The sequence below is a fragment of the Bacillus sp. FSL P4-0290 genome, from assembly GCF_037975435.1.
Taxonomy (GTDB): domain Bacteria; phylum Bacillota; class Bacilli; order Bacillales; family Bacillaceae; genus Bacillus; species Bacillus subtilis.
Map to the genome: position 1 here is coordinate 2920107 of NZ_CP150253.1, position 57671 is coordinate 2977777.

Sequence of the window (57671 nt, forward strand, 5' to 3'; positions counted from 1 at the left end):
CCGTCTTTTTCAGCCGATTTGGCCAGTGTGCCGATAATATCATCCGCTTCATATTGTTCCAGTTCATAGCGGCTGATCTGGTAGGCATCCAGCAGCTCGCGGATAAACGGCATTTGTTCGGAAAGCTCAGGCGGGGTTTTCTGTCTGCCGCCTTTATATTCTTTAAATGTGCCGTGACGAAATGTTGTTTTCCCGGCATCAAACGCAACCAGCATGTGCGTCGGTTTTTCATCCTCAAGCATTTTCATCAAAATCATCGCAAAGCCGTATACAGCATTCGTATGAACACCTTTATCATTGCTTAACAGCGGCAATGCAAAAAACGCCCGGTAAGCCAGACTGTTTCCGTCTACAAGCACTAATTTTTTTCGTTCCGTCATTCAATTTCCTCCTAAGAAGCCTCAGGCTTCCATTCATCTCTTACATAGTCATTAGCTCCTCTTATTTTAACAAAGTTCAATTTGAAAGGAAAATACGTGAACTATAAGAGAAGACACAAAAAAGGACGGGAACACAAATAGGTTCCCGCCGTCAAAATTGGCTCCTTGGATGAAGGGGTTCTACTACATCCTACCAGCATAGGTTTAACAGTGCATGAAGATATTGTTAAACCTTTGTAAACATTAGGCTGACTTTTCAGCGGCCCGTTTCAGCGTCACGGTAAAGACAGTTCCCCGTCCAGGCTCGCTTGTGACATCAATTTTCCCTTCATGAGCCTCTATTAAATGCTTGACAATCGCAAGGCCCAGCCCGGTTCCGCCCGAATTCCTGCTTCTGTCTTTATCTACGCGGTAAAAGCGTTCAAAGATGCGCGGAATTTCTTCTTTCTGAATTCCGATTCCAGAATCGGCAACCTCAATCTGAATGTCTTTTTCTCTGGGCTTTACATTGATAGCCACGGAGCCCCCCTCAGGCGTGTAGGTTAACGCATTGTTTACGAGATTAAGAAATACCTGTTTCAGCCTGTACGGGTCACCAGATACATATTGAGGGTCTTTCGGGACATTCAGGTGCAAGGAGATGCCTTTCTCATCCGCCTTATGCTTCAGAAGCGTTTCAATCTCAACAAGCATTTTGGCCGGCTCAAACGTTTCGATACTGAGCGTGAAATTTTGCTGCTCGATTTTTGAGAGATCGAGCAAATCCTGAACCAAAGACTGAAGCCTTTCGCTTTCCTTAAGAATAATAGAGAGAAATTCAGAAAGCGCCTCTTTGTCCTCCATCGCCCCATCCAATAACGTCTCCGTAAACCCTTTTATGGATGTAATCGGCGTTTTCAGCTCATGAGAAACATTGGCCACAAAATCCTTCCTCATCTGCTCTAATTTCTTTGTTTCCGTCATGTCATGGAAAACGAGCACAATTCCTTTCCATTCATCGTCCGGACCCATAATCGGAACGCCGTCCACTTCAAAATAACGCCGTTCTATTTTGATCGGAAGTCTTAACAGCTTGCATTTCTTTGTCTCCGTCATAAAAATGTCTTCGACAAGCTGGATCACTTCTTCATGTTCAAATGCATCGTGATAAAGACGGCGCAGCATATGATTCGGATTGATATGAAACTGCTTGGCGTAAGACCTGTTTACGAGATTAATAAAGCCTCTTCCGTCGATCATAATCAGCCCGGAGCCAATGTTTTCAATGACTGTCAGCAGCCGATCCCGCTGCATTTCCTGCGTTCGCGTCATTTCCATCAGATCAATGGCAAGGCTGTTCATCGCATGTCCTAGCTTATCAGAACGCCTAATATAGCCGCCGTACGTCCGTGCATCGTAGTTGCCCTTAGAGAGTTCTGTGGCTACATTTGTCGCTGACTCAATTGACCTTTTATAACGTGAGGTCATGCTGGAATAAAAATAAACAATGACGATAAATGCGGTACAAAGACTGGCCGTCAGCATCCCCCACAATTCGCCTTTTAAGCCGTCGCTTTTTTCAGAGGCGGAAAGCAGCACATATCCTGTTTTTTCACCTTCGCTTCTAAGTGAAAGTCCGTAATAAAGCTTGTAATCTGTTGTTGACAGAATACCCTCATGGCCAGAAACAAGCGCCTGCACCTTTTGGGAATCAGCCGATCTCCCGTTTGACCCATACAGCACCTTGCCGTCTGTATCGATAACGGATGCGCTCACATCAAGCGCGCCGCCTGCATCTTTAATGATTTTCTCATTTGCTTGATCATTTAGATTGCCGGCATCAAGAAGCGAAGCCAAGTATTTTGCTTCTTTTTCAATGTGTTCCTCTGCTTTCCTTTGATCAGATGTTTCAAAAAGCTGCTGTAAAAACAGCCCGAGAACACAAAACACCAGAATCATACAGACAACGAATACAGAAAAAAGGCGCACACGGTATTTATTCATTCATTTTTGGCTCCTCCAGTTTATACCCCAATCCCCTAATCGTTTTAATGTAGATCGGTTTTTTGGTATTGTTTTCAATTTTGTCGCGAAGATGGCTGATGTGCACATCAACAATTCTCGTATCTCCGGCAAAATCATAATTCCAGACTGCGCTCAGCAGCAGGTCTCTTGTCAGAACTCTGCCTTTATGTCTGCCTAAATAGAGCAACAGTTCGAATTCTTTCGGTGTCAGTTCAAGCTGACTTTCTTTAAAGTACGCTTCATAATGATCAGGCAGGATTTTCAGATCGCCGATTACGATCTGGCCTTCCATTTCATCGTTCTTCATCTCACTAGAGGGCGCAGCTATTTCCGAACGCCTTAAAATCGCTTTGACTCTCGCATTTACTTCCCTTGGACTGAACGGCTTGGTCATATAATCATCAGCACCGAGCTCCAGCCCTAATACTTTGTCGAATTCCTCATCCTTCGCTGTCAGCATTAAAATGGGAAACATCAGTTTTTGCTGTCTCAGCTGCTTGCATACTTCGATTCCGTCCAATTTTGGAAGCATCACATCAAGCACAATCAAATCAGGCTTCTCTGTTTCCGCTTTTTTGAGTGCTTCTTCCCCATCCGAGGCGGTAATGACATCATAGCCTGACCGTTCCAAATTGTACTGTAAAAGAGTAACAATAGATTCTTCATCATCCACAACTAAAATTTTCTTGTTCATGCTGTGCCTCCAGTATTATAATTCCCCGACATCCTATTTCTCTATTTTATGTCATCTTAACATGTTTCATGATTTTATTTTAGCGAAAGCAGGACATTCCGACAATTCGCCTTTTACATCATTTTTAAAAGAAATAAAGACGCTTATGATAGCGCTTTCATTTATAGTAAAAAGAGAAAGGCTGTATTAAGCAAGCCTTTCTCTCTTTTTATTAGGATAATACTTTCATGACATTTTTGACAGATTCAACTGATTTATTCAGCTGCGCTCTTTCATAGTCTGTCAGTTCAAGTTCAATGATTTGCTCAAGACCGTTGCCGCCTACAATTGTAGGAACACCAAGGTAGATGCCTTCATAGCCGTATTCCCCTTCAAGATAAGCAATTGTAGGAAGGACGCGGCGCTGATCTTTCAAGATCGCTTCGACCATTTCTGTCAGAGAAGCCGCAGGCGCATAATACGCGCTTCCGTTTCCAAGAAGATTCACGATTTCGCCTCCGCCTTTTCTAGTGCGCTCCACAATTGCGTCAATCCGTTCTTTCGGAATAAGAGTTTCAAGCGGGATACCGCCAGCATAAGAATAACGCACAAGCGGAACCATATCGTCACCGTGTCCGCCGAGTACGAAACCAGTCACATCTTTCACTGACAGGTTTAATTCCTCTGCCACAAATGTTCTGAATCTTGCCGTATCAAGCACACCGGACTGGCCGATTACACGCTCTTTAGGGAAGCCTGATTCTTTGTACACCGCGTATGTCATTGCATCAACAGGATTTGTCAGCACCACAATAATAGAGTCAGGAGAATATTTCACGATTTCTCGCGTAACGCTTCTCATAATCTTTTCGTTTGTAGAGACCAGATCATCTCTGCTCATACCAGGTTTTCTTGCGATACCGGCTGTAATGACAACAATGTCAGAGCCAGCTGTATCCTCGTAATTAGATGTTCCCGTAATTTTTGCGTCAAAGCCTTGAACTGGGCTTGCTTCAAGCATATCAAGCGCTTTTCCCTTTGTCGGGTTCTCCAATTGCGGAATGTCAACAAGAACAACGTCTGCCAGCTCTTTTTGAGCGATTAAAAATGCAGTTGTAGCTCCGGTAAAACCTGCTCCGATAACAGAAACTTTTTTACGAGTATTTCCCATGTCTCTCTTCTCCTTTATGGCTAGTTTTAGGCTTTTTCCTTGCTTAGTCCATGTTTTTGATCAGTTCTTCTCCAAACTCTGAACATTTCACTTCAGTCGCCCCGTCCATTAATCTGGCAAAATCGTAAGTTACGACTTTGGAAGCGATTGTTTTTTCCATAGATTTGATAACCAAATCAGCCGCTTCGTTCCATCCTAAATGCTCAAGAAGCAGAACGCCTGAAAGAATAACTGAAGATGGGTTTACTTTATCAAGGCCTGCATATTTAGGAGCCGTTCCGTGCGTCGCCTCGAAAATCGCATGTCCTGTTTCGTAGTTGATGTTCGCTCCAGGAGCAATGCCGATTCCGCCGACTTGCGCAGCAAGAGCATCAGAAATGTAATCTCCGTTCAAGTTCATTGTCGCAACGACATCAAACTCGTTTGGACGCGTTAAGATCTGCTGAAGGAAAATGTCAGCAATGCTGTCTTTGATAATGATTTTTCCTGCTGCTTCCGCTTCGCTTTGCGCTTTGTTGGCAGCGTCTTTTCCTTGTTCTTCAGCAATGCGGTCATATTGAGCCCATGTGAAGACTTTATCTCCGTATTCTTTTTCAGCAAGTTCATAGCCCCAGTTTTTGAAGGCGCCTTCTGTGAACTTCATGATGTTTCCTTTGTGAACAAGCGTTACAGATTTGCGGCCATGCTCGATCGCATAATCAATGGCAGCTCTGACCAAGCGGCTTGTTCCTTCTTCTGAAACAGGCTTAATGCCGATACCTGATGTCTCAGGGAAACGGATTTTGTTGACGTTTAACTCATTTTGAAGGAAGCTGATAAGCTTTTGCACTTCTTCAGAGCCTTTTGCATACTCGATGCCTGCGTAAATATCTTCTGTATTTTCACGGAAGATGACCATATCAGTATCTTCAGGGCGTTTTACCGGTGACGGCACTCCAGTAAAGTATCTTACAGGTCTTAAGCAGACGAATAGGTCAAGCTCTTGTCTGAGCGCTACGTTCAAAGAACGGATACCGCCGCCGACAGGTGTCGTTAACGGGCCTTTAATCGCGATGAAATATTCGCGGATCACATCTAATGTTTCAGCAGGGAGCCACTCACCTGTTTTATTATAAGCCTTTTCTCCGGCGTAAACTTCTTTCCATGTAATTTTCTTTTCGCCTTTGTATGCTTTTTCTACTGCTGCTTCCAAAACCTTCGAAGCCGCGTTCCAAATATCAGGACCGGTTCCGTCTCCTTCGATAAATGGGATAATCGGGTTGTTTGGTACGTTTAATACTCCGTTAGAGACTGTAATTTTTTCACCTTGTGCCACAATAAAAACCTCCCAGTATGTAATTCATATTTAGAAAACATTTTATTTTTCTTATATAGAAAACAAAATGATTTTTCCCAACATTCAATTTAAAGTGTAACCCAATTTTGATGTTCTGAACAAGAGGCTAACCTCATTGACGCAAGCCAGCCTCCAATGGTTCTTTAGGCTCTTTCTTCAATCGGAACGAATTTTTGTTTGTCAGGGCCTGTGTAATCTGCCCGCGGGCGGATCAGACGGTTGTTGTCATACTGCTCAAGAATATGAGCGAGCCAGCCGGACATTCTGCTTACAGCAAAAATCGGTGTAAACAAATCATGGTCAATACCGAGGCTGTGATATACAGAAGCCGAATAGAAATCAACGTTAGGCGGAAGCTTTTTCTCTGATGTGACGATGTCTTCTATACGAATCGACATCTCATACCATTTGCTTTCGCCTGTCAGGTTGGTCAGGCGCTTGCTCATTTCTTTCAGATGCTTCGCGCGCGGATCACCATGCTTATACACACGGTGGCCGAATCCCATGATTTTTTCTTTCTTTTCAAGTTTAGCGCGGATGTACGGCTCAGCGTTTTCCACTTCACCGATTTCTGTCAGCATTTTCATAACGCCTTCATTCGCTCCGCCGTGAAGAGGCCCTTTCAGCGCGCCGATTGCTGCAGTAATGCCTGAATAGATGTCAGAAAGTGTTGCGACGCAGACCCTCGCTGTGAACGTTGACGCGTTCAGCTCATGGTCAGCATGTAAAATCAATGCTTTGTTGAAGGCTTCAACCTCAATTGGTGAAGGCTCTTCACCGTTTAATGTGTAAAGAAAATTCTCCGCAATACCGTAATCTTCTCTCGGTTCAACAGGCTCAAGACCCTTGCGAATTCTGGAAAACGCTGCAACCAGGCCAGGCACCTTTGCCTGAAGGCGGATCGCCTTTCTGTAGTTGGCTTCCGGGTTCATGGTATCAGCCTCGCTGTCAAGCAGGCCTAGTAATGAAATTGCTGTCCGAAGAGCAGCCATGGGATGAACATTTTCGAGGGTATAAGATTTGAAGTGCTCAATAATTTCTTGCGGAACGGCAGCTTCCTTTGCAAGCTGCTGCTTTAACTCTTCAAGCTCTTTTTTGTTTGGCAGCCTTAGATGCCAAAGCAAGTAGATGATTTCTTCAAAACTTGCATTCTCTGTCAAATCATCGATATCATACCCCACATATGTAAGGGTATCATCAATAATAGAACTAACAGATGATGTTGTTGCTACAACCCCTTCAAGACCGCGTGTCGCTGTCATATATAACATCTCCTTTTCAATAAATTTCCCCTTTAAGAGTGTTGTAAAAACATGAGGCTTACTTAAAAAGCACGATGCAAGTATTTCTCTCCCCCAAAAAGAAAATGCTTACATTTTACTGGCTGCTGGAACTAAAACCCTTTGCTTATGAAAGAACATAACAAATTCTTATAAGCTTATTTAAGTTTAAGCCTATTCTCATTATAAACAATAATCAGACATTTGTTAAATGTTTACCTATAATTTTTTTTTTCATTCTGTGATTTCCCCGAAAAAACGCCTTTATTTGCGGGTTTTTGCATAAAAAAAAAGCGGCTTTAAGGCCGCTTTTTTTTATGAAGTGAACAGTTTTACGATCTGCATGGCTAAATAAGCAATCCCCGCTCCGATCAGCGGCCCCACCGCAACTCCTCCAAAAAGCGCGACTGCAAGAATGGTCCCGATCACGAGAGCAGTTGTAATATGCGGATCATTTTCAAGCAGGGCCAGGCCGTTTTTTGCAATCAGCGCCACTGCGATCCCCGCTCCAAGGGCGATCCATGCGTAGGAAGACCGCATTGCTTCTCCAAGCTGCTTAAATCCGATTTCTCCCGTGGCAATCGGGACAAGAACGGCGATGGTAATAATGGTCACACCCCAGTTAATGCCTTTTGACTGGATGGTCGGAAATAATTTCTGATCAAGCCCAACGATTTTGATGATCAAAAGGACGGATACAGCAAAGAGCAATGATTGGTTTTTTGCGATAAGTGCGATAGCCAAGAGTAAAATTAAAAATAAATTCGCTTGTGTAAACACATGCCATCCCTCCTTTAAGATGAATGTATTCATATTCAGCCGCAGCGTGAATACATATAAAAAATAGGACATGCTGACGAGAGGAGGACCGTTTTCGTGAATCAATCTTATATCACTATTTTTTTCAGAACCCTCTTTGTCATATCAATGACCGCAGGGTCGATAGCTGCGGCCTATTATTCGTTTCCGTTAACTTATCCGTTCCTGATCGCCCTTATTCTTTCTTCAGTGATTCATCCTGTTGTCGATTATTTGGACAAAGTGACAGGATTCCCCCGAACGATAAATGTTCTGGGCGTTCTTGCTTTTTTTCTGCTCGCAGCCTTCGGCGTCCTCACCATTCTGGTAGCCGAAATCGTAACGGGAACAGCCTATCTAGCAAAAACGCTGCCTCCGCATATCAGCACGTTTATTTCATATTGCGAAAAATTGTTTACCACTCATATTCAGCCGCTCTATAACGAGTTAACTCTTTTGTTTCAAGAATTGGAAACGAACCAGCAGGCTTCCATCGTCACTCATATCCAGACACTCGGTGATTCTGCCGCTAAAAATGCCGGGCTCCTGCTGTCCCACATTCTAGAGATGATCCCGAGATTTTTCGCTCTTCTTCCCAATACGGCGGCGGTTCTGATTTTTTCTCTTCTGGCAACCTTTTTTATGACAAAGGATTGGCATAAGCTGAAAGCCATGCTTGTTTTAATTCTGCCGGATCGTGTGACAGCTAACAGCAAAGCAATCAGCAGCGAATTAAAAAAAGCAATGACTGGTTTTATCAAAGCACAAGCCGTCCTCGTTTTCATCACGATGGTGATTGTATTTATCGGCCTTTCTCTCTTAAAGGTTGAACACGCCGCAACAATTGCTTTTTTAATCGGGCTTGTAGATCTTCTCCCTTACTTAGGTGCCGGCTCCGTATTTGTGCCCTGGATTTTGTATTTATCGATTACGGGCCAGCTGCCCCAAGCAATCGGAATTGGTATCCTGTACCTCGTCGTTCTTATTCAGCGGCAGCTGACAGAGCCCAAGATACTAAGTAAATCTATCGGGATCGATCCGCTGGCAACACTCATCGCCCTGTTTGCCGGCTTTAAATTATTCGGGTTTTTAGGACTGATTGCGGGACCGGCTGTACTCGTCATCATCCAAGCTTTCATCACAACAGGCGCATTAAAAGAAATATGGTCCTATATCACCGTTCAGCAAAAATAAAACGGCAGCCGTTTTTTCATGGCTGCCGTTTTTTATTTGATGATGATCCGCTTATTCTTCGACATTCCTCTCAGCCATTTGAACAGAATCGGCTTACACCAGCCGCGGGTAAACGGGATAAGAAGACAGGCGCCGGCCAAATCTGATAAAAAGCCCGGAAGCATCAGCAATAGACCGCCAATGAAAATGCACAGACCGTCAGCAATCGCTTCTCCCGGCATTTTGCCATATTGAAGATCACGCTGAACCTTATAATACACTTCGGTTCCTTGTTTTTTTGCAGCTGCTGCGCCGATAATGCCAGTCAGAATCATGAATAGAACTGTCGGCAAAATACCAATCAGCTTTCCTAAAAATAGGAATATACCGATTTCTATTGCCGGAAACACAATAAAAAGCAAAAACAAAAATCTCATTTCCAAGCCCCCCACACGTGTAACACGTTCTGTTCAACAAAAGGCATGATAAAGAGAAAAGGAAGGGATTCCCCTTCCATTTTCACCTGTAATTAAAGAACGCTCGCACGGCCTTGATAGACTGCGCCTCTGGAAGCGTCAACTGTAATATCCTGGCCATCTGTCAAAATAGATGTCGCATTTTCCAGACCCACGATAACCGGGATGCCAAGGCTTAATCCGACTACCGCAGCATGGCTAGTCAAACCGCCTTCTTCTGTAATAAGAGCAGACGCTTTTTCAAGGGATGCAATCATATCACGGTCAGTGCTTTTGGTAACAAGTACCGCACCGTCAGTCATTTTTTGCTCAGCTTCTTTTGCATTTTGTGCAACGACAACCGGACCGTAAGCTGATTTGCGTCCAATGCCTTGGCCTTTAGCGATGATATCGCCGACAGTATGAACCTTCATTAAGTTCGTAGTGCCGGACTCACCGACAGTGCCAGCTGTAATAACGATAAGATCGCCGTGTTTTACAATTCCGCTGTTCAATGATTTTTGGACAGCATCCTCAAGCATCTCATCTGTTGAGCTCGCATTTTGGCCGCTTTCCGCGAATACGCCAGATACGAGGGCAAGCTTTCTGGAAATAGAGTCATTTACAGTAACCGCAACAATCGGAGCCTGCGGACGGTATTTTGCAATCATACGTGCTGTATGGCCGCTTTCTGTCGGCGTTACGATCGCAGCAGCATTCAGGTTAATCGCCGTATGTGCGACAGATTGTCCAATTGCGTCTGTAATTGTCATGCCCACTTGGTCTCTGCGTTTTGAGAGAATTTCTTTATAATTTAATGCTTCTTCAGAACGGGACGCGATGTTATGCATTGTTTGAACTGCTTCAACCGGGTAACTTCCGGCAGCAGTTTCACCAGAAAGCATGATCGCATCTGTTCCGTCGAAGATCGCGTTTGCAACGTCACTTGCTTCCGCACGAGTCGGACGCGGGTTGCGCTGCATGCTGTCAAGCATTTGTGTCGCTGTAATAACAGGTTTGCCCAGCGCGTTGCATTTTTTGATCAGTTCTTTTTGCACAAGCGGCACTTCTTCAGCTGGAATTTCCACACCTAAGTCTCCGCGTGCAACCATTAAGCCGTCAGACACTTCGAGAATCGCATCGATGTTGTCAACGCCCTCTTGGTTTTCGATTTTAGGGATGATTTGAATATCCTGAGCGTTGTGCTCTTCAAGAAGCTCACGGATTTCGAGCACATCCGTAGAACGTCGAATGAAAGATGGTGCGATGAAGTCTACTCCTTGCTCAATACCGAAAACGATGTCTCGCGCATCCTTTTCAGTAATCCCCGGAAGATTGACACTTACGCCCGGTACGTTAACACCTTTTTTATTTTTGAGTGTTCCGTTGTTTAATACTTTTGTTTTGATTTCGCGTTTAGCGGCATCTACATCAAGTACCTCAAGACCGATAAGGCCGTCATCTAACAGAATCGTTGAACCTTGTTCAACGTCATGGACTAAACCTTCATATGTCACTGAAATTTTATCTGTTGTTCCTACAACCTCGTCCATTGAAATAATGAGCTCTTTGCCTGTTTCAAGCTCAATACCGCCGTTTTCCATTGTATGTGTGCGGATTTCAGGACCTTTTGTATCAAGCAGAATTCCAACGTTCTTGCCAAGTTTTTTACTTGCTTCGCGGATATTTTTAATTCTTGCACCGTGCTCCTCAAAATCTCCGTGAGAAAAGTTTAATCGAGCCACGTTCATTCCTGACTCCATTAATTTCGTAAGCATTTCAATACTTTCACTTGCCGGACCGATGGTACAAACAATTTTAGTTTTTCTCATTTGGTTCACTTCCTTCTGAAATCTTCAGCCTTCAGCTGTACATTAGATAGACAGTTCTTTTGAAAGCTGATACATGTTTTGCTCAACTGTGTGTTTTGTCTCAAGTATTTCTATAATATCATGGTCTACAAGCTTATTGTTTTGTATACCTACACAGCGTCCGCCTTTTCCTTCAAGCAGCAGTTCAACTGCATATGCGCCGAGACGGCTTGCTAACACACGGTCAGCAGCACTCGGAGAACCTCCGCGCTGGATATGGCCCAATACAGATACCCTAGTTTCAAGATTTGTTTCTTCTTCAATGCGTTTCCCGAATTCAACACCGCTGCCTACACCTTCGGCAACAATAATAATACTGTGCTTCTTGCCGCGTTCGTGGCCGCGTTTTAAGCGGGCAATGATTTCGTGCATGTCATAGTCTGCCTCAGGGATTAAGATCGATTCCGCGCCCCCTGCAAGACCGGCCCACAATGCGATATCGCCGGCATGACGGCCCATTACTTCGATTACATATGTACGTTCATGAGAAGTCGCTGTATCGCGAATCTTATCAATTGCGTCAATTACTGTATTTAAAGCTGTATCGAAACCGATTGTAAAATCAGTGCCCGGAATGTCATTATCAATTGTACCCGGTACACCTACACATGGAAACCCGTGTTCCGTTAATTTTTTCGCACCCATATATGAACCGTCTCCGCCGATAACAACAAGGCCTTCAATACCAAGCTTCTTCAAGTTTTCTATCCCTTTTTCACGGCCTTCAACTGTTTTGAATTCAGGACATCTTGCCGTATAAAGCTTAGTTCCTCCACGATGTATAATATCGCCTACTGATCCAAGTTCAAGCTTTTCAATCTTTCCGCTGATCAATCCCGCGTATCCGTTGTAAATACCGTAAACTTCAACGTCATGATAGATCGCTTTTCTGACTACTGCGCGAACTGCTGCGTTCATTCCCGGGGAATCCCCGCCGCTCGTTAATACCCCTATACGTTTCATTCTCCATTCACCTCAGCAACATATATGATTAAACATAACATGATCATTGCCCTAAAAACAATGAAAAGGGATCTCCATCCTCCCTATGAAACCTTACCTATTATACAATTAAATAAATTGTTTTTAAATAAAATTTAAGGAATGTCACAAAAAATAAACGTGAGCCAAAGGCTTCACGTTTATTTAGTTTACCCCGATATATTGATCTTCAACCGAGACTTTGCCAATTGCTTTATATTTTTCATAGCGCTGCTGAACTAATTCTTCTTCGCTCAGCTTCAGTAAAGTTTTTAACGATTGTTTAAGGGTTTCGTCCATATAGCTTGCCTGCAGCTTCACATCATGGTGCGCTCCGCCTTTTACTTCTTTAATCATATGATCTATAATACCTAATTCTTTTAAATCCGGCGCAGTGATTTTCATTGTTTCTGCTGCTTTTTTAGCAAGACTGGAGTCCTTCCATAAAAGTGCCGCGGCACCTTCCGGAGAAATAACAGAATAAGTAGAGTTTTCCAGCATATGCAAGTGATTGCCCACACCCAGACCAAGGGCTCCGCCGCTTCCGCCTTCACCAATGACGATGCAGATAACAGGCACTCGAAGGCCGGCCATCTCAAACAGGTTTTTGGCAATAGCTTCACTTTGTCCTCTTTCTTCAGCTGCTCGTCCAGGGTATGCCCCCTTCGTATCAATAAAACAGATAATTGGTCTGTTAAATTTGTCAGCCTGTTTCATCAGACGAAGCGCTTTTCTGTAGCCTTCTGGATGCGGCATCCCAAAATTGCGGACTAGGTTTTCCTTCGTGTCTTTGCCGCGCTGATGCCCGATTACCGTTACAGGGAGGCCGTGGAACTTCGCAATCCCGCCGACAATGGCTTCATCGTCCCCGTACGCTCTGTCTCCGTGACATTCAAAAAAGTCGGTAAACAGGTGTTCGATATAATCAAGAGTTGTCGGACGGTCCGCCAGACGCGCGATTTGAACCCGGTCCCACGGCTTCAAATTTTTGTAAATATCATCCTGAAGCTTAGCGAGACGGTCTTCGAGCCGTTCGATTTCCGCACTTAGATCCATATCGGAATCTTGGGTGAATTTTTTTAGTTCGGCGATTTTGGTTTGCAGTTCAATCACCGGTTTTTCAAATTCTAATCTTGGAGCCACTCAATGTCACCTCCTGTTTGATGCATATCCAGCAGATTTTCTAACGTTTTTTTCATATCGTCGCGATGAATAACCGCATCAAGCTGTCCATGTTTTAATAAAAACTCAGCCGTTTGGAAGTCCTCAGGCAGTTTTTCTCCTATTGTCTGTTCAATAATCCGTCTTCCAGCAAAACCGATCAGCGCGCCAGGCTCAGCGAAATTGTAATCGCCAAGGGATGCAAAGCTTGCTGATACGCCCCCGGTAGTCGGATGCGTCATTACTGAAATAATAAGACCCTGTTCTTCACTGAACAGTTTTAACGCAGAGCTTGTCTTTGCCATCTGCATCAAACTTAATACGCCTTCCTGCATTCTAGCACCGCCTGAAGCCGTAAAAATAATAAACGGAACTTTATCAGCTTTTGCTTTTTCAATCGCAAGCGTGATTTTTTCACCGACGACTGAACCCATGCTGCCCATTCTGAATGAAGAGTCCATGACGGCGACAACAGCCGGGTGTCCGCCGATGGTGCCCTTGCCTGTCACAACAGCCTCGTTTAAGGATGTTTTCTCGCGATCTTTTTCAAGCTTTTCCAGATATCCCGGGAAACCAAGCGGATTTTCCGAGAGCATTCCCTGATTAAATTCCTCAAAGGATTGTTCATCCATCAAGCTTTCGATACGCTGTTTTGCGTTCATTGGGAAATGATAATCGCAGTTCATGCATACCCGCATATTTTTATCCAACTCTTTAGTGAGCATGATTTTTTTACACTTAGGACATTTTGTCATAATGCCTTCCGGAACATCGTGCTTCGCTTGATCAGACGGTACGGAAGCATACTTTTTCTTTTTCGTGAATATATCCTTTAACAAATGATTACCTCCCTTTTGTGAAGGGTTCTCTTCACCGCATGTCATCAAACAGATAGACTTGCTAATAACTTTACCGAAACTATTGTACTTTTTTTGTCAAACGCTGTCATCCTCAATTCGACAACTTTTTATTCGATGACGTGCTCGGAAAGGCTTGTATGAAATCAGATAAGGTGTTGAAACGACAAGGTTGACAGCGTATTCAAAAATAATGTTAAACCCGGCTGAAATTTTTTTAAGGCTAACCCCCTAAAAAAATTTCAGCCGTCAGTTTAACTTGAGAACAGCGCGTCGGTCTCCGCCAACGCGCTGCCATTTTTGGAATGAATTAAAATTATTCACCAATAATCGTAAGTTTTCTTGTTTTTTCTGCGACTTCCTCAGGGTCAACAGTGATTCTTGCAACACCTGTTTCCATCGCAGCTTTTGCCACAGCCTTCGCAACAGCAGGCGCAACACGTTTATCAAACGGTGCAGGGATGACATAGTCTGCGCTAAGCTCATCTTCTGAAACCAGTGAAGCAATGGCTTCAACCGCTGCGATTTTCATTTCCTCGTTAATATGAGTGGCACGCACATCAAGCGCTCCGCGGAAAATACCTGGGAATGCAAGAACATTGTTTACTTGGTTCGGGAAGTCAGAACGGCCAGTTCCGATAACGCTTGCTCCGGCTTCACGCGCATCTTCCGGCATGATTTCCGGATTTGGATTTGCCATTGCAAAGATAATTGGATCTTTTGCCATGCTTTGAACCATTTCTTTTGTTAACGCGCCTGCTACAGAGACACCGATAAATACGTCAGCATCAACGATGACATCTTTCAGAGAACCGTCTTTGCGATCTTGGTTCGTGAACTTCGCCACTTCATTTTTGACATCGTTCATGCCGTTCGGGCGCCCTTCATAAATGGCCCCTTTGGAATCGCACATCACAATGTCGCGAACGCCATAATGATGAAGAAGCTTGATAATCGCAATGCCAGCCGCACCCGCGCCGTTTGCGACAACTTTAATGGATGACATGGATTTTCCAGACAGTTTCAGCGCGTTCACAAGACCTGCTACGGTTACAATGGCAGTACCGTGCTGATCATCATGGAAAACCGGGATGTTTGTTTCTTTTTTGAGGCGCTCTTCAATGATAAAGCAATTTGGCGCTGCAATATCTTCAAGGTTGACGCCGCCAAATGTCGGTTCCAGCAATTTTACAGTTTCAACGATTTTATCAACATCGTTTGTGTTTAAAGCAATCGGGAACGCATCTACGCCCGCAAAGCTTTTGAAAAGAACTGCTTTCCCTTCCATAACAGGAAGCGCCGCTTCGGGGCCGATGTTTCCAAGGCCAAGTACAGCTGTACCGTCAGTTACAACTGCTACCATGTTCCCCTTCATTGTATAATCATATACTTTGTTAATGTCTTCATGAATATCCTTACACGGTTCTGCAACACCCGGAGAATAAGCGAGGCTTAGATCTTTCGCATTTCTGACCTCTACTTTTGATTTAGACTCCAGTTTCCCCTGGTTGACTTTATGCAGGTGTAATGCTTCTTCTCTTAATGACATTCTACTAAACACTCCTTATGGATATTTTTTGATTCGTATACTGCTGCGTTGATTGCTGCATTCTGCGGAGTAAATCTATCTGAATATTTAAACAGGATCACATAATTGCTCCAATTGTATAACAAAAAGCGAATCGTTACCACTGTTTTAAAACGACGTTTTTTTGACCCAACAGCTCTTTTAAGCGATATAACACCTGGTGATCTGCATTGATATGGAACGACTCAGGTAGCTTAATCGTCTGTTTTTGCCTTTCATAATAGAGATAAACGCCTGTTTCCCCTTTATGCTCCAGCAAAATGCGCTTAATCTTTGCCAGGATCTCCTGGCTGTGCTGACTGCTTTCTATTTTTATATAAACCGATGGCGCTTTTTCTGCATCCATATTTTCTAATAATTCTGCCCGGGACATGATGAATTGGATCTTATCTTGTCTTACTTCGCATTTCCCCGCTGTGAACAAAAGAGCGCCTTCTCTTAAAACGGGAGAAAGCTGTCTGAATTGTTCAGGGAAGACTACGGCTTCTATCTCGCCGGTTTCATCACTGAGCGTTAAAAACGCCATGTTTTGACCTGTTTTCGTCCGAATCGTTTTGATCTTCGACAGCAGAACGCCTAGTGAAAGCTGCCTTTTGACTGCCCGCTGAGCCTGTAGAATGGAGACTGCTCCTTGCGCAGTGAGCTGTTTTCGGAAGGCGGAGAGGGGATGATTTGAAAAATAAATGCCGAGCGTTTCCTTTTCAAATGCAAGTAAATCCACTAGCGGAAGCTCTTCCGTTTCCACATACTTCGGCTTAATTGAAAACGATTCATCTAAAAACAATCCCATTTGGTCATCGTCCGCGGCGAATAGCTCAGCATGTTCCAAAGCAACATCAATGGATGCGAGCAGCGTGGCCCGGTTTTGGCCGAATTCGTCCATCGCACCAGAAAAGATAAGTGCTTCAAGCATTTTGCGATTTACGCTTTTTGACGGCACGCGAAAGCAGAAATCGAAAAGATCTTCAAATGGTTTCTCTTTTCTTGCTTTATATATATCTTTGACTGCTGAGACGCCTACACTTTTTATCGCGCGGAGGCTGTATCTGACAGATCCGTTTTCAACGGTAAACGGAAAACTGCTTTTATTCACTGACGGAGGAAGGATACGAATCCCGCTCCCCTTTGCTTCGTAAAGATATTGAGAGATTTTATCCTCATTGCCAATGACGCTTGTCAGCAATCCGCACATAAAATATAACGGATAATGAGCTTTCAAATACGCAAGCTGGCACCCGATCATGCTGTATGCCACCGCATGGCTTCTGTTAAAGCCATAGTTTGCGAATTTGACGATTAAATCGTAGACCTCATTTGCAGTGTCTACAGAATACTCCTTTTTTAAGCACCCTTCAACAAAATGGCTTCGCTCTCTGTCCAGGATTTCTTTTTTCTTTTTGCTGACCGCCCTTCTCAATAGGTCCGCTTCGCCTAAAGAAAACCCCGCCATACGGGAAGCAATCATCATAATTTGTTCCTGATACACAATGACGCCATATGTATCTTCCAAAATGCTCCTTAAATCTTCATGAGGATAATGAACAGGCGCCCGGCCGTGTTTACGGTCGATAAATAACGGAATATTTTCCATCGGACCCGGCCGGTACAGTGCATTGACTGCCACAATATCTTCTAGGCCCGAAGGTTTCAGCCGTTTCAAGACGCTTCTCATCCCTGCAGATTCAAGCTGGAAAATGCCTGTCGTATCCCCTTTTGACAGCAAGGAGAACGTTTTGTCATCGCTGTAGGAAATACTTGAAAGATCTATTTTAATATTTTCTTCTTTTTCAATCATTAAAGTGATGGATTCAATAAGTGTCAGATTCCTCAAACCTAAGAAATCCATTTTTAAAAGGCCCAAGTCTTCAAGATGGTCCATCGCGTATTGCGTTAAATAGATCCCTTCATGCCCTTCTTGAAGCGGAACAACATCTGTTAACGGTTCTTCACTCAGGACAACGCCCGCTGCGTGGGTTGATGCATGCCTTGGCAGCCCTTCTATTTTCCGGGCAATTGAATAGACTTGCTGAAGCAGGCTTGACTCCCGAAGCCGCTTATCCAGCTGCGGTGACTGCTGTCTCGCTTCATCCAGCGTCATTCCCGGTCTTGAAGGAATGAGTTTTGCAAGCTGATCTGCCTCCTTCGGGCTGACGCCGAATACTCTGCCGACGTCCCGGAGCGCCGCCTTTGCCGCAAGTGTTCCAAAGGTGATAATCTGTGCGACGTGCATTGCACCGTATTTCTGCTGAACATATTGAATGACTTCATCCCTTCTAGTATCGGGAAAGTCAATATCAATATCCGGCATGCTGACGCGTTCGGGATTTAAAAATCTTTCAAACAGAAGGTGATGCTTAATCGGGTCAACATCTGTGATATACAGCACATATGCCACAAGAGAACCCGCCGCAGAACCTCTTCCCGGTCCTGTAACAATCCCTTTTTCATGGGCGTGCTTCATAAAATCCCACACGATCAGAAAGTAATCGCTGAACTTCATCCGCTTGATGACATCAAGCTCATATTGAAGACGGCGAAGGTATCGTTCACTAGGCTTGCCGAAACGGCTGCGGAGTCCCTCCATACAGATATCCGTTAAATAATCATCAGCGGACGTTCCGTCTGGGGTCGGAAAAGACGGTAGACGGGTCTGCCCGAGACTGACGTCAACCCGGCATTGTTCCGCGATCTCTACAGAAGCTTGCAGTGCCCTGGGATGCTCTCGATAAATGTTTTGCATTTCTTCGAGTGGTTTCAAATCGAGATCAGGCAAATCTTCAGCGGGTGCATCCGTCAGTTTTTCCCCCGCTTTAATCGCTTTCAAACAACGGTAGGCAGCCTTATCTTCCTTCCTTATGTAATGCACATCGCCTGTGGCCGTAACAGGGATACCCGTTTCTTCTGATAGCTTTAGAATCTGCTCAGACAAGACTTGATTCCCTTTAAAAGGCTGATAGGAGAAATAAAAAGCTCCCTTTCCGAATATAGACTGAAATTCCAGCGAGGCTTGAGCAGCCTGTTCGAACAGCCCTCCTTCAAGAAGCGTTTCAATATATCCTTTTTCGCCGGGCGTTATTGCGATAATCCCTTCTCGATAACTGTGAAGCCATTTCGGCTTCAGTCCGCCTTTTGATTTAGATTGCAGAACGCTGCTGATTTTCAGCAGGTTTTGATAGCCTGTATTTGATTTTGCCAGCAGGACGAGCGGGTATGCTTCAAGCTCGCTGTCATCTGTAAAAACAGAAGCCGTCAAACCGATTATTGGGTTGATCCCTCTCGCCTTGCAAGCTTTATAAAATTGAATAGCTCCGTACATGACATGATCATCTGTCAGCGCCAAAGACGCATATCCGAGCCTGTCAGCTTCACTGACGAGCTCTTCCACAGCCGCGGCGCTGTTTAGCAGGCTATACCCGCTATGCACTTGCAGGTGAACAAAAGACATGCTATCACCTCTTTCTCATTACGATCCATTTCTTCCTTCATTATAAGGCCGGTTTCCAAAAGAAACAAATGTTCTTTTTTGACTCATCATCATACTTGTCCTGAAAGCTCAATATGATATAAAAGGTGAGGTGATAAAGATGGATCAGGAAGCAGGATTTATGGTGAATTTTATCAATAGCTACTTCATTGCGTTAGGGGTGCTGATCGGGGGCGCACTCATTGGGGGGCTCGGAGCATACTTGGCAGGCGAACCCCCGCTTACAGCCATTACAAAGCTTGCCAACCGGTTAAAAATATGGGCGCTTGTCGCAGCTATCGGAGGCACCTTTGATGCGGTATACAGCTTTGAACGCGGCATACTCGAAGGCAATACGAGAGATATTTTTAAACAGCTTCTTTTAATTATTTCGGCCATGGGAGGCGCGCAAAGCGGCTGGCTTATTATATCATGGCTGACCCAGGAGCATCTTTCTTCATGAGGGTCCCCCAGCATTACAAAAAACCGGGATGGCAGCGTTTTTTCGCGGGAATGATGTGCGGAGCCGCAATTAGCTGGTTCTTTTTCCTGTTTACTTACGGAACATTCCAAGAGGAGCAAGTCAGCCTCATCGAAAAGCAAAAAGAGCATGTTAAAGACTTGAACAATCAAATTTCGATCTATCAGGAAGACCTCCATAAACTGAATGAAGATAATAAAAGAAAACTGCTGATTCAAAGCGTCAGCGTCAAATTGCTGAATGGGGATAAATATAAAATATCACAGCCGGATAAAACGAAATTCGAGGAGCATGTAAAGGATGATATTTCAGAGGTGATTACAAAAGACATAGAGAGCGTCTATCAAACAAAGGATCTCTTGAAGCGGACAATTGAAAATAAAGTCTATATGATTAATGAAAAAAAATACGAGGCAACCGTCAGAGAATTGATTATTTATACGAGGCTGACAGTGGAACTTGAAATATCTTTCGCCACATAATTATGGATTTTTTTTAAATTCTCCAAACTTCTGTCGCTTTTTCCCATTCTTTTTTATAAACTATATGTGAGGCTTAATGGCGAAAGGAAGGAGGAAGGGAAATGGAGGTTTACAGTGACCGTCAGTTAGCAAAAGATCAAGCAGCCCGTCTCAGACAAGGTTTTTCTGCATATGCCGAAACAAACTCACTCGCTTCCCTCATCAAAAAAGAACTTCAATCACACAATCTCCAAGTCTACGAGGACCTTACTGATTTCGGCTGCTGGTTCATCCCCGTCACAGATGAACACTAAGAGAGAGGGTCTCCCCTCTACTCGTGTTCTTTACATAATGTTTCCAGATCAGCTAAAATCCGATCAGCTTCATCCCAGCTGTAAATAGAGGCGCCTGAAGCTAACGGATGCCCTCCGCCGTTGTATTTCCGGGCAAGTCCGTTAATGACAGGCCCCTTCGAACGGAATCTGACTCTGATTTGATCGTCTTCTTCTACGAAAAACACCCAGGCGCGAATACCTGAGATATTGCCAAGCGTCCCGACAAGCTGCGACGCTTCAGAAGCCGTTGTGCCGAATTTTTCAAGCGTATCCTTTTTGATGAAAACAGAAGCAGCCCCGTTTTCGGACAAAGACACATTTTGAAAGATAAAGCCGTTAAGCTTCACCACATTCAGTTTTGTTTCATACAATTGATTAAATAACTCTGAGGAAGAGAATGGATACTGAATGAGCTCGCCTGCATATTTTAATGTTTTTTCCGTGGTATTCGGAAATAAAAAGCGTCCGGTATCTCCAACAATGCCGGCGTAGATCAGCTCTGCCGCTTTCGTATTCAGCTTCCAGCCGTGCTCTTTTCCTTCTAAATACAGCTCGTAAATCATTTCACTTACTGAGCTGGCGCTTGTATCGACCCAGAGAAGGTCACCGTATGGATCTTCGTTCGGATGGTGGTCGATTTTCATTAGTTTGGCGCCTGAAGGATAACGCTGATCGTCGATTCTTTCCTGATTTGCCGTATCGCAGACAATGACAAGTGCGCCTTCATATGTTTCATTGTCCACCTCATCAAGGGAATATAAGAAAGAGAGGGACGGTTCAGGCGTGCCGACCGCAAAAATATTTTTTTCAGGATATGTTTCACGCAGGATTTCCGTAAGCCCGCACTGTGATCCGTAGGCATCCGGATCAGGACGCACATGTCTATGTAAGATAATCGTGTCATATAATGATATGGTTCTGATCAATTCTGTTTTCATTTGATACTCCTTTATTGTTTTTATTCATTAAATCACATTCTCTGCCGACGGAAAAGAAAAATAACGTCAAAACCAAGCCCGTTTTTGTATAAAATGGGTTTGTAAACTTTTACGATGGAGGATTTCATTTATGCTGGTTCTTGTTTTTTTGATTGGGCTTTCCGCCTGCTTTTATGTGTACTATAAAGTAAAAGGCGTACGGGCAAAGCCATCTTTGGCAAAAGAAATATGTTCAGCAAAATCAAGCATGGCCTTAGGGTCACTAGTCCTGTTCTACGGGCTCAACCAAATGATATTATTCCATTCAGTATTAACGTTAGTAATCGGCGGTATCTTTATCGTCATAGGAGCAGGAAGCGCTTGGGCAGGTTATAAAGCCTTCAGGCATTACAATCCCCTTCACGCCAAAGAAGCTGAAAGAGATCACGCGTAAGGGGCGCCTGAACGTCCCTTAGCTTCTTTCCATCAGCTGAACCATCAGCATCGCTTTAGACACGATATGACCTTGGCTGTGCACTTCCACTTCCATTTTCCCAAACTTTCTGCCAGCCTCCAAGATGCGAGGTTTGACTTCGATGACTGATTCCATCTGCACAGGCTTCAAAAAGAAGATGGTGATGCTCTCTATGACGAGTTCGCCGCGTTTTTTCGAGCGCAAAAATCGGTTTGCCGCTTGCGTCAAAATGGTCGTAAATACGCCATAAGAAATGGTTCCAAGCTGATTTGTCATTTGCGGCGTGACTTCATACTCGTAAACCGTTTGATCTTCTTTATCATCACCCTCATCTTTAAACCCCCTTGAAACGATATCATCAAGCTTCTCCCCGACCTGCGGCTGCTTTTGAATCATTTGAAGAGCTTTCAATACGTCTTGGCGGCTGATCATGCCGATGAGTTTTTGGTGGCCGTCAGTGACGGGAAGCACTTCGATCCCTTCCCATACCATCATTTGCGCAGCTGAAGCGACAGATGTTTTCCCAATAACCGTGACGGGATTTTTGGTCATGACTTTTTCTATAGATGCATTTCGGTCATGGCCAGCAATATCTTTTGATGTCAGAATGCCATGGATTTTCATTTGATCGTCGACAACCGGAAAGCGGCCGTGCCCCGTTTCAAAATTTTTCTCATACCATTTTTCAAGTTTATCCTTAGGCGAAAGATATACCGTGCGGTCAGCAGGTGTTAGGATGTCCTCCACCAAAACAATTTCTTTTTTGATCAGCTGGTCATAAATTGCCCGGTTAATCATCGCGGCAACTGTAAAGGTGTCATAGCTCGTGGATAAAATCGGCAGTTCAAGCTCATCTGCCAGCTGCACAATGCTGTCATCCGTGTTAAAGCCTCCGGTCACCAATACGGCCGCGCCCGCTTCAAGCGCCTGCCTGTGTGCATTGATTCTGTTTCCGACAATCAAAAGATTCCCCGCTGCGGTGTAACGCATCATCGCGTCAAGCTCCATCGCGCCGATGACGAATTTATTCAATGTCTTATGGAGCCCTGCCCTGCCTCCGAGCACTTGTCCGTCTATAACATTTACAACCTCTGCATAGGTAAGCTTTTCAATGTTCTCTTTTTTCTTTTGTTCAATTCTGATTGTGCCCACACGTTCAATTGTGCTGACAAACCCTTTATTCTCTGCTTCCTTGATCGCTCTGTACGCGGTTCCTTCGCTTACTTTCATTTCCTTTGCAATTCTTCGGACAGAAATTTTTTCACCGACAGGCAGTGAATCGATATACGTTAAAATTTGTTCATGCTTCGTTGCCAAGCCTTTCACCTCTAAGGACAGTCTTCTTGTTTTTATTATAAGGTTTCAAAGGATTTATACGCAATGAGGCTGGAAAATAAAAAAGAAGCCCGACCGGCTTCTTACAGCGTTGATTTCGTTCCAGTCAAGCGCAAGGACCCCGTGGCTCCTTTTACATCGTAAAGCGGAAAAACCCTTTATTTTTCTTTTAAATGGACATCAACCGCTGTCTTAACAATATTTCGATTCCCTATTTTAGATAAAACAAATAAAACTGCGGATAGCCATATCGCCCCTATGGCCGTATAGATCAATGGATAAACAGCTGTGTTTGTGATCCATTCACTTATTAATGTTCTGGCATTTACCAGAATAATAAATCCTCCTACAAGCACACCCATCAATTGCGGATGAAACTTCTGCACCAGCCATGCTGCGATAGGGGCAGCGATAATTCCGCCGGCCATTAGTGAAAACACCCATAACCAATTGACGTCCTCCCATCCTAATGAAATAAGAAAACCGGCAGTTGCAGATACGGCGATGGCAAATTCACTTGTGTCTACAGTCCCGACAACTTTCCTCGGGCTCAAGCCTTTGCGGGATAATAAAATCGGAGTGGTCACCGGTCCCCAGCCGCCTCCGCCTGTGGCATCTGCAAAACCAGCGATCACTCCCAATGGGATGGATTGTTTTCGGTTTAACGGCACATGCTTCTTCTCAAGAGCCGGCTTATATTGAAATAAAAACCTGATCAATACATATCCGCCCAGAAGGAGCAAAAACAAAGAAATATAGGGTTTCGCCACATCTCCAGGTAATTGGCTGAGGAATGCCGCGCCTAAAAAAGCGCCTATAGAGCCGGGAATGACAAGCTGATAAACGGTTTGTTTGTCAACATTGCCAAATTTAATATGCGACACTCCCGATGCGGCAGTCGTTACGACTTCCGCTAAATGGACAGAAGCTGAAGCCACAGCAGGTGTGATGCCAAACGCCAATAACAAAGAAGTTGAGGTAACCCCATAAGCCATACCTAACGAACCGTCTATTAACTGCGACAATAAACCAATAAATGCAAAAACGATTAATTTCTTCATCAGAACACCCCATCTATATCAATCAGATATTTTTGACTCTTCATTCGAATCTAACAATCTCTTGGCGCTTTCATATAAAAAATAAGAGGCTTTGATAATGGCAGTTTCATCAATTGTAAATGCAGGGTGGTGCCAATCATGATCACCGTCTGTTCCAAAAAACGCAAAGGATCCCGGAATATGCTCAAGATAATAAGCAAAATCTTCCCCCGCGGTTGATGGGGCGGGATCAATGACTTGAAGTTTCGCTTTATGTGCAGCGTCTCGCACCAGCCCCGTAATTGCCTCATCATTACAAAGCGGCGGCGGTCCGGAATGCCACTTCACATTTGCCTTTAACGAGAAAGCAGCAGAAATCTGCTCTGTGACTGCCAAAAAACGCTGTTTCACTTGATTACGAACCTCTGAATCAAATGTACGAACAGTGCCCTCAATGACAACTGTATCTGGAATGACATTCCAAGTGCTGCCGCCGTTGATTTTCCCTACGGTTAAAATCGCGCTTTGCAGCGGGTTTACATTTCTGCTTACAATCGTTTGCAGGGCGACGATAAGCTGAGAGGCGCCGACAATTGGATCAAAACCATTATGCGGCAATGCTGCATGAGCTCCTTTCCCTTCTATCTCTACTTTAAATCGGTCAACAGCAGCCATAAGCGGGCCTGTTTTTAACCCTACAGTCCCAACCGCGATATCCGGTTTATTGTGAAGTCCAATAACCGCATCAATGCCATCCAGTTGGCCGTCCTCTATCACTTTTGCAGCGCCTGCACCCGCTTCCTCTGCCGGCTGAAATAATAAACGAACCTTTCCTTTCAGACTGTCTTGATTTTCCTTCAATAAAAAGGCCGCACCAAGAAGCGCTGCCGTATGAAAATCATGACCGCACGCATGCATGATCCCTTTATGTTTAGACGCATAAGGCAATCCTGTTTTTTCTTCAATTGGCAAGGCGTCAATATCAGCCCTCAAAGCAATCGCCGGACCTTCTGACTCCCCTGCTATGTCTGCGAACACACCCGTTTTTAGAGCAGTAGGGCGAATCTGTATCCCCTTTTCTTTAAGGCATTTTTTTATAAAAGCAGTTGTTTCAAATTCTTCTTTTGACAGTTCAGGATATTGGTGCAGGTGCCGGCGAATGCCGATGAGCTGCTTTTCTAGCGTTGAGAGATTTACGGGATTATACTCCCCTTTCAACTTCAGGATGTCATTTCCTGTAGTCTGATATGGATAGGAGCCTTCTATATTTCTCCAATAATCCAAAGACATATGTTCCGCTCCTTTCCCTATCCCAATATATTTTCTTCAGACTCTTCAACATAAGATGAAATAAATCGGTTCAATTTATCAGCAAGACCACCCGCCCCAAATCTTATATACTTGCTGGAAACTTTCGGATTATCCTCTTTCAAAAAGCTTAAAAAAGATAAAATATAAATGCGCCTGTAAGCTACTTGTGTAATTCCGTACTCAAAAAACCAGTTATCAATGACATTGTATACGCCTCGGTTGACGCCATATAGGTTGTTACATTTCTTGTAAAAGCAGAGATCCGGAAGATTTAACTCCTGATGGGAAAGAAGGCTTTCTTTTTTGTTTGGTGCCATAATCCCAATCAGCTCAAAGCGTTTTGCAACGCACGAAATATCCTTTTTAATTTGCTTTGTTAAAGACTCCAAAGAATCAAACCTTCTTTCTTCTCTAATTTTAAAGAGAATGCTGCATTCGATTTTTTCTCCATAAATGTCTCTATGAAAGTCAAACAAAAAAATCTCCAATGTCTTTTCAAGGTTAGAGCCCACCGTCGGTTTCACACCGATATTCATAACCCCTAAATGAAATTGATGATTGACTGTCGCCAGAACCCCATAAACTCCATTACGCAGCCCATGTATTTTTGCATCTACATTTGCCGTGGGGAATCCAAGCTTTCTGCCTAATTGTTTTCCTTTCACAACCGTACCGGCAATGATCGTCAAAAAAGTCAGCCTCCTCTCTCAGCTTCCGCATTCGATCAGACGAAACCTAATGATGTGATGAATGTAAAACGGATTGATGCTGCGGAATGCCAAGACCGAGATTTTCCCGCAATGTCCCGCCGCGATAATCTTGACGATAAAGCCCTCTTTCTTGAAGAATCGGAATCACCTTTTCTACAAAAGCATCAAGTGTTCCCGGTATATCCGACCCAATGATAAACCCATCCGCCGCCTCAGCGTTGAACCAAGTTTCGATTAAGGATGCGACACGCTCTGGTGTTCCGATGAATAGAGTCCGTGGAAAAGCCATTTCCTGTGCTACCTCCCGCAATGTCAGATTTCTGGCTTTTGCTTCTCTCTTAATCCGGTCTGTTGTGCTTTGAAACGCATTCTTTCCCACATCGCCAATATCGGGAAATGGCTCATCCAACGGGTAAACACTCAGATCATAATCATCAAAAAAACGAGCCAAATACGTAACAGCATTTTCAATCGGTATCAATTCTGCAAATTCACGATACTTCTTTTCCGCCTCTTCTTCCGTATCTGCCACAATCGGGCTGATCCCTGGAAAAATCCGCACACTTGAAGGATCACGCCCTTCATCAGCAGCTCGCCTTTTCACATCCGCATAAAACGCTTTTGTCTCTTCTAATGAATTGGAATGGGTAAAAATCGCATCCGCATTTTTGGCGGCAAACTGCCGGCCTGTTTCTGATGAACCCGCTTGAAACACTACAGGCTCTCCCTGTTTAGAACGCCCGATATTCAAGGGCCCCTCTACTTGAAAATACTTTCCTTTGTGATTCAGGCGATGAAGCTTCGCCGGATCGAAAAATTGCCCTGTTTTCTTATTGTGTATAAATGCGTCATGCTCCCAGGAATTCCACAGCCCGCGCACAACATCCAAATGCTCCTGCGCGATTTCGTAACGTTCAGTGTGTTCTGGCAAATTAGACTTACTATGGTTGCGCGCCGCTCCTTCCTGCGGCGAAGTAACCAGATTCCAGCCGGCCCTGCCCCCGCTGATATGGTCCAGCGACATCAATTGTCTGGAGATAGTGAATGGCTCAGTAAAAGATGTAGAAAACGTCCCTACTAAACCAATATTTTTGGTAACCGATGCCAGCGCAGATAAAATGGTGATCGGTTCAAAACGGTTTAAAAAATGAGGAATCGATTTTTCAGAAATAAATAAGCCGTCTGCAATGAAAATAAAACTAAACAAACCTTTTTCAGCTGTTTGCGCCTTTTTCATGTAAAATTCAATATTCGTGCTGGCCGAGGGATCAACATCGGGATGACGCCAGCCGTCAGTTGTTCCCCCGACACCGTGAATCATGGCTCCAAACTGAATAAAATCTGCACGTGTCATCTTTTTGCCTCCTTTATCTGTGCATGATTAGCAAGTGCAAGATCAAGGTGTTCAATGCCGATTTCAGTTATCCCTTGATACTGATTGCCGCGCCCGATTTCGACCACAGGCACATGGCGCACCCCATATTTCACCTGTAAAATATCCCGAAGCTTTTCTTTCTCTGAAACATCGATATTTTGGAACGGGAACCCTTTTTCATTCAAATAATTCTTGACTTCCTCACAATACGAACAGCCTTTTTTACTCCAAACCACAATGTTCACAACATCACTCATTCTTCTGTCCCTCCTTAACGTTTTGCAGCTAAAACTGCATCGCTCAGCAGCTGATAAGACAGCTGTTTTTCTACAGCATTTTTGATAGGTGTAAAAATAACAAAATCATTGATTTTGTATGTGCCTGATAAACGTGTTAATTCTTCTGCCACTTCTTCCTTTGTTCCGGCAATAATCCCGGTTTTTTGCACGATGATGTCATAGGGCTCTGTGACGTTTTCCAGATAGGCCTCAGCCTGTTCGCGGGAACCGACGTTGACCTTACGCCCGTCTTTCAAAACCACTTTTATCGATTCACGCGACACAATATGTTTTTCCGCTTCTTCTTTTGTATGTGCCGCAAAAACAGCGGGGGCAAGATGAAATTCAGCCTCAGATCCTGGCGGGAGATGCGCGTCAAATGCTCGGCGGGCTTCCTTCAGCACTTCCTCTTCACCGTTAATAAAGTAAGCAAAGACAAAAGAGATTCCCAGTTTTGCAGCAGAAATGGCACTCTCTGTGCTTCCTCCCAATAGAAAAATACCCGGCTTCCGATCAACCTGCGGCCTAGGACGCAATGCGGCATAACGGTGGGTATCAGGAAAATCATCCCGAACGAAATGAGTAAGCTCCTCCAGTTTTTCATCAAACTGACGCACCGGTTTTTTATATTCGGCCTGCAGCGCGTCTGTGGACAGCTGAAACCCGCCGGGCGCTTTGCCCACTCCAAGATCTATACGGCCGGGAGCTAACGCTGATAGAAGATGGAATTGCTCCGCTACTTTATAAGAGCTGTAATGCTGCAGCATCACTCCGCCTGATGCTAAACGAATTTTTCTTGTGCTTGCAGCAAGATAGCCTAAAAGAACCTCGGGTGCAGACCCTGCAATCTCATCATTGTTGTGATGTTCGGCCACCCAAAATCGGTGATATCCACATTCTTCAGCCATTTGTGCCAATTTCACTGTATGCTGTAATGTATCAGCTGCTGTCTCCCCTTCACCAATCAAGCTTTGGTCTAAAATACTTAAGCGGATCATATCACCGGCTCCTTTATGTGTTCTTTTGGTTCAAATAAATATTCCGGCGAAACACGGCGGAGAAACTGCCTCGTTCTGTCTTTTTTGGTATGGCGGAAGACTTCCTTCGGGGTTCCTTGTTCAACAATGACTCCTTCATCCATAAAAACAACTTGATCAGAGACCCTTCTTGCAAACTCCATTTCATGTGTAACAACAATCATGGTGGCTCCGGTTTTCACGATTTCCAGCATTACCTCAAGCACTTCACCGACCAGCTCCGGGTCAAGCGCTGCCGTCGGCTCATCGAACAGCAGCACATCAGGATGAATGGCAAGCGCCCTTGCTATCCCTACCCTCTGCTTTTGTCCTCCCGATAACTGACTCGGATAAGCGTTCAATTTATCTTGAAGCCCGACCTTTCTCAGTTCATTTTCCGCTACGGCATACGCGTCTTGTTTTCTCATTTTCCGGGCAATCGTCAAGCCCTCCATGACATTTTCAATCACCGTTTTGTGAGCAAACAGGTGGTATTGCTGAAATACCATTGCCGTCTGTTTTCTGAGCCAGTGAACCTCTTTTTTCGACGGAAAGCTGCAATTAATCACTTTGTCATGTATAGAAATGATCCCTTCGTCTGGACGTTCTAATAAATTCAGGCACCGTAAAAAGGTGGTTTTCCCTGATCCGCTCGGCCCGATAATCGTCACAACTTCTCCCTTGCGTACCGTGAGATTTATCCCTTTTAATACATGGTGGATGCCAAACTGTTTATGGATATTTTTAATCTCAATCATAAAGTGCCTCCTTGAAATCTGGCTGCCTTTCTCTCTAATACTCCATTTACGGATTCTAGGATTAGAGTCAGCACCCAATAGATAATCGCTGCTCCGATAAACGCTTCTAAAAATGCATAATTATCAGAAGCAACGATAGTCGCCGTCCCTGTAATCTCTGGGACAGCCACTATAGCCGCGATAGAGGTGGTATGCAAAAAGCCGATACCCAAATTTGTGAAGTTTGGGATGGAAACCATCAGCGCCTGCGGCAATATTACACGCCGAAAGGTTTGGCTGTATGTCAAGCCGATTGAATAAGCCGCTTCGACCTGTCCGGTATCCATCGCCAGAATGCCCGACCGGATGATTTCTGTGAGATAAGCTCCGGCAGTTAAAGACAAGGCCATGATGACAAACATGGAGACCGGTATCTCATTGGCGGACCAGCCGAGATGAAAAAAACTGCTGACTTGATCTGCAACAGGAGGTATCCCTAAATAAATCAACATAATGTGAAGGATTGCAGGTGTACTTCGAAAGAAAGACACATAAAACCTTGAGCAAGCCACCAAGCCCTTAATTCTAAAAATTCTAACAATTATATTTCCAAGAGCCACGAGAAATCCAAACACAATCGGCAAAACAGCCATCATCAATGTCAGAGGAATGGTCTTTACCATTTCTTTCATGGCGGAAACGATAAATGGAAAGTCAAATTGCAATCTTCTCCCCCCTCATCCGAAGAAATATATCAATGTATGTTCATGTCAAAAACAGTAACAATCCTTGTTTGATTCTTCTTGATTCGTTTTTCTGCCACTCGAAAGAACCATTCGAATAAAACTGCAACAGCATAATAAACAATCGATAGCGCAATGTAAACTTCAAGAGAATGGTTGCTTGAGGTAATCAGTGTTTGGCCCCTTCCGGACATATCCATAACACCTATTGAAAAAGCTAGAGATGTATCTTTTAAAGAACTGATCACCATGTTTCCCATATTCGGAAATGCCTGGACAAGTGCCTGGGGCAGAACGATTCGCCTGAAGGCCTGACTACCGCTTAAGCCAATACTGTACGCCGCTTCCGTTTGGCCTTTATCTACACTGCCCACCCCCGCTCGAATGATTTCTGCGGCTGCCGCTGCATTGCTTAACGCGTAGGTTGCGACAGCAGCATAAAACGGGTCCATTTTTGATGTATCAATCCCGATAAGCCCCGTAAGCGCCGGGATTCCGTAAAACACGATGAAAAGCTGCACCATGATAGGCGTTCCCCTGAAAAATGAGATATACACTTTTGCCAATTGATTTACAATTGGAATATTGTAGATGCGGGGCAGTGCCAGAAAGAGTCCTAATACAAAACCGAAAAGCAAGGACAGTGTTAAAATGTATAATGTAACCGGTAAATAAGCGGTTAACGTCGGCACAAAATCTCCAATCATGTTCATATCAAACGCTTTTTCCATCACTGCTCCCTCTCTTTTCACCTAATACTGCTCTTTGGAATAGTCGTCACCAAGCCATTTTAAACTGAGTTTTTTCAGCGTTCCGTCATCAATGATTTCCTGTAAGGCTTTATCAATATCGTCACTTAACGTTTGTTCATTTTTGTTAAACATAAAATACACTTTGGCATTTGAAAGCACATGACCGACGGTTTTTTCTTTAATAGCGCTCGTCTTGTTTTGAAAGTCTACTGCAAAAGGCGTTGAGATCGTTGCGTCCGCACGCCCCGATTTCAGCTGATTCGCAGTCTCATTTGCGCCTTGGCCCTCATAGGCAATCTCAAACGGCCGTCCATTATCCTCATTCCATTTTTTCAGTACAAGCGCTCCGTTGGAGGTCGCACTCGTAATCACCCGTTTTCCTTTTAAGTCTTCAATTCCACGGATCGTATCGTTATTTTGAAGCACAGTAATTTTTAAAGGAAAATGGTTGTAAGCAACCTTGTTAAACAGAAATTTTTTCTCACGCTCTTTGCTTTTCTCCATTTGATGTGCCACGATATCGACTTTATGCTGTCCGAGGCTGACAAGCAGGTTGGAAAATTCCATCGTTTTAAATGTGAATTTATAATGTGGCAGGCGCTTATCAAGCTCTTTGATCAGTTCGACATCATAACCGGTTAAATCGCCTTTTTCATCAATAAAGCAAATATTCGGAAATTGGGTTCCAGTTCCGACCGTGATCGTCTGTACCTTCTTTTGCCCGGCTCCCGTCGTTTGACTGCCTGCACCGCAAGCTGACAGAACTGTTATAAGCGAAAATAATATTGCCATGAATGCTGCTTTCGTTTTCATCTCATCGCCCCATTTATTTTACAAAACTTGATTTTGAATAATCTGCCCCGAGCCATTTTCGGCTTAGTTTTTTTAGCGTTCCGTTTTTCTCCAGCTTTTTAATCGCTTGATCCGTGTCATCCGCCAAGGTTTGGCTGCCTTTATTAAACATAAAGTACACCTCGGTATCTAATAACACGTCACCGACTGTCTTTTGGCGGAAGGCGTGCGTTTTATTCTGAAAATCGACGGCAAACGGTGTAGCTATCGTTGCATCTGCGCGCCCGGTTTCAATTTGATTGGCGGTGTCATTGCTTCCCTGTCCCGCATATTTCAAATGAATTGGGCTGCCGTGCGTTTTGTTGTACTTTGTAATATAATCTGCCGCATTTGACGTGGCGCCAACTATGACTGTTTTTCCGTGTAAGTCTTTTAATGTATGAATCTTGTGATTATCCTCTTTCACCGTGATGTACATCGGCGAGTAGTTATATGGGACTTTATGATACAAAAAACGCTTTTCTCGTTCTTTATTTTTGGCCATATTGTGCGCAATCACATCAATTTTTTTATTTCCGAGACTCGTCAGCAAATTTGAGAAATCCATCGTTTTAAATTCAAATGTATATTGAGGCAACTCCTTATCGATGGCTTTCATCACTTCAATGTCATACCCGGTCAAATCACCTTTTTCATTTAAAAACGCAATATTCGGAAAATCTGTTCCAGTGCCGACTATGACCGTTTGAGCCTGACGATCTGTTTTGTTATTTGTTTGCGAACATCCCCCGCCAAGTAATGCAAACACTGACAGCAGCAAAACCAATCCTTTCCGCTTATTCATAGGCTGCCTCACATCATGCCCAGCTGGGCGCACCTAAAAGCGTTGGGTTAAATCGTTCCGGAATCAGAACCTTGTGCATCATCACACCTATGTCCCCGTCTTTTTCCTGCTCAAAATACACTTCATACCCTCTCCTTCTGTACATGTCAGCAAGCCAAGGATGCTTGCGCGCCGATGTGCCGAGTGTCAGCGCAGGAGCCTTCAGCATATCTCGAAGCACTTTTTCTTCAACATACGTAAGCAGCTTACTTCCGGCGCCTTGCCCTTTATATTCCGGCAGTGTCGCAAACCACCACACAAATGGATATTTTGAAGGAGGCGTCTCACTCTCCCACGGGAACCTGATTGTAATCGTTGAAATCAGCTTCCCATCCCGCTCCAGCACAATCGCTGAATGATGTTCAATATTTTCTGATACCATTTGGATATCAGCTCTCGTGGATGGCCAATCAATATCCAGCTGCCGAATGGGCTGAAATGCGCTGTTAACCAGTTTCAACAGCTCCGATGCATCTTCAACAGTTGCCAGTCGAAAAATATCATCACTCATTTTTGTCACTCCTCTTCACAAAATATATAATTCCTATTTGTTTACTAAGCTTTTATTGTTTATACTATAAAGCATACTCTGATCTTTGACTAATCAAAAAAAGTAAACCTTCACTTCAGTAATTTTAATGATGAAAAACAGGAGGGAGCACATTGGAGTTACGCTCAATCAAAACGTTTCATACGATTGTAAAATTTGGAAGCTTCTATAAAGCTGCAGAAATACTCAACTACTCGCAGCCGACGATATCGATGCGTATGAAGCAATTGGAGCAAGATTTAGGCGTACTGCTGTTTGAAAGAGGAAAAAGCCTGCAGTTGACAAAAGCAGGGAAGCTTTTTTATGAACGAACAGGAGATCTTTTGATACAATACGAGGCGCTTAAACACAACCTCTCCGACTTAAAGGAAGAAGAAGCAAGCATTATCAACATAGGGGTTTCAGAGCCAACCGCCAGTCTGATATTCCCCGAGATTTTAAAGGATTTCTTAAAGGATTACCCAAAGATAACGGTTAATATCAAGGTTGATGACGCCAATACCTGCAGTCAAAAGCTCTTAGACGGGACGATTGATTTTGCAGTCTGCGGCGAGCCGGAGCTGATTCTTGAAAATTACTACCATCCATTTTTTTATGACACATTAAATGTGATTATATCTGATCAGCATCCGCTCGCTGAGAAGAAGGCTGTCCATTTGTCTGATTTAGCAGAAGAGCGCTTCATATTTACGCCCGCCAATTGCCCCATTCGCTTACAAATTGAACAGCATTTACATAGAGAACTCGGGAATCGCTACAAAAAAATGGAGCTCACAAGCAGCATGTCACATGAATATTACGTACGTGAAAACATCGGAATTTCAATCTTTACCAGCACCGCACATTCTAAACCGTTCAACGGCACTAAAGTTATTCCAATTCTGAACCTGGATATCACTCCGCCCATAGGGCTGTTGACAAATCAAAAAGAAGTTCATTTTGACCGCGCCACGAAGGACTTGATCGCCCGGATAACCAAACGTTTTCAGCAGCGCAGCAAAGAATTGGAAGGAACCTCTGATAAGACCATTACAGGATAACTGAAAAAATAAAAACCACCTCCTGATTCATCAGGAGATGGTTTCACGGTTTAAAGCTCGATCGTCTCACCGACCGACATGACTTTGCCGACTCCGCCCGGCAGGCTGTCAGCGAATGCTTCTGGGTCTTGTTCGATGACCGGGAATGTATTGTAATGCACCGGCACGACCTGTTTTGCGCGCAGCCATTCAGCAGCAAGCTTGGCGTCTTCAGGCCCCATTGTAAAGTTATCGCCAATCGGAAGGAAAGCAAGGTCGATATGATTCAATTCGCCAATGAGTTTCATATCAGAGAAAAGTGCCGTATCGCCCGCGTGGAAAATCGTTTTATCTTCTACAGTCAGCAAAATACCGGCAGGCATGCCTGTGTAAGTGATCGTTTTGTTTTCTTCATCTGTGATGGCTGATCCATGAAAGGCCTGTGTGAGCTTCACTTTTCCAAAATCGAACTGGCGGGAGCCGCCGATGTGCATTGGATGAACATTCAAGCCTTTCCAGCCTAAGTACACAGCGAGCTCGTTCGGGGCTATAACCAGCGCGTTATTTTGCTTGGCGATTTGTTCAGTATCACCGACATGGTCATTGTGGCCGTGCGTTAGTAAGATGACATCCGCTTTTACATCCTCCGGCTTTATATCCGTTAATGAATTCCCTGTTAAAAACGGATCAAAAATAATATGATGGTCCTTCGTTTCCACTGTGATTACAGAATGTCCGTGATATGTCACTTTCATTTCTTTCACCTCGTCACATGATTTTGTTTTTTTATTTTCCCTTTTTAAAAAGCTGAAAAACTTATGTTGTTTGATTCTTGTTAATGACATTGAGGCCTCCGGTGGCTTCAATGACAGTCCCTGTCACAAGGTCTGAGTTCTCCTCACACAGGAAAGCGATAATCCGGGCGATATCCTCGCCTGTACCGGATCTTCCTATCGGCGTTTTTTCTTTGCCGATTCGCATTCTGGCTTCCTCTATCGATGCTTCTTTCATGTCGCCGACAATGTCTCCCGGGCAAACCATGTTGGCGGTTATGCCGAATTCGGCTTCTTCAATGGCAATTGTCTTCGTCAAAGAAGCCAAGCCCACTTTCGCAGCGCCAAATGCCGATCGGTGAAGCCAGCCGGGCGCGTGAGCCGCACCTTGGAATCCGTACGTAATGATGCGTCCAAATTGCTGTTTTCTCATAATAGGAATAACCGCTTTGAATAAATGAAAGACGGCGCTTAAATTTCCTTCCAGCATGCCATACCATTCATCATCAGTATAATCGGCTAACTTTTTACGTTCAAATATGTATGGTCCCGCGTTGTTAATCAAAAAGTCGATCCTTCCGAAGCGGTTTAAGGCAGCCTCTGCAATACGCAGCAGATCTTCTTTTTTGGTGACATCACCTTTTACAAATTGCAGCCGGTCAAGACAATCGGGACAGGCTTCCTTCAGGCGGCTGACTGCCTCCTCATCCTGTCTGTAATTGACTGTTACTGAATACCCCTTTGCAAGCAACGTTTCAGTCACTTTGCGGCCTAAACCCTTCGAACCGGCAGTAATTAAAGCATGTCGCACATGAATACCTCCCAAAGCAACGTCGCCGCTTTCAATAAAGTGTTTCTTCTTCTACTTTACTATAAAAGGCTTGCAATATCACTTTTTACACTTTGGCATACAAAAAAAGCTGCCTGTACAGACAGCTTATTCTGCAGGAGATGAAGACTCCTGATCAGGCATATCGACATAACCGCTTTGATATGCTTCTGAAATGAGCCTTGTTGTCTCCTGGCTTTCTTGTTCATCATAAATATAGCGTTCCGGTTCTTTTTTCATCATTCTGCCTCCCATCATTATAGAGGTAGGTTGGCTATAATGACGGGATTTTATGAAGGAAATTTTAACAAACTCCTGCTGCCACGCAAGCTTTCGCTTTTTCAAGCGCCTGTTCCACCTGTTTGAATCCGGTGCCCCCGGCGCTCATTCTTTTTTCAACTGCGTAGTAAGGGTCTAACACAGTGTAAATATCTTCTTCAAATAGTGTGCTCGCCTGCTGAAACTCGCCAAACGGCATATCGCTTAAATAGATCCCTCTTTCGATGCATGTGTACACAAGTTTCCCGACCACTTCATGCGCTTCTCTGAACGGCATTCCTTTTTTAGCTAAATAATCGGCCAGTTCCGTCGCGTTTGAAAAGTCTTGTTTTGTTGCTTGCTTCATGACGTCTTTGTTTACAGTCATTGTTTGGATCATGCCTGTGAAGATTTGCAGGCTGCCCTCCACCGTTTTCACCGTGTCAAACATGCCCTCTTTGTCTTCCTGCAGATCTTTGTTGTAAGCGAGCGGAAGTCCTTTCATGATCGTAAACAGCCCCATCATATCGCCGTATACGCGTCCTGTTTTGCCGCGGATCAGCTCCGCCATATCAGGGTTTTTCTTTTGCGGCATCATGCTGCTTCCTGTTGCGTACGTATCGTCAAGCTCGATGAATTTAAACTCCTGCGAGCACCATAAAATGATTTCTTCAGAGAAACGGGATAGGTGCATCATCAGCATACTGCTGTTGCTTAAAAACTCCAAAATGAAGTCTCTGTCGCTGACGCCGTCCAAGCTGTTTTCATAAATGGCATCAAAGCCGAGCAGTTCCGCTGAATAATCACGGTCAATTGGGAAGGTTGTTCCCGCGAGCGCCCCGCAGCCGAGCGGAGATTTGTTAATCCGCTTCATTGAATCCTGAAAACGCTCCTTGTCGCGCTCAAGCATCCAGAAATACGCAAGCAGATGGTGAGCGAATGAAATCGGCTGGGCGCGCTGCAAATGTGTGTAGCCCGGCAGAATCGTTTCAACGTTCGCTTCCGCCTTTTCAATCAGCGCACTTTGGAATGCCTCAATCAGCTCGATGATGTGGCCGACATGATTCTTCAAGTATAAATGCATGTCAGTCGCCACCTGGTCATTCCGGCTTCTGCCGGTATGCAGCTTGCCGCCAAGAGGACCGATTTCGTCAATGAGCATTTTCTCAATGTTCAAATGAATATCCTCATAATCGACTGAGAATTCCAATGCTCCCTCCTCTGCTTTTTGCAAAAGGGTATTCAGGCCCTCTCGGATTTTCAACTCTTCTTCTGCTGTCAGAATACCGCATTTTTTCAGCATGGCAGCATGTGCGAGAGACCCTGTAATGTCTTCAGCAACTAAATTTTGGTCAAATGATATGGACGCGCCGAACTCGTCGACCCATTTTTCCGGTGTTTTTTGAAATCGGCCTCCCCAAAGCTTCTTCATGCTTTAATCTGCTCCTTCTTTTTCACGATGCTGTTCACTTTTGTCGGAAGTCCCCAAAGCTCGATAAATCCGATTGCTGCATGGTGATCAAATGCATCGTCTTTTGTATATGTTGCAAGTTTTTCATCATATAGAGAGTATTCCGATTTACGTCCTTCTACAATTGCATGGCCTTTAAACAGCTTCACGCGGACAATGCCTGTGACATGCTTTTGCGTTTCTTTTAAGAAAGCGTGCAGCGCGTCTTTTAACGGTGAGAACCATAAGCCGTTGTAAATGATTTCTGACATTTTTTGCTCGATGATCGGTTTAAAGTGGGCTACCTCTTTCACCAGTGTCAAATCTTCTAATTCTTTATGCGCTTTGATCAGTGTCATCGCACCAGGGCATTCGTATACTTCCCGGGATTTAATGCCGACGAGGCGGTTTTCCACGTGGTCGATACGTCCGACACCGTGCGCGCCCGCCATTTCATTCAGCTTCAAGATCAGCTCAGAAAGCGAGTAGGAAACACCGTCAATGGAGACAGGCACGCCCTGTTCAAATGCAATTTCAATCACTTCCGGCGTGTCCGGCGTTTTTTCCAGCGGAGCTGTTAAATCGTATGCACCTTCTGGCGGCGCCGCCCATGGATCTTCTAAAATGCCGCACTCATTGGCGCGTCCCCAGAGGTTTTGGTCGATAGAATACGGGCTGTCAAGATTGATCGGAATCGGAATGCCGCGGCTAGCCGCATATTCAATTTCTTCTTCACGTGACCACTGCCATTCGCGAACCGGCGCGATGACTTCTAGGTCAGGGTTTAATGATTTAATGGAGACTTCGAAACGAACCTGGTCATTTCCTTTCCCTGTGCATCCGTGGGCAATCGCCTGTGCATCTTCTTTTTCCGCAATTTCAACCAGTTTTTTCGCGATCAGCGGTCGAGATAATGCCGAAACAAGCGGGTATTTTCCTTCATACATTGTGTGGGCCTGCAAAGAGATAAGCGCGTAATCCTGTGCAAATTCTTCTTTTGCATCGATCACGTAGGAGTTTGTCGCGCCGACTTCAAGCGCTTTCTGCTGAACAAATGCCAAATCTTTGCCCTCACCGACATCCAGGCAGCAGGCGATTACATTATATCCTTGCTCCTGAAGCCATTTTATTGCGACGGAAGTATCAAGACCTCCTGAGTATGCTAATACGACTTTTTTCTGTTCTGACATGATAAAAATCCCCTCTCAACCGTGTTTCTATTTTGTATAAAAATAAATTATATTTAATAAAAATACATTTTGTATGTATACACTTTAACAAGTACGTTTCGTTTTTTCAAGCCTTTTATAAAAAAAACTTCACCTAAATTTCAGGTGAAGTTTCATAGTATTTATTCATTTACTTGTCTTTTCTGATTTCTCTGACCACATGCGCAAGTTCGGGAATAATCAGCTTATTCATTGCCAGCTTTACTGCGCCGCTTGAGCCTGGCGTTGAGAAAACAGCGGTATGCTGAATGACGCCGGCAGTTGCTCTCGACATGATTGCGGCAGAGCCGATATCCTCTGTATAACTCAGCATCCTGAATATTTCTCCAAAGCCGGGCAGTTCTTTCGAAAACAGCGGCGTTATGGCTTCAATTGTGACATCCCGATCTGCTATGCCTGTCCCTCCGTTTAAGAGTACCGCGTCTGTCTGTTCATCCATGCAGCCCGCAAGCACTGACCGTTGCAAAGCATCCTTTTCGTCTTTTACAATTTCATATGCGGCAATATGATGACCGGCTTCTTCTAAAAATGAGATCATCAGCTTGCCGCTTTTATCGGTTTCATCTGTCCTCGTGTCACTGACAGTAATCACTTTGCACCGAACGATATCGGGAGCTTCTTGTTTATGCTCTTGAACGCTCATTGGCCCACCTCTTTTATGTTTTCTGTCTGTCACTATCATGCATCAACAAAAAAGCACATTCAAGAGAATGTGCTTTCATGCGATTTATTTTGCTAAACGAACAACGTCGCGCGCAATCATGACTTCTTCATCAGTCGGGATGATCATGACTTTTACTGGAGAATGCGGATAGCTGATGAAAGCTTCCTCGCCGCGCACGTTATTAAGCGCAGGGTCCCAGTATACGCCCATGAATTCTAAACCGCGAAGAACGCGTTCTCTGACTTCCACACTGTTTTCACCGATACCGGCAGTAAAGATGATCGCATCTACACCGCTCATTCTTGCAGCGTAAGAACCGATGTATTTGTGGATTCTGCTTGCGAATACTTCAAGAGCCGTTTCCGCGCGCTCATTTCCTTCTTTCGTAGCTTCAACGATGTCACGAAGATCGCTTGAGAAACCGGAAATGCCGAGCAGTCCGCTTTTTTTGTTTAATGTATTCAGTACTTCGTCAGCCGTTTGGCCTGTTTTCTCCATGATGTATGGGATCAGGGCAGGGTCGATGTTTCCAGAGCGTGTGCCCATTGCTACACCGGCAAGCGGCGTAAAGCCCATGGATGTGTCAATAGATTTTCCGCCTTCAACAGCGGCAATACTTGCTCCGTTTCCAAGGTGGCAGGAAATCAGGCGCAAGTCTTTTAACGGACGGCCGAGAAGCTCTGCCGCACGCTCAGTTACATATTTATGTGAAGTGCCGTGGAAGCCGTATTTACGGATGCCGAATTTTTCATAGTATTCATACGGCAAGCTGTAAAGGTAAGACTGCTCAGGCATTGTTTGGTGGAATGCTGTATCAAATACAGCTACCGCAGGAACATTTGGAAGCACTTCTTTGAACGCTTTAATTCCAACGATATTTGCCGGATTGTGAAGCGGTGCCAATTCAGAAATATCTTCGATTTCCTTAATGGTTTCATCCGTTAATAAAACAGAATCGCTGAATTTTTCTCCGCCGTGAACGACACGATGGCCAATTCCGTCAATTTCATTCAAGTCTTTAATAATGCCGAATTCCGTTAACTTATTCAGCAGCATTTTAACAGCTACCGCATGATCTGGAATATCAGTTACTTCTGTATTTTTTTCGCCGTTCACAGAAATTGTGAATACGCTGTCGGCGATACCGATTCGTTCAACTAAACCCTTCGTTAAAACGGTTTCTGAAGGCATTTCGAAAAGCTGAAATTTCAAAGACGAGCTTCCTGCGTTAATTGCAATAATTTTGGACATGATTGACGCTCCTTTATACTCTGTATCAACAACTTCGTTTTTCGTACTTTTTTCCCGGTGAATATCAACATCTTCTCCGAAAAATATCTGACTTTTCCATTTAAACATTGTCATGTCGGCTTTTCAAGTCAACTTGCGTATTGATAACGCTTACAATAAGAAGTCGTTATTTTCAGACACATTCACTATAGGTTTTGTATTGATGAACGCTTACAATTTGCGGTTTTTCCCTCTGTATTTTGTGTTTCAAAGCTGGATTCAATTCGTCAAGTCCGGTCTTCAAAAGCATAAATAAAAGCAGCTTAGGCATCGACCTCATACGGCTGCCTAAGCTGCTTTTAAAACACTTACTTTTCTTTTTTAAACCATTCATCAAATTGAGCCATCATATCAAGCATCGCCTTTTGATTGGAGAAAGACGGAAGATTCGCAAGCAGAATTTGCCCCGGCGCTTTCGTATTCTCTCCTTGTTTCTGAAGCACAAGGATGCTTTTGGCATGAGCTTCGTCTTTAAAAATAGATTTTGGCAGCTGCAACAGTGCGTTGATATGAACCTTATCTTTGAAAAACTGTTTCAGCTTGCCGCTTTGGGAGCTCTCAAACAAATGATTCGGAATCATAAAAAATAAGTAGCCGCCCGGTTTGGTATGCTTGACGCTCTGTTCAATAAACAGATGATGAGCGAAGGAATGGCCTTCGTCAGCTTTGAGCTCAAACGCTTCTGCTCCTTCGTCATTCGGATAATAGCCGACTGGCAGATCACAAATGACCGTGTCAACTGGATCGATAAACAACGGCTCAAGGCTGTCCTGGTGGAAAAGCTCAAGCTCTTTTTTCAGAAGGTTCGCTTGGGCATAGGCGATCTTCAAGAGCACATCATCAATTTCAATGCCAAAGCTGTTTGCCGTTTTTTCAGACAGCTGGTTCAGCACGGTAAACAGAAGGTTCCCAGTTCCCAGGGCTGGATCAAGAATGGTCAGTTCCTTTTTGTCCGCCATAAATTTATTCACCAAATAGCTGATGAAAAGCCCGATCGTATCCGGCGTCATTTGTCTGTTTGGATGCGAGATATCTTTCATTCCTTTAAGGACGGCAAGCTGAAAAGCCTTGCGTACCCACTCATGCTCATACGTGCCGAATTCCGCTTTTTCAAGCAGAGCCTGAAGTTGTTTGGTTTTCTGATCAGCAGGCAGTTTCAGCTGATCCGTTTTTTCAAGAAAATACATTTCTCCTGCTTCGGCCAGCGCCTCTATATATGAAATCTGCAATTCATTCTTTATCATAATCGCGGCTTCGTTTAACAGCTCATACACCGCACCTACATGGTCTTTTTGCATATTGTGTTCCTCCTTGCCATGAAAAAAGCTCCGGCGGCAGCCTGGAGCTTTTTTCCCTGCTTACTTTACTAATGCCTTAGCAGCCTCAATTGGCTTTTCATAGTTCGGGTGGTTTGTTGCTTCGCTTACATATTCAGCGTAAACGACTTTTCCGTTCTCATCAAGGACAAATACGGAACGCGCAAGCAGACGAAGTTCTTTAATATACACACCGAACGCTTCGCCAAATGACATATCTCTGTGGTCAGACAGTGTTTCCACTTTGTCAATTCCGTTAGCGCCGCACCAGCGCGCTTGCGCGAATGGAAGGTCTGCACTGATTGTGTAGACGTTGACATCTCCAAGCTTTGCAGCTTCTTCGTTAAAACGGCGTGTTTGTGCATCACAAACACCTGTATCAATTGAAGGGATAACAGAAATAATCGTTACCTTTCCTTTCATGTCAGCTAACGATTTTTCTTCAAGGCTGTTAGTCAGCACTGTGAAATCAGGAGCTTGATCTCCTACCTTCACTTCTTGTCCGACAAGTGTAACCGGACCGCCTTTGAATGTAATTTCAGCCATTATAATTCCTCCCTTTTGTATGTATGTCTCTATCATAGTAAAGTTTCCTGCAAACTGCAAAGTTTATGCCAAAAAAAAGTTAACTGCGGCCAGCGCAGTTAACCTTTTTTTAATAATTCATATTGTTCATTTGGTTTTGATTTTGGCCTTGGCTTTGGTTTTTGTTATTTTTCTTGAACATTTGCTGGATGCGCTCGAGTGTTTGAGGGGCTGCGTCTAAAATTTTCTCTATTAAATGGGTATTTTCATCTAAATGAAGCATTCTGATGCCTGTCGATCCGACAATTAAAAACGCGATCGGCGTAATGGACACACCGCCCCCGCTTCCGCCTCCGAAAGGAAGTTTCTGTTCTCTTGTCTCATCGTCTTCCGATTTCTTTTCGGCCGGCTTTCCGCCAAACTCGCTTCCGCCTGCGGCGAATCCGAATCCAACTTTAGAAACAGTTAAAATCACACTTCCATCAGGCGTTTCCACTGGATCTCCGATGATGGTGTTAACATCAATCATTTCCTTCAAGTTTTCCATTGCGGTTTTCATTAAACCTTGGATGGGATGGTCTGCCATATACGCTTCCTCCTTAAACTGATGAATCATTCTTTGAAGTCATTCTAGCCGACGGATTCTTCTTTAATACGGATAGCTCCCGTCCGTATTTGACGAATTTGAAAGCTGCAAGCATAGCATGTCCAAAGCGAAAAAAGAATATACACTGAAAATGGGTCTTGGAAACAGGGACTTGAAACGACGGGATCACCTCATAGACAGGTTTATTCACAAAGTCCAGGTGGTCGTAGAGCATTGCTGCGATACCGCCCTTCACGCCCCATACAGCACCGGTTAACACACCTGTCACTGCCGCGTCCTGAATTCCGATTACTGTAACCCATTCTAGTTTTGTGATATGTAAATGCGCGAGAAAAGACGCGCTGATTTTCCGCAGTCTGGTGACCTGATGCAAAAGCATTTCGATTTTATTAATGCTTTGCTGCACATCGTTTTGTGTAATTTTTTTCTTTCCGCTGCTTTTTTTCATTTTGGATTCAGTTTTTTGTTTGATATCCACTGTTCCGTCTTCTTTGTTCACCTTAATCGCCGGGATTGTTTTTTTGATCCTTATAAGGCCAAACAGCGCCGTAATCTTCAAGGTCAATTTGTCATTATCATCGGCATGAAGATACTCCAGCGCGACATGGATTTTCATTCTGAGAAGCAGTACGATCCCTATGAGAATAAGAATGGCTGTCAGTACATACACCATATTCTTCACTTCCTCTAGGAGCATTATCGCCAATTCCTAAAAAAATAAACCCGGACGGAAGTCCGGGTTATCGGTTATTTGCGGTATAATTTTTCATGCACCACGGTGGTATCCGCGATGTAATCATGAATCCCTTGTTTTGTAGGTGAAAAGGCAACAACGATATATAAAATCCAAATCTTATCAATATACCGTCCAACCACTTCACGAAAAATCACTGTACTCCATGTCAGCTTGCTATCTTGCTTCACAGAAACCACTTTGAGGCCGAACACCATTTTACCAAGCGTCTGCCTGAAGTATTTTGTCATGAGTGCGAAATAGGCAAGATACACAATAAGCGTTGTCACACTGTAGGCCGAGAAGGTAAACATGCCGGATGTTTTCGGCAGATCCAATACGGTAAAGAGGGGAGAAACGAGCAAATGGTTTAATCCCCATATCACGAGCCAATCAAGCAGGAAAGCCCAGAAACGAACCCAAAAGCCAGCATAGGCATGTGTCAGCAGCTCCGCTTCTTGCGGGCCTTTGATGTCATTGCGCTCTAACTCTTCATATGTCGCGTCCATTATTGTTCCCTCCTACTTCGCATAGAGATACATCATTCTCGGCGAACCGGATTGCGATAGAATTTCTCTCATATTCAAAAAATCAATTTCACTTTTAAACATTTTGTTCGCGCCCATGGAAAACAGTGAGCCTAATCCGAAGCTTTCCTCATAAGAAATGACAGAGACGTTTTTCAAATCCTTGTGATCCTTTTTCATGGCCGTAATGGTATCGTCATAAAAACCAAGCTCATCAACGAGGTTCAGTTTTTTCGCCTGCCGTCCGTCATACACGCGGCCGTCCGCAATTTTCTTTACCTCTGCTTTCGGCATGCCGCGCCCTTTTGAAATGACATCAACAAAGCCTTCATACGAATTATCAACCATCGATTGCATGATGTTTTTTTCTTCTTTCGTCATCTCACGGGAAGGAGACATAATGTCCTTATGGGCCCCGCTCTTAATCGTTTCAAAAGAAATGCCAAGCTTGTCGGCAAGCTTTGAATAATTGACGCTTTCCATAATGACGCCGAGTGACCCGGTCAGGGTTTCCGGTGTCGCAAAAATCTTATCAGCCGCTGTTGAGATGTAATAGCCTCCTGATGCTGCCATCGAACCCATTGACACGTAAATCGGTTTTTTCGTTTCTTTCTTGATTTCTTCCAGTTTCTTATGTATTTCAGCACTTTCATACACTCCGCCACCCGGAGAATTCACCTTCAGAACGATACCTTTGACCGTCTTGTCATCTTTTGCGCGCTCAAGGTTTTTTAAGAACGTTCTGTGGTTATATCCGTCTGCACCAAGCAGACTGCTTGAGTCCCCATTATCCTGAATGGTGCCGCTGACCTCTAATACGGCAATTTTACTTGAGGGACTGCCGTTTTCCAGCGTCTTCTCCTGCGATTCATCCGTCAGTGATGTGAGATCCGTTTGAGCGCCTTTGACGCTTTCAAAGAAACTCATAGAGATGCTGACGATAATAGACACGCCGAAAATCCCCAGAGCAATCACTAATGCAATCCATCTTTTTGCATTCATTTTTTCTCCTCCTTTTTCCTAAACTCTCTCATTATACGATTCAATATGAAAAATGTTTCACTTCATGAGAAAGCTCCGGCTTAACGGGCTGCCGGCAAACGTGGTACACTTATGGCCAAAGGTATTTTATCACAAATACTGGATGGCAGAAAAACTTAAATATGACAGCAAAGGGGAAATGGGATATGACCGATCAACGCCGTAATGTTTATTTTTTTCACAAACAGGATCAGGAAACGAACGAACAAGCCCGCTCGTTAACACAATTAGCGGAAGAGCATGGATTTACCGTTGTGAACCAGCACTCAGACGCCAATATTATCGCTAGCATTGGCGGGGACGGCACATTTTTGCAGGCAGTCAGAAAGACGAATTTTCGTGACGACTGCTTGTACGTCGGCATTACCAAAAAGGGGAAAGCTCATTTATATTGCGACTTTCATAGTGATGAGCGAGAAAAAATGGTCGATGCAATGACGTTTGAACAAATTGAAGTGAGAAAATACCCGCTGATTGAAGTGACAGTGGATCAAGCCAGTCCTTTTCACTGCTTAAACGAGGTATCCATCCGCTCAAGCATCATCAAAACCTTTGTGATGGACGTGCTGATTGACGATCTGCACTTTGAAACGTTTAGAGGTGACGGAATGATTATCTCAACGCCTACAGGGAGCACCGCCTATAACAAGTCTGTTGCAGGAGCTGTTGTTGATCCATTGCTTCCATGCATGCAGGTATCAGAGCTTGCATCCCTTAACAATAATACCTACCGGACACTCGGCTCGCCATTTGTCCTCAGCTCTGACCGAAAGCTGACCCTTCGTGTGGTGCAGGACGGCAACGAACACCCAATCATCGGCTTGGACAATGAAGCACTCAGCACGAGAAATGTGAAAACGATCGAAATCAAACTGTCTAATAAGAAAATCAAAACAGTCAAACTAAAGGACAATTCATTTTGGGAAAAAGTGAAGCGTACTTTTTTATAGAAAATAAAAGGACAGGCTGCTGCCTGTCCTTTTATGATTTCTCATATACAATCTGGCCGTTAATCACGGTTTTTTTAATCTCTAAAAGATGAAGCTGTGCGGGGTCAATGGCAAACGGATCACCACTGAGAACTGTAAAATCCGCGTCATAGCCTTCCGCAATTTTTCCGCGTGACTTCTCTTTATAAATGATACCGGCGCTACCTTCTGTATAAAGCTTTATCGCTTCATATACAGGTAAACATTCACTTTCATTATAGCTTGGCCCGTTTTGCTCATGACTGCTTTTCCGGAGGACCGCGGACTGGATCCCTAGAAGCGGGTCAACAGGCTCAATCGGGGCGTCTGAACCGCCCGCGCATAAAATGCCTTTAGATATGAGGGTTTTCCAGGCAAATGCAGTCTTCATCCGGTCTTTTCCGAGACGGTCAATGACCCACGGAAAGTCGCTTGCAACGAAGTGCGGCTGAAGGTCAAGTGCGATCGGCATGCGTGCTGCTCTCTCGATTAATTCGTTATCAAGCACTTGAGCATGAATAAGCCGATCATGCCGGCCGTTTTTGGGCGGATGCTTTTCTATTGCGTTCAGCACTTTTTCAAAAGCAAGATCGCCGATTGCATGAACAGCAACCTCCATCCCTTTTTCTCTCGCTTTGCGAATGAGCCGGCCAAGGGTTTCGTCATCGTGAACCTGAACACCATTTGTTGATGGATCATCCTGATATGGTTCTTTCAATAAAGCCGTTCTCCCGCCAAGCGCCCCGTCCGCAAAGATTTTCATAGCACCGAACTCCACATACGGGCCGGACAGCTTCTCCAGCTGCTCCCATCGATCGACAGCTTCATGATGAACGAGCAAATGGCAGCGAAACGGATACTTTCCGCCAGCGGCAGCTTTCTCATAAGCTTTCATCGGCACCGAAACATCACCATAATAGGACAAGTCTTCCGAATGACCGCCCGTCAGGCCTTTTGTCCAGCAATCCTTTATTGCAGCCGTTAATGCCTCATCAACATAGTGCTGGGAGACTGGCGGGACAGCCTTCAGAATCAAATCCTGCGCCTTATCAAACAGGAGTCCGGTCGGCTCGCCATTTGCATCTTTTACGATGACTCCGCCGTCAGGATCAGGAGTATTTCTTGAAATTCCCGCTGCTTGAAGAGCCGCAGAATTGACAGCTATTGCATGCCGGCATATACGCTTGAGCAAGACGGGCCTGTCAGGAAACAGGCGATCAAGATCATGCTTAGTCAAGTAGTCAGGTGTCTCAAACTGATTTTCATTCCAGCCTTCTCCAATGAGCCAATCGTTTTTAGGAAGCTGCCGCTCTCTTTCCTTCGCAGCCTGTAAAATTGAATCTTTCGACGTCAGTGCGGACAGATCGAGCTGAAGCTGTTTCTCACCGTGGCCGATCAAATGTAGATGGCTGTCAACAAAACCGGGGAACATCACTGCTCCGTTCAGGCTGATTTCTTCTGTTTCCGGCGACCCGTACTTTTCCTTCAAACGTTCATAGCTGCCGGTGCCTTTTATAACACCATCCTCAACATAAACTGCCTCAGTCCGATCGCCTTCTTCGAGCATCGTATAAATGAAACCGCCGTGCCATATCGCCTTCATTCACGTTCACTCTCTTTCTTTACGCCTTTTTATTGGCTTTGAGCTGTTCTTCACGTTTTCTTAATTCCACTCGTCTGATTTTTGCAGAAGCCGTTTTCGGCAGGCTTTCCACAAATTCAATTTCTCTAGGATATTTGTATGGAGCGGTAATCGTCTTCACATGGTTTTGCAGCATTTTGACAAGCTCATCACTGCGTTTTTCATGATTTTGCAGGACAACATATGCCTTTACGATGGAGCCTCTGATTTCATCAGGGCTTGCGACAACAGCACATTCTTTTACTTCTGGGTGCTTAACAAGCGCGTCTTCCACCTCGAAAGGCCCGATCGTATAGCCGGAGCTGATAATAATATCGTCATTTCGGCTTTCAAACCAGAAGTAACCTTCCTCATCTTTTCTTGCTCTGTCTCCCGTTAGGAAATAATCGCCGCGAATTTGTGTTTTCATTCTTTCCGGATCTTTAAAATACTCTTTAAAGAGCGCAGGCGTACTGAGGTGAACAGCGATATCGCCAACCTCACCAGTTTTGCAGATTTCACCGTCTTCATTTATGATCTCCACCTGATTTCCCGGTGTCGGTTTTCCCATGCTTCCCGGTTTAATAGGCGTATCTTTCAAAACACCAACCAAAAGCGTGCTTTCAGTTTGGCCATATCCGTCCCGTACCTTAATGCCAAAGTGCTTTTGGAAAACATCAATGACTTCACGGTTGAGCGGCTCACCTGCGGAAACAGCGCTGTGCAGGGCAGAAAGATCAAAGCGGTCCAAGCCCTCGACCTTCGCCATTAAGCGGTATTCTGTCGGCGTACAGCAGAAAACATTGATTTTGTAGCGATTTAAAAGCTCTAGATATTTTTCTGCTTTGAATCTGCCGTGGTACACAAAACCGGTTGCTCCGCTGCCAAGCACCGCTAAAAACGGACTCCATACCCACTTTTGCCAGCCAGGGGCAGCAGTTGCCCAGACGATATCCTTTTCAGAAATATCAAGCCAAGCGCCGGCAGAAGTTTTTAAATGAGCAAATGCCCATCCATGTGTATGTACAACACCTTTCGGCTGACCTGTTGTCCCGGATGTATAAGATAAGAAAGCCATATCATCTCTTGTTGTGTCAGCTGTTTTAAATTGGCTTCCGTCCGCTTCAATTGATAAGAGGTTTTTCCAGCCGGCATCATTTTCACCAATAGACAGTGTAATCAGTTTGTCAGCCGTACTGACATCCCGGAAAGCGCCAATAAATTCTGAGTAGACGATGGCGCCTTTTACCTCTGCATGTTCAATCCGGTATTCAAGATCTTTCGCGCGAAGCATTTCGGAGCACGGAATGACAACCATTCCTGATTTCAGGATAGCCAAATAAACGGCATAGGCTTCAAGCACCCGCGGAACCATTACAATCAGCTTGTCTCCCTTTTTAAATCCAAGATCAGCTAAGGCCGCTCCGATTTTATTTGTTTCTTCCATCAGCTTTTCATACGACCAAGATACTTGCTTACCCGACTCGTCCTCCCACAGAAGAGCGGTTTTTTGTCCAGCGGCACTGAACTTTTCCATTTCATTCACTAAATTATATTGCATAGGGGCAATTAAATCTTCACGTTTTAACACGAACAACTCCTCACTTTCTCCACCCATTATACATAAATACAGGCTCTTTCCGTAAGGATATGCCTAAAAGCAACCTCTGTAAACATAGATTTTATAGGCCGCTGGTCCTTTTTTATATGTAAAAAATGAAAAGGAGTGGGGATACCCCCACTCCTAAGCCATTATGTGAAATTGTAAATTAGAATTGTCCTCCGCCCATGTTTTGTTGAGCAAAAGATACAAGACGTTTTGTGATCTCTCCTCCAACAGAACCGTTAGCGCGAGAAGTTGTGTCTGCTCCAAGGTTTACACCGAATTCAGAAGCGATTTCTAATTTCATTTGGTCGATCGCTTGAGCAGCTCCTGGTACTAAAAGGTTGTTGCTGTTACCTGAGTTATTGTTAGCCATGTGTCTCACCTCCTTGTGAGTATAGAATGTGTCAAAACACATGGCTTCATTCAGAAAAACTTTGGTAATTGTATACAGGAGCTGAAAATTGATTTAAAAGAGTTCAGCGAATTTATCGTTAGCTTCTTGTTCGCTATAAAGGGTCATTGTCTCAATGTTATCTACCGCTTCTTGAATATACGGCTCGAAATCAACAAAGCTTTCAAAGTGTTCAATTTTCTCTTTTTTAGGGCGTGTTTTCGGGCTTGGCGGTGTAAAGATCGTGCAGCAGTCTTCAAATGGCTGAATGCTTGTCTCATATGTGCCAATTTCCCGTGATTTTTCGATGATTTCTGTTTTGTCCATGGCGATTAGCGGACGCAAAATCGGTGTTGACGTCACCGCATTAATTGCATACATGCTTTCAAGCGTTTGGCTCGCTACCTGACCGAGGCTTTCTCCCGTAATAATGGCAAGCCCGTTTCTCTTTTCTCTGATTCTGTCGGCTATCTGAAGCATGAGGCGGCGGGTTGCCGTCATTGTGTAATTTTCAGGAATTTGTTTTTGGATGAGCTCTTGCGTTTTTGTAAATGGAACAATATGAAGTGTCATGCTTCCCCCAAAACGGGACAGACATTTCGCCAGATCCATTACCTTTTGCTTTGCGCGCTCGCTTGTGTATGGCGGGCTGAAGAAATGAACAGCTTCTACCGACAATCCCCGTTTCATCGCATAAAAACCGGCCACAGGGCTGTCAAAACCGCCAGAAAGCATCAGCATCGCTTTTCCTGCTGAACCAACTGGCAGCCCGCCTGCACCTTTTTCATCACGAATTGTCAAAAATGTTGCTTCTTCCCTGATTTCGATTCTGAGCGGGATGTCTGGGTTGCGAACATCGACCGTCAATCCTTCTGTATTTCGCAAAATATGGCCGCCGATTTCAGCGTTCATCTGGTTTGTATCTAATTCAAATTGCTTATACGCTCTCTTTGTCGCGACTTTAAACGTATCACCTGGTTTATACTGATCTTTGATAGCCTTTAGTGCGGTTGCCTTAATATCATCAAGGCGGCTGTCACATTTAATTGCCAGGCTGAAGCTTTGAATCCCAAACACTTGCTTTAAATGAGGAAAAAGAGCCTCAGGATCCTCTCCATTTAATGTAATCGTCATACGATCCCTGTTGGAAAAGTATTTTAAATTCGGATAGTCTTTCAAAACGAGTCTGATGTTTTGTTTTAAGCGCTCAATAAAGCTTTTTCTGTTTTTGCCTTTGGTCGAAATTTCCCCAAAACGAATTAATATATGATCGTAATTCATGTTCTACCTCATCATTTTCCTTAATTTTTTGATACCAGGACGAAGCGCGTTCATAAACGGTTCTGCCACATCGCTTGTCTGTCTGTAATTTAAACTGATTCTGATGCTGCTTCCGGCAATCTGCTCTCCTTTGCCCATCTCTAAGAGAACCTTGCTGGGCTTATGTTCTTTTGCCGAGCAAGCCGATGTTGTGGAGACGAAAATATCCTGTTCCTCAAGCATGTGTAAAAGCACTTCCGCTTTAATCCCCGGTACAGAGAAATTAATAATGTGCGGCGCGCTATTCATTTGAGGCGTGTTGATAACGACGCCCTCAATTTCACTCAGCCTTTTCATAAACAATTCCTTTGCGGCAGTCATCGTGTCAAGCCGTGTGTCAAAATCAGCAGAGGCAAGATTAATGGCCTTGGCAAGCGAAACCGCTCCAGCAGTATGTTCTGTTCCGGCCCGTATGCCTTTTTGCTGAGAGCCTCCCGTTATGAGCGGAATAAGGCGTGTTCCCTCTTTTACAATAAGTGCGCCTGTCCCCTTTAGGCCGTGAAATTTATGCCCCGAAATTGAACATAGATCAATGCCGGCCTTTTCAATTGCCAAGGGCACTTTATAGATGCCCTGCACATAATCGACGTGGAACAAAATGTTCGGGTGCTTCTTCAGCACTTCCCCTGCCGCTTCAATCGGCTGCACGGAACCGACTTCATTGTTCACATGCATCATGCTGACAAGCACGGTATCGGGACGGATGGCTGCTTTTAGATCTTCAATAGAAACAAATCCGTCTTCATTCACAGAAAGATAAGTGATATCAAACCCGAACAACTCTTTCAGCTGTTCTAACGATTCCGTAACAGATGGATGTTCAATAGAAGTGGCAATGATATGTTTGCCTGTTTTTATCTTTGACAAAGCCGCTCCTTTTAAAGCCGCATTATTGGCTTCTGTGGCGCCTGACGTAAATACAATATCATATTTTTTTAGGCCTAAGGACCTTTTGATTTGATTTTTGGCTGCTTGAAACAGCTGTTCCGTTTCGGCTCCATATCGGTGCAAAGATGAAGGATTGCCAAAGTATCGGCTGCTTGTCTGTTCATATACGTTCAAGACTTCATCGTAAGGCTTCGTCGTTGAACTATTATCTAAATATATCATCTTTTTTACTCCTTTATGAAAGCGGTACAAGGTATGATATTTATGTTACCATAACAAAATTTAATAGAAAATTACGAAAAACTAGTATTGACTTCTAATTTTTTTACCATATAATAAGATTTGTTCGTTTCGTCATATTATCTGACAATTAATTGACAGAATATTTTAACATAATTATTAGGAGGATTTTTTTCATGAAACACTCACTGCCTGTCAAAGATACCATTATTATTGGTTTCATGCTATTTGCGTTATTCTTTGGAGCAGGAAATATGATTTATCCGCCGGAACTTGGACAAGCAGCCGGACACAACGTCTGGAAGGCCATCGGCGGATTTTTACTGACAGGGGTAGGCCTGCCGCTTCTCGGCATTATCGCCATCGCATTAACCGGTAAGGACGCTAAAGGCCTTGCTGACAAAGCGCACCCAGTTTTCGGTACAATCTTTACTGTCGTGCTTTATTTATCAATCGGACCATTATTCGCCATCCCGAGAACAGGAACTGTTTCATATGAAATTGGCGCTGTTCCGTTTTTGACTGGCGTACCAGAAAGACTTTCTTTATTAATATTTACACTTATCTTTTTCGGCGTTACGTACTATTTAGCGTTAAACCCATCCAAGGTTGTCGATCGAGTCGGAAAAATTCTGACTCCCATCAAATTCACGATTATTTTAATCATTGTTCTCAAAGCCATCTTCACGCCGATGGGCGGATTGGGCGCCGTGACAGAAGCATATAAAGGAACACCGGTTTTTAAAGGATTTTTAGAAGGCTATAAAACAATGGACGCACTTGCTTCAATTGTATTTGGCGTTGTCGTTGTAAATGCTGTAAAAAGCAAAGGCGTTACACAGTCTAAAGCTCTTGCTGCAGCCTGCATTAAAGCAGGTGTGATTGCCGCTTTAGGCCTGACTTTCATTTATGTATCCCTTGCTTATTTAGGTGCAACAAGCACAAATGCAATCGGTCCTGTTGGTGAAGGAGCTAAAATTTTATCTGCGTCTTCCCATTATTTATTCGGTTCATTAGGCAACATCGTACTCGGAGCAGCGATTACAGTCGCATGTTTAACAACAAGCATCGGCCTTGTCACATCTTGCGGCCAATATTTTTCAAAACTTATTCCGGCATTATCATATAAAATTGTCGTTACGATTGTCACGTTATTCAGCTTGATCATTGCGAATTTCGGACTCGCGCAAATTATCGCGTTTTCTGTTCCTATTTTATCAGCTATCTATCCGCTTGCCATTGTCATTATCGTTCTTTCCTTCATCGATAAGATCTTTAAAGAAAGACGCGAAGTGTACATCGCATGCTTGATCGGTACAGGACTTTTCAGTATTTTAGACGGTATCAAAGCAGCCGGTTTTTCACTTGGATCTTTAGATGTGTTTCTAAATGCGAATCTTCCTCTTTACAGCCTCGGCATCGGCTGGGTGCTTCCAGGAATCGTCGGAGCGGTTATCGGCTATGTGCTGACCTTATTCATCGGACCATCCAAACAGCTTAATGAAATAAGTTAATGTCACAAAACGCCTGCGTTATTGCGCAGGCGTTTTGTAATGAAAAAAAGAGCCTGCTCATTACACTGCGGGCTCTTTTTCATGGTCGTGATTATCTAAGCGGATATGTCAGCTTTGATTTTTTCAACTGCACCTGGCGCAGCCTTTTCTACAGCGGCAGCGGCAATTTCATAAGAGTCGTCATAATCAAAAGCATAAAAACGTCTTTCCGCTTCTTTCAGCTGTTCAGATAAAATATGATTCTGGCTTCTGAACCGGTTTCCGAACTGAATGATTTTTTCAATGAGGATGACCTGCTCGACAAGTTCCTCTGATTCCCGGCTTGCCCTGTTGACGATATCTTCTGCTTGCTTCAAATGGGCTCCGGCTTCTTCCATATTTAATGGAAGTTCGTTTAGTTGATTGACTGTTTCTTGAATATGATGATGCGCGTTCTCCAGCATCTCTTGAATATGGCTCGGAATGCCTGGAATGTTGCTAGTCTTCAGCAGTCTAGCTGTCTCAGAAATTGTTTTTTTCAAATTGCTGAGCGTCTCCCTCGCCTGAAGCTCTTCTTTTCTCAGCGCTTGCAGATTTTCACGATACTCGGCATGCTCTTTTTTCACTTCTTCAATTTGCTTCTCTATTGAAGCAACTTCTTCTACTAAAAGTGAGTAAGCGACATGCTCTGCATCAAGCTTATCTTTAACGGATGATAGCAGCTTTCCAATTTCATCAAGGCGCTTTTCAAAAGCCTGCTGTTTGCCGAGCTCACCGGCTGTCAGCCTGTAGCTTTCCTTCACCAGCTCAGTTTCCGCTTTCGTATGCTCTTTCTCTTCTTTAAGCTTGTCGTAAGCAATAATCAATTCAGGCATTTTGCTTAGTACGGATTGACCGGCTTCAACTTCGCCCTCCAGCTGCTGATAAACAGATTGAATATTTTCGTCAATGAGCTGCAGGATTGCGGACGCTTCATCAATATCCAGCTCAGTCATCAGGACATGTTCCGCTCGTTTCAGCTGGTTTGACAGATTTTCTAATTCCTTATCAAGCTGGATATGCTCAAGCTTGTACCCTTTTTCTTTCATTTCGCCATAGCCATCCTTGAGCTTTGCAATCTGTCCGGGCACCGTCTGTTTACAGTCAGCTAACAGCTTCGGCACATCATCTATGTATGACTGAAGCCGTTCAAGATTGCGGTCCTGCTCAAGCAGTACTTTTCGTGCAGTAATATAGTTTCCGCCTTCTGTTTCTTCTTCAAATTGTTTGATGCCGCTCCAAATTTCGTCCAGATCCTTTTCAAGGCTGTCATAAAGCTCCCCGTAAAGGTGGCTGTAAGCCAGCAGGTTTTTTCGAGATTTCGAATAGCGCTCCCTCACCTGTTCAATCTCTTCACGGCTCTTTTCCTCACTTGTGACAAGATCGCTGATTTCCCGAAGAATCTTTTCAATGCTTGATTCAGCCGCTGTCAGCAGGTCGTCGATATGAACGAGCACTTGATTGGCCTTTTTAAACCGGTATTTGTCTGCATTTTCCTCGGCATCATAAAGGAGCTCTTCAACTTTCGGCATGTGGGCTGTGACAATCTCATCCCATTCTTCACGCCACTTCTCAAAGAACTCTTCTGTCTGACCCGTCATTTTTAAATGTTTTATTTTAGACATTTCTTCCACGATCGACCGATTCAGAATTTCAATCTTCCACGATTCCAGCCGGTCGATTTCGGCGTAGACTTTTTTCCTGAAAAAGTAGCCTGCCGCAAACAGCGCAAGCAGTACAATTAATAATCCAATGACAAACTCCATAATGAGCCCCCTTGCTGTTTACCTTAATCTGTCAGGGTGTTTTATTTATTCAGAAAGATTTCAGGATATGTATTGAGAAAAACTGTCGTTTTCATTGTTATTATGATACCATGTAACAAACATTTTTTGACCAGAAATCAAAAACTTTTTGTGCAAAATCGGCAGGATTTGACTATTTTTTCATGGGGTGACATCAATGCAAAAGCGAGACGGACATATTCACACACCATTTTGCCCTCACGGCTCCAATGACACACTCAGACAATATGCAGAAGAAGCCTTAAAAAAAGGGTTCGAATCGATTACTTTTACCGAACACGCCCCATTGCCGCCCTCTTTTACCGATCCCACGCCGCTGAAAGACAGCGCGATGGCGCAAGCTTCTTTGGAACGCTATATTCATGAAATTTCCGGATTAAAAAAAGAATATCGCGGACAGCTTAGCATACGGACAGGGCTTGAAGTCGATTATATCGCTGAATTTGAAGACGAAATTACATTATTCCTAGACACATACGGGCCATATTTAGATGACAGCATCTTATCCGTTCATTTTTTGCGCACAGACTCTTCCTATCTATGCCTTGATTATGACGAGCATACCTTCAAAGAGCTGATTTCAGCCTGCGGAAGCATTGAAGCGGTATATGAACAATATTACCGGAGTATCTATTCTTCCATTGTAGCATCTCTCGGCGTTTATAAGCCAAAAAGAGTCGGTCACATCACACTCGTCCAAAAATTCATCAAGCTGTTTCCATACAGCATGTCAGAGCATATTCGCGGCCTCGTTTCCCTGTGCTTAAATGCCATTGAAGAAAACGGAATGGAGCTCGACTTCAATACTTCCGGCTTAAGAAAAACTTACGCTGGCGGTATTTATATCGAGGATTGGATGCTGAATGAAGCGAAGCAAAAGAAGATCCCGCTTGTGTTTGGGTCTGATGCCCATCAAGCGGGAGATGTCGGATATGCGTATGAGACGTTTTTGGAACGGTGCTAATTGGTGAGCGCCACGTCTCCTGTCCGGAAGACGCTTCTGATCCAAATCTTGATTTCTTCAAAATACATTTTATAAAAATACGGCTCGTGCGGCTGCATGTAGAGTACTTCTGAAATATATTGAGGCTGGAGATAGGGCATCATCAAGAGAGATTTTAATTGGAGAATAAAATGAGGCAGCGGCAGCGTTAAATATTCACGCTGTTTTTCTCCTTCCTCAATGATCAGCTGGAAGATATACTTTTCCTTCATTAGATATGTCGACATAATTTCCCTGATTAATGTGGAGTCAATTGTGACTTCCCGGTAGACAAAACGAGTTAATTGACGATGATTATGCTGATAGGATAAAATATCGAAAACCAATTGAAGAAGCTGTTCCTGCGTGCTTTGAGTAGAGATATTGCTTGCCGCTGTTTCAAGCGTTTTGCTGTAGCCTTCGTAAAACTCTGAAACTAAGTGTTCCATCAAGCCTCCTTTGCCTTTAAAATAGTAGGAGATGTGCGCAACATTTACATCAGCTGACTTTGCGATTTCACGGACAGACGTGCCAGAAAATCCTTTTTGGTTAAAAAGCATGACAGCAGATTCAATAATTTTGTCTTTGGTGCTTACTTTCATACGGCTCACTCCTTCCTCTTGATACTATTCAAGCAGAAAGCCGCTGTTCCTGTAAGAACTTATCGACAAATGC

At 44.1% G+C, this 57671-nt stretch carries 58 protein-coding genes (1 of these 58 only partly in view); 9 read left to right on the plus strand and 49 right to left on the minus strand.

The features are described from left to right. The 7 genes from polA to MKY10_RS15395 form a co-directional block, all read right to left on the minus strand. A protein-coding gene (gene polA / locus MKY10_RS15365) for a DNA polymerase I (RefSeq protein ID WP_015251480.1) crosses the window boundary here: on the minus strand, positions 1–380 show its 5' portion. Its footprint begins 2263 nt before the window's first position; 380 of the gene's 2643 nt are visible here — the first part of the coding sequence; the start codon lies at positions 378–380; the stop codon falls past the left edge of the window. Between the two features lie 243 nt (positions 381–623). Beyond that, complete coding sequence (gene phoR / locus MKY10_RS15370) at positions 624–2363, minus strand: sensory box histidine kinase PhoR (protein ID WP_015251479.1); 1740 nt, start codon at positions 2361–2363, stop codon at positions 624–626. Further along, positions 2356–3078 carry a two-component system response regulator PhoP gene (gene phoP / locus MKY10_RS15375; RefSeq protein WP_003229442.1) on the minus strand — a complete coding sequence of 241 codons (723 nt, stop codon included), beginning with the start codon at positions 3076–3078 and terminating at the stop codon, positions 2356–2358. Before phoP ends, phoR begins: the two co-directional genes overlap by 8 nt. Positions 3079–3289: 211 nt before the next feature. Continuing rightward, the gene (mdh, locus tag MKY10_RS15380; protein WP_003237775.1) at positions 3290–4228 is read right to left on the minus strand and encodes a malate dehydrogenase; all 939 of its coding nucleotides are present in this window, start codon (positions 4226–4228) and stop codon (positions 3290–3292) included. A gap of 43 nt (positions 4229–4271) precedes the next feature. Beyond that, on the minus strand, positions 4272–5543 hold the full coding sequence (icd, locus tag MKY10_RS15385; RefSeq protein ID WP_003229433.1) for an NADP-dependent isocitrate dehydrogenase: 1272 nt from the start codon (positions 5541–5543) through the stop codon (positions 4272–4274). A 164-nt stretch (positions 5544–5707) separates the two neighbouring features. Continuing rightward, a complete protein-coding gene (citZ, locus tag MKY10_RS15390; RefSeq protein WP_339225954.1) occupies positions 5708–6826 on the minus strand; it encodes a citrate synthase in 1119 nt (372 codons plus the stop codon). 333 nt (positions 6827–7159) lie between these two features. Continuing rightward, the gene (locus tag MKY10_RS15395; protein ID WP_015251478.1) at positions 7160–7624 is read right to left on the minus strand and encodes a DUF441 domain-containing protein; all 465 of its coding nucleotides are present in this window, start codon (positions 7622–7624) and stop codon (positions 7160–7162) included. Positions 7625–7720: 96 nt separating this feature from the next. On the opposite strand from MKY10_RS15395, the gene ytvI reads away from it, so the two are divergent. Next, positions 7721–8836, plus strand: coding sequence for a sporulation integral membrane protein YtvI (gene ytvI / locus MKY10_RS15400; protein ID WP_004399115.1), 1116 nt, complete (start codon positions 7721–7723; stop codon positions 8834–8836). A 32-nt stretch (positions 8837–8868) separates the two neighbouring features. On the opposite strand, the gene MKY10_RS15405 is transcribed toward ytvI, so the two are convergent. From MKY10_RS15405 to dnaE, 7 genes are all read right to left on the minus strand, one after another. Beyond that, a complete protein-coding gene (locus MKY10_RS15405) occupies positions 8869–9252 on the minus strand; it encodes an FxsA family protein (RefSeq protein ID WP_015251477.1) in 384 nt (127 codons plus the stop codon). Between the two features lie 92 nt (positions 9253–9344). Next, positions 9345–11102: a pyruvate kinase gene (gene pyk / locus MKY10_RS15410; RefSeq protein ID WP_004398560.1), complete on the minus strand. Its 1758-nt coding sequence runs from the start codon at positions 11100–11102 to the stop codon at positions 9345–9347. Between the two features lie 42 nt (positions 11103–11144). Continuing rightward, a complete protein-coding gene (gene pfkA / locus MKY10_RS15415; RefSeq protein WP_003237788.1) occupies positions 11145–12104 on the minus strand; it encodes a 6-phosphofructokinase in 960 nt (319 codons plus the stop codon). A gap of 183 nt (positions 12105–12287) precedes the next feature. After that, entirely contained in the window at positions 12288–13265 is a 978-nt protein-coding gene (gene accA / locus MKY10_RS15420) for an acetyl-CoA carboxylase carboxyl transferase subunit alpha (RefSeq protein ID WP_003229417.1), read from the minus strand. Next, a complete protein-coding gene (accD, locus tag MKY10_RS15425; RefSeq protein WP_003223544.1) occupies positions 13250–14122 on the minus strand; it encodes an acetyl-CoA carboxylase, carboxyltransferase subunit beta in 873 nt (290 codons plus the stop codon). Before accD ends, accA begins: the two co-directional genes overlap by 16 nt. Positions 14123–14456: 334 nt before the next feature. Then, complete coding sequence (maeB, locus tag MKY10_RS15430) at positions 14457–15689, minus strand: NADP-dependent malic enzyme (RefSeq protein ID WP_014664951.1); 1233 nt, start codon at positions 15687–15689, stop codon at positions 14457–14459. A gap of 136 nt (positions 15690–15825) precedes the next feature. Next, a complete protein-coding gene (dnaE, locus tag MKY10_RS15435) occupies positions 15826–19173 on the minus strand; it encodes a DNA polymerase III subunit alpha (protein ID WP_048654958.1) in 3348 nt (1115 codons plus the stop codon). Between the two features lie 139 nt (positions 19174–19312). On the opposite strand from dnaE, the gene ytrH reads away from it, so the two are divergent. The 3 genes from ytrH to MKY10_RS15450 all read left to right on the plus strand — a co-directional run bounded on the left by ytrH (position 19313) and on the right by MKY10_RS15450 (position 20447). Then, complete coding sequence (gene ytrH, locus MKY10_RS15440) at positions 19313–19654, plus strand: sporulation membrane protein YtrH (protein WP_003229410.1); 342 nt, start codon at positions 19313–19315, stop codon at positions 19652–19654. After that, a complete protein-coding gene (gene ytrI / locus MKY10_RS15445; RefSeq protein WP_015251473.1) occupies positions 19651–20154 on the plus strand; it encodes a sporulation membrane protein YtrI in 504 nt (167 codons plus the stop codon). Before ytrH ends, ytrI begins: the two co-directional genes overlap by 4 nt. 101 nt (positions 20155–20255) lie before the next feature. Next, the gene (locus MKY10_RS15450) at positions 20256–20447 is read left to right on the plus strand and encodes a hypothetical protein (protein ID WP_003229407.1); all 192 of its coding nucleotides are present in this window, start codon (positions 20256–20258) and stop codon (positions 20445–20447) included. A gap of 17 nt (positions 20448–20464) precedes the next feature. On the opposite strand, the gene nrnA is transcribed toward MKY10_RS15450, so the two are convergent. Further along, positions 20465–21406: a bifunctional oligoribonuclease/PAP phosphatase NrnA gene (nrnA, locus tag MKY10_RS15455; protein WP_004398971.1), complete on the minus strand. Its 942-nt coding sequence runs from the start codon at positions 21404–21406 to the stop codon at positions 20465–20467. 130 nt (positions 21407–21536) lie between these two features. Here nrnA and MKY10_RS15460 point away from each other — a divergent pair, with 130 nt between their 5' ends. After that, positions 21537–21839: a YtpI family protein gene (locus MKY10_RS15460; protein ID WP_003229401.1), complete on the plus strand. Its 303-nt coding sequence runs from the start codon at positions 21537–21539 to the stop codon at positions 21837–21839. A gap of 18 nt (positions 21840–21857) precedes the next feature. On the opposite strand, the gene MKY10_RS15465 is transcribed toward MKY10_RS15460, so the two are convergent. The 13 genes from MKY10_RS15465 to snaA form a co-directional block, all read right to left on the minus strand. Continuing rightward, on the minus strand, positions 21858–23177 hold the full coding sequence (locus tag MKY10_RS15465; RefSeq protein ID WP_004398641.1) for a CBS domain-containing protein: 1320 nt from the start codon (positions 23175–23177) through the stop codon (positions 21858–21860). 176 nt (positions 23178–23353) lie between these two features. Continuing rightward, on the minus strand, positions 23354–24256 hold the full coding sequence (locus MKY10_RS15470) for a sulfite exporter TauE/SafE family protein (protein WP_015251472.1): 903 nt from the start codon (positions 24254–24256) through the stop codon (positions 23354–23356). An 18-nt stretch (positions 24257–24274) separates the two neighbouring features. Continuing rightward, complete coding sequence (sndA, locus tag MKY10_RS15475) at positions 24275–25525, minus strand: S-alkyl-N-acetyl-metabolite deacetylase SndA (RefSeq protein ID WP_015251471.1); 1251 nt, start codon at positions 25523–25525, stop codon at positions 24275–24277. A 17-nt stretch (positions 25526–25542) separates the two neighbouring features. Beyond that, positions 25543–26235, minus strand: coding sequence for an RNA-binding riboflavin kinase RibR (gene ribR, locus MKY10_RS15480; RefSeq protein ID WP_003229393.1), 693 nt, complete (start codon positions 26233–26235; stop codon positions 25543–25545). Between the two features lie 46 nt (positions 26236–26281). Continuing rightward, entirely contained in the window at positions 26282–27610 is a 1329-nt protein-coding gene (locus MKY10_RS15485) for an LLM class flavin-dependent oxidoreductase (protein ID WP_015251470.1), read from the minus strand. Beyond that, a complete protein-coding gene (locus MKY10_RS15490; protein ID WP_004399148.1) occupies positions 27607–27888 on the minus strand; it encodes a glutaredoxin family protein in 282 nt (93 codons plus the stop codon). Before MKY10_RS15490 ends, MKY10_RS15485 begins: the two co-directional genes overlap by 4 nt. A gap of 14 nt (positions 27889–27902) precedes the next feature. Then, on the minus strand, positions 27903–28907 hold the full coding sequence (locus MKY10_RS15495) for an LLM class flavin-dependent oxidoreductase (RefSeq protein ID WP_004398798.1): 1005 nt from the start codon (positions 28905–28907) through the stop codon (positions 27903–27905). Continuing rightward, positions 28904–29683, minus strand: a complete 780-nt coding sequence (gene tcyN / locus MKY10_RS15500) for a sulfur-containing amino-acid ABC transporter ATP-binding protein TcyN (RefSeq protein ID WP_015251469.1) — start codon at positions 29681–29683, stop codon at positions 28904–28906. Before tcyN ends, MKY10_RS15495 begins: the two co-directional genes overlap by 4 nt. Then, positions 29680–30387: a sulfur-containing amino acid ABC transporter permease TcyM gene (gene tcyM, locus MKY10_RS15505; RefSeq protein ID WP_019712895.1), complete on the minus strand. Its 708-nt coding sequence runs from the start codon at positions 30385–30387 to the stop codon at positions 29680–29682. The genes tcyN and tcyM overlap by 4 nt, the downstream gene beginning before the upstream one ends. A gap of 29 nt (positions 30388–30416) precedes the next feature. Continuing rightward, on the minus strand, positions 30417–31136 hold the full coding sequence (tcyL, locus tag MKY10_RS15510; RefSeq protein WP_004399112.1) for a sulfur-containing amino acid ABC transporter permease TcyL: 720 nt from the start codon (positions 31134–31136) through the stop codon (positions 30417–30419). Between the two features lie 21 nt (positions 31137–31157). Then, positions 31158–31970, minus strand: a complete 813-nt coding sequence (gene tcyK, locus MKY10_RS15515; protein WP_029726404.1) for a sulfur-containing amino acid ABC transporter substrate-binding protein TcyK — start codon at positions 31968–31970, stop codon at positions 31158–31160. A 13-nt stretch (positions 31971–31983) separates the two neighbouring features. After that, positions 31984–32793, minus strand: a complete 810-nt coding sequence (gene tcyJ / locus MKY10_RS15520; protein ID WP_029726405.1) for a sulfur-containing amino acid ABC transporter substrate-binding protein TcyJ — start codon at positions 32791–32793, stop codon at positions 31984–31986. Positions 32794–32806: 13 nt separating this feature from the next. Then, positions 32807–33343, minus strand: a complete 537-nt coding sequence (gene snaA, locus MKY10_RS15525; protein ID WP_003245971.1) for an N-acetyltransferase SnaA — start codon at positions 33341–33343, stop codon at positions 32807–32809. A gap of 152 nt (positions 33344–33495) precedes the next feature. Here snaA and ytlI point away from each other — a divergent pair, with 152 nt between their 5' ends. Then, positions 33496–34422, plus strand: coding sequence for a LysR family transcriptional regulator YtlI (ytlI, locus tag MKY10_RS15530; protein ID WP_029726406.1), 927 nt, complete (start codon positions 33496–33498; stop codon positions 34420–34422). Positions 34423–34472: 50 nt separating this feature from the next. Here ytlI and MKY10_RS15535 read toward each other — a convergent pair whose 3' ends face one another. The 14 genes from MKY10_RS15535 to sppA form a co-directional block, all read right to left on the minus strand. After that, complete coding sequence (locus tag MKY10_RS15535) at positions 34473–35156, minus strand: metal-dependent hydrolase (protein WP_003245964.1); 684 nt, start codon at positions 35154–35156, stop codon at positions 34473–34475. A 61-nt stretch (positions 35157–35217) separates the two neighbouring features. Then, positions 35218–35985: an SDR family oxidoreductase gene (locus MKY10_RS15540; protein ID WP_004398521.1), complete on the minus strand. Its 768-nt coding sequence runs from the start codon at positions 35983–35985 to the stop codon at positions 35218–35220. A gap of 126 nt (positions 35986–36111) precedes the next feature. After that, complete coding sequence (locus tag MKY10_RS15545) at positions 36112–36243, minus strand: hypothetical protein (protein ID WP_009967976.1); 132 nt, start codon at positions 36241–36243, stop codon at positions 36112–36114. A 64-nt stretch (positions 36244–36307) separates the two neighbouring features. Further along, on the minus strand, positions 36308–37693 hold the full coding sequence (gene argH, locus MKY10_RS15550; protein ID WP_003246018.1) for an argininosuccinate lyase: 1386 nt from the start codon (positions 37691–37693) through the stop codon (positions 36308–36310). Then, positions 37690–38901, minus strand: coding sequence for an argininosuccinate synthase (locus MKY10_RS15555; protein WP_003229357.1), 1212 nt, complete (start codon positions 38899–38901; stop codon positions 37690–37692). The genes argH and MKY10_RS15555 overlap by 4 nt, the downstream gene beginning before the upstream one ends. Before the next feature lie 169 nt (positions 38902–39070). After that, positions 39071–39583, minus strand: a complete 513-nt coding sequence (locus tag MKY10_RS15560; RefSeq protein WP_004398479.1) for a molybdenum cofactor biosynthesis protein B — start codon at positions 39581–39583, stop codon at positions 39071–39073. A gap of 84 nt (positions 39584–39667) precedes the next feature. Continuing rightward, the gene (locus MKY10_RS15565) at positions 39668–40855 is read right to left on the minus strand and encodes an acetate kinase (protein ID WP_003223511.1); all 1188 of its coding nucleotides are present in this window, start codon (positions 40853–40855) and stop codon (positions 39668–39670) included. A gap of 172 nt (positions 40856–41027) precedes the next feature. Next, the gene (locus MKY10_RS15570) at positions 41028–41231 is read right to left on the minus strand and encodes a hypothetical protein (protein WP_128484059.1); all 204 of its coding nucleotides are present in this window, start codon (positions 41229–41231) and stop codon (positions 41028–41030) included. Then, complete coding sequence (locus MKY10_RS15575; protein WP_003229346.1) at positions 41203–42192, minus strand: N-6 DNA methylase; 990 nt, start codon at positions 42190–42192, stop codon at positions 41203–41205. Before MKY10_RS15575 ends, MKY10_RS15570 begins: the two co-directional genes overlap by 29 nt. A 60-nt stretch (positions 42193–42252) precedes the next feature. Beyond that, positions 42253–42756, minus strand: a complete 504-nt coding sequence (gene tpx, locus MKY10_RS15580) for a thiol peroxidase (protein ID WP_003223506.1) — start codon at positions 42754–42756, stop codon at positions 42253–42255. Positions 42757–42865: 109 nt separating this feature from the next. After that, complete coding sequence (gene ytfJ / locus MKY10_RS15585) at positions 42866–43321, minus strand: GerW family sporulation protein (RefSeq protein ID WP_004398631.1); 456 nt, start codon at positions 43319–43321, stop codon at positions 42866–42868. Between the two features lie 13 nt (positions 43322–43334). After that, positions 43335–44015, minus strand: coding sequence for a DUF2953 domain-containing protein (locus MKY10_RS15590; protein WP_004399127.1), 681 nt, complete (start codon positions 44013–44015; stop codon positions 43335–43337). Positions 44016–44089: 74 nt separating this feature from the next. After that, entirely contained in the window at positions 44090–44584 is a 495-nt protein-coding gene (locus tag MKY10_RS15595) for an RDD family protein (RefSeq protein WP_003229340.1), read from the minus strand. Between the two features lie 12 nt (positions 44585–44596). Next, positions 44597–45604, minus strand: a complete 1008-nt coding sequence (gene sppA, locus MKY10_RS15600) for a signal peptide peptidase SppA (RefSeq protein WP_046381263.1) — start codon at positions 45602–45604, stop codon at positions 44597–44599. Positions 45605–45789: 185 nt separating this feature from the next. Here sppA and MKY10_RS15605 point away from each other — a divergent pair, with 185 nt between their 5' ends. Beyond that, the gene (locus MKY10_RS15605; RefSeq protein WP_004399091.1) at positions 45790–46593 is read left to right on the plus strand and encodes an NAD kinase; all 804 of its coding nucleotides are present in this window, start codon (positions 45790–45792) and stop codon (positions 46591–46593) included. 31 nt (positions 46594–46624) lie between these two features. Here the strand turns inward: MKY10_RS15605 and MKY10_RS15610 are convergent, their stop codons facing one another. The 5 genes from MKY10_RS15610 to MKY10_RS15630 form a co-directional block, all read right to left on the minus strand. After that, positions 46625–48214, minus strand: coding sequence for an amidohydrolase (locus MKY10_RS15610; protein WP_003229333.1), 1590 nt, complete (start codon positions 48212–48214; stop codon positions 46625–46627). Between the two features lie 19 nt (positions 48215–48233). After that, a complete protein-coding gene (locus MKY10_RS15615) occupies positions 48234–49823 on the minus strand; it encodes an acyl--CoA ligase (RefSeq protein ID WP_048654961.1) in 1590 nt (529 codons plus the stop codon). Between the two features lie 178 nt (positions 49824–50001). Continuing rightward, positions 50002–50211, minus strand: coding sequence for an alpha type acid-soluble spore protein SspA (sspA, locus tag MKY10_RS15620; RefSeq protein WP_003223491.1), 210 nt, complete (start codon positions 50209–50211; stop codon positions 50002–50004). 93 nt (positions 50212–50304) lie between these two features. After that, positions 50305–51510 (minus strand): tRNA uracil 4-sulfurtransferase ThiI, encoded by a 1206-nt coding sequence (gene thiI, locus MKY10_RS15625; protein ID WP_003229326.1) that lies wholly within the window; start codon positions 51508–51510, stop codon positions 50305–50307. A gap of 3 nt (positions 51511–51513) precedes the next feature. Then, positions 51514–52659 carry a cysteine desulfurase family protein gene (locus MKY10_RS15630; RefSeq protein ID WP_044052479.1) on the minus strand — a complete coding sequence of 382 codons (1146 nt, stop codon included), beginning with the start codon at positions 52657–52659 and terminating at the stop codon, positions 51514–51516. Between the two features lie 194 nt (positions 52660–52853). On the opposite strand from MKY10_RS15630, the gene brnQ reads away from it, so the two are divergent. Further along, positions 52854–54191, plus strand: a complete 1338-nt coding sequence (gene brnQ / locus MKY10_RS15635; RefSeq protein ID WP_003229322.1) for a branched-chain amino acid transport system II carrier protein — start codon at positions 52854–52856, stop codon at positions 54189–54191. 95 nt (positions 54192–54286) lie between these two features. Here the strand turns inward: brnQ and ezrA are convergent, their stop codons facing one another. Beyond that, positions 54287–55975: a septation ring formation regulator EzrA gene (ezrA, locus tag MKY10_RS15640; RefSeq protein WP_041351305.1), complete on the minus strand. Its 1689-nt coding sequence runs from the start codon at positions 55973–55975 to the stop codon at positions 54287–54289. Between the two features lie 196 nt (positions 55976–56171). Here ezrA and hisJ point away from each other — a divergent pair, with 196 nt between their 5' ends. Beyond that, entirely contained in the window at positions 56172–56978 is an 807-nt protein-coding gene (gene hisJ, locus MKY10_RS15645) for a histidinol-phosphatase HisJ (RefSeq protein WP_029318252.1), read from the plus strand. Here the strand turns inward: hisJ and refZ are convergent. After that, on the minus strand, positions 56975–57598 hold the full coding sequence (gene refZ / locus MKY10_RS15650; RefSeq protein ID WP_003229313.1) for a transcriptional regulator RefZ: 624 nt from the start codon (positions 57596–57598) through the stop codon (positions 56975–56977). The two genes, hisJ and refZ, sit on opposite strands and share 4 nt — an antisense overlap. Positions 57599–57671: the final 73 nt, after the last annotated feature.

What these genes read in the sequence shown, in the direction of transcription:
- brnQ (WP_003229322.1), top strand. Translation starts at nt 52,854, where the DNA reads ATGAAACACTCACTGCCTGTCAAAGATACCATTATTATTGGTTTCATG.
- tcyL (WP_004399112.1), bottom strand. Translation starts at nt 31,136, where the DNA reads ATGGAAAAAGCGTTTGATATGAACATGATTGGAGATTTTGTGCCGACG.
- tcyN (WP_015251469.1), bottom strand. Translation starts at nt 29,683, where the DNA reads ATGATTGAGATTAAAAATATCCATAAACAGTTTGGCATCCACCATGTA.
- MKY10_RS15590 (WP_004399127.1), bottom strand. Translation starts at nt 44,015, where the DNA reads ATGGTGTATGTACTGACAGCCATTCTTATTCTCATAGGGATCGTACTG.
- MKY10_RS15595 (WP_003229340.1), bottom strand. Translation starts at nt 44,584, where the DNA reads ATGGACGCGACATATGAAGAGTTAGAGCGCAATGACATCAAAGGCCCG.
- sppA (WP_046381263.1), bottom strand. Translation starts at nt 45,604, where the DNA reads ATGAATGCAAAAAGATGGATTGCATTAGTGATTGCTCTGGGGATTTTC.
- argH (WP_003246018.1), bottom strand. Translation starts at nt 37,693, where the DNA reads ATGAAGAAGCTTTGGGGAGGCCGATTTCAAAAAACACCGGAAAAATGG.
- MKY10_RS15460 (WP_003229401.1), top strand. Translation starts at nt 21,537, where the DNA reads ATGCTGGTTCTTGTTTTTTTGATTGGGCTTTCCGCCTGCTTTTATGTG.
- MKY10_RS15470 (WP_015251472.1), bottom strand. Translation starts at nt 24,256, where the DNA reads ATGAAGAAATTAATCGTTTTTGCATTTATTGGTTTATTGTCGCAGTTA.
- MKY10_RS15560 (WP_004398479.1), bottom strand. Translation starts at nt 39,583, where the DNA reads ATGAGCGTTCAAGAGCATAAACAAGAAGCTCCCGATATCGTTCGGTGC.
- pyk (WP_004398560.1), bottom strand. Translation starts at nt 11,102, where the DNA reads ATGAGAAAAACTAAAATTGTTTGTACCATCGGTCCGGCAAGTGAAAGT.
- mdh (WP_003237775.1), bottom strand. Translation starts at nt 4,228, where the DNA reads ATGGGAAATACTCGTAAAAAAGTTTCTGTTATCGGAGCAGGTTTTACC.
- MKY10_RS15555 (WP_003229357.1), bottom strand. Translation starts at nt 38,901, where the DNA reads ATGTCAGAACAGAAAAAAGTCGTATTAGCATACTCAGGAGGTCTTGAT.
- MKY10_RS15535 (WP_003245964.1), bottom strand. Translation starts at nt 35,156, where the DNA reads ATGAAAGTGACATATCACGGACATTCTGTAATCACAGTGGAAACGAAG.
- MKY10_RS15405 (WP_015251477.1), bottom strand. Translation starts at nt 9,252, where the DNA reads ATGAGATTTTTGTTTTTGCTTTTTATTGTGTTTCCGGCAATAGAAATC.
- MKY10_RS15610 (WP_003229333.1), bottom strand. Translation starts at nt 48,214, where the DNA reads ATGAAGGCGATATGGCACGGCGGTTTCATTTATACGATGCTCGAAGAA.
- citZ (WP_339225954.1), bottom strand. Translation starts at nt 6,826, where the DNA reads ATGACAGCGACACGCGGTCTTGAAGGGGTTGTAGCAACAACATCATCT.
- MKY10_RS15495 (WP_004398798.1), bottom strand. Translation starts at nt 28,907, where the DNA reads ATGATCCGCTTAAGTATTTTAGACCAAAGCTTGATTGGTGAAGGGGAG.
- MKY10_RS15565 (WP_003223511.1), bottom strand. Translation starts at nt 40,855, where the DNA reads ATGTCCAAAATTATTGCAATTAACGCAGGAAGCTCGTCTTTGAAATTT.
- pfkA (WP_003237788.1), bottom strand. Translation starts at nt 12,104, where the DNA reads ATGAAACGTATAGGGGTATTAACGAGCGGCGGGGATTCCCCGGGAATG.
- phoP (WP_003229442.1), bottom strand. Translation starts at nt 3,078, where the DNA reads ATGAACAAGAAAATTTTAGTTGTGGATGATGAAGAATCTATTGTTACT.
- tpx (WP_003223506.1), bottom strand. Translation starts at nt 42,756, where the DNA reads ATGGCTGAAATTACATTCAAAGGCGGTCCGGTTACACTTGTCGGACAA.
- MKY10_RS15630 (WP_044052479.1), bottom strand. Translation starts at nt 52,659, where the DNA reads ATGATATATTTAGATAATAGTTCAACGACGAAGCCTTACGATGAAGTC.
- ytrI (WP_015251473.1), top strand. Translation starts at nt 19,651, where the DNA reads ATGAGGGTCCCCCAGCATTACAAAAAACCGGGATGGCAGCGTTTTTTC.
- ytfJ (WP_004398631.1), bottom strand. Translation starts at nt 43,321, where the DNA reads ATGGCAGACCATCCCATCCAAGGTTTAATGAAAACCGCAATGGAAAAC.
- MKY10_RS15575 (WP_003229346.1), bottom strand. Translation starts at nt 42,192, where the DNA reads ATGCAAAAAGACCATGTAGGTGCGGTGTATGAGCTGTTAAACGAAGCC.
- snaA (WP_003245971.1), bottom strand. Translation starts at nt 33,343, where the DNA reads ATGAGTGATGATATTTTTCGACTGGCAACTGTTGAAGATGCATCGGAG.
- ytrH (WP_003229410.1), top strand. Translation starts at nt 19,313, where the DNA reads ATGGATCAGGAAGCAGGATTTATGGTGAATTTTATCAATAGCTACTTC.
- tcyK (WP_029726404.1), bottom strand. Translation starts at nt 31,970, where the DNA reads ATGAAAACGAAAGCAGCATTCATGGCAATATTATTTTCGCTTATAACA.
- sndA (WP_015251471.1), bottom strand. Translation starts at nt 25,525, where the DNA reads ATGTCTTTGGATTATTGGAGAAATATAGAAGGCTCCTATCCATATCAG.
- ezrA (WP_041351305.1), bottom strand. Translation starts at nt 55,975, where the DNA reads ATGGAGTTTGTCATTGGATTATTAATTGTACTGCTTGCGCTGTTTGCG.
- sspA (WP_003223491.1), bottom strand. Translation starts at nt 50,211, where the DNA reads ATGGCTAACAATAACTCAGGTAACAGCAACAACCTTTTAGTACCAGGA.
- MKY10_RS15605 (WP_004399091.1), top strand. Translation starts at nt 45,790, where the DNA reads ATGACCGATCAACGCCGTAATGTTTATTTTTTTCACAAACAGGATCAG.
- MKY10_RS15485 (WP_015251470.1), bottom strand. Translation starts at nt 27,610, where the DNA reads ATGACACGTGCAGATTTTATTCAGTTTGGAGCCATGATTCACGGTGTC.
- thiI (WP_003229326.1), bottom strand. Translation starts at nt 51,510, where the DNA reads ATGAATTACGATCATATATTAATTCGTTTTGGGGAAATTTCGACCAAA.
- phoR (WP_015251479.1), bottom strand. Translation starts at nt 2,363, where the DNA reads ATGAATAAATACCGTGTGCGCCTTTTTTCTGTATTCGTTGTCTGTATG.
- MKY10_RS15490 (WP_004399148.1), bottom strand. Translation starts at nt 27,888, where the DNA reads ATGAGTGATGTTGTGAACATTGTGGTTTGGAGTAAAAAAGGCTGTTCG.
- refZ (WP_003229313.1), bottom strand. Translation starts at nt 57,598, where the DNA reads ATGAAAGTAAGCACCAAAGACAAAATTATTGAATCTGCTGTCATGCTT.
- maeB (WP_014664951.1), bottom strand. Translation starts at nt 15,689, where the DNA reads ATGTCATTAAGAGAAGAAGCATTACACCTGCATAAAGTCAACCAGGGG.
- hisJ (WP_029318252.1), top strand. Translation starts at nt 56,172, where the DNA reads ATGCAAAAGCGAGACGGACATATTCACACACCATTTTGCCCTCACGGC.
- MKY10_RS15450 (WP_003229407.1), top strand. Translation starts at nt 20,256, where the DNA reads ATGGAGGTTTACAGTGACCGTCAGTTAGCAAAAGATCAAGCAGCCCGT.
- tcyJ (WP_029726405.1), bottom strand. Translation starts at nt 32,793, where the DNA reads ATGAATAAGCGGAAAGGATTGGTTTTGCTGCTGTCAGTGTTTGCATTA.
- MKY10_RS15545 (WP_009967976.1), bottom strand. Translation starts at nt 36,243, where the DNA reads ATGAAAAAAGAACCGGAACGCTATATTTATGATGAACAAGAAAGCCAG.
- dnaE (WP_048654958.1), bottom strand. Translation starts at nt 19,173, where the DNA reads ATGTCTTTTGTTCACCTGCAAGTGCATAGCGGGTATAGCCTGCTAAAC.
- nrnA (WP_004398971.1), bottom strand. Translation starts at nt 21,406, where the DNA reads ATGAAAACAGAATTGATCAGAACCATATCATTATATGACACGATTATC.